The sequence below is a fragment of the Pantoea sp. Mb-10 genome, assembly GCF_021272205.1.
GTDB lineage: Bacteria > Pseudomonadota > Gammaproteobacteria > Enterobacterales > Enterobacteriaceae > Pantoea.
Map to the genome: position 1 here is coordinate 516387 of NZ_JAJSDX010000003.1, position 57671 is coordinate 574057.

The window sequence follows — 57671 nt, forward strand, 5'->3', positions numbered from 1 at the left end:
AATCAGCACCGGACGTCCTCCCTGCGGCGGCGCGGGACGAGAGACAAACACAATGGTGGGTTCGTAATACCCCAAGGCGCGCAGACCCTGTTTAATCGCTTCGTCTACGCGCGCCTGGAAGCGCCCGTCATTAGAGACTTCATCGCTGGCGATGGTAGACAAACTCGCGCGGGCGTTTTTTTCCAATTCCCCGGTTAGCCCTTCAAGCTGCAAGCGCACTTTCGCAGCCTCGACAGCGGGTACGGCGAGCAATAGGCCAGCCAAACAATAAAGGTGAAATCGCGGCACGCGCACTCCTGTTATTAATGCCGCCCCTATTCCGCAGGGACGTTCATTCTGGTGAAAAGGGGCGCACCACCCCTCGCTTACCCATCAGCATAGCCGCTGTCATTCATCGCGGCTGGGCAAAGACGGCATTTAAGCCAAATCGTGCGCTATTGTCGGTAAATGCGTCGATTGATACAACTGCGAAGCGGCGGTTACGCGCACGCAGATACGAGATCAGACAATTCTTAACCCGCCTGCTGCGCCTCTGGCGGCATGATAAGCGCTGCTGCTATAATCAGCGCCTGGCAGGCACAGGCCTGCCTTCATCTCTGCCCCGACGTTAGCGTGAACGTGTCGAATTGGCGCAGACATTTTTGGCACGGATAGCCTGCTTCACCGCTGAGCCCCGGCGCTACGCCGCGCTCCGCTGCCCAGGCCAAAAATGACAAGTGATTAACTCAACGGACCTTCTATGCTCGATAGCTTACTTGTCATCCTTTTACTGATCGTGATCAGTTCTTTCTTTTCGCTCTCCGAGATCTCGCTGGCCGCTGCCCGCAAGATCAAACTCAAACTGCTGGCCGACGAAGGCAACATCAATGCGCAGCGCGTATTGAAAATGCAGGAACAGCCCGGCATGTTTTTCACCGTGGTGCAAATTGGCCTGAATGCGGTGGCCATTCTTGGCGGTATCGTGGGCGATGCGGCATTTTCGCCCGCCTTCAGCAGCCTGTTTCGCCGCTTTATGGCGCCGGAACTGGCCGAGCAGCTGAGCTTTATCTGTTCTTTCACCGTGGTCACCAGCCTGTTCATCTTGTTTGCGGACCTGACGCCCAAGCGTGTAGGCATGATCGCCCCAGAAGCCGTGGCGCTGCGTATCATCAACCCGATGCGCTTCTGCCTGCTGGTGTTCCGTCCGCTGGTATGGCTGTTTAACGGCCTCGCCAATGTGTTCTTCCGCATCTTCAAACTGCCGATGGTGCGCAAAGATGACATCACCTCAGACGATATTTACGCGGTAGTAGAAGCCGGCGCGCTGGCGGGCGTGCTGCGCAAGCAGGAGCACGAGCTGATTGAAAACGTGTTCGAGCTGGAATCGCGCACGGTGCCCTCTTCTATGACATCCCGCGAGAACATCGTCTGGTTCGATTTGCATGAAGATGAAGTCAGCCTGAAAACCAAAATTGCCGAACATCCCCACTCAAAATTTCTGGTGTGCAGCGGCGATATCGATCACATCGTCGGCTATGTAGATTCCAAAGAGCTGCTGCTGCGCGTGCTGGGCAATCAAAGCATGGCGCTCAACAGCGGCGTGCAGATCCGCTCGGCGCTGATTGTGCCGGACACGCTCACGCTCTCTGAGGCACTGGAGAGTTTTAAAACCGCGGGCGAGGATTTCGCGGTGATCATGAACGAATATGCGCTGGTGGTCGGTATTATCACGCTGAATGACGTGATGACCACGCTGATGGGCGATCTGGTCGGCCAGGGTCTGGAAGAGCAGATCGTTGCCCGCGACGAAAACTCCTGGCTAGTGGAGGGCGGCACGCCGATTGACGACGTGATGCGCGTGCTGGATATCGACGAGTTTCCGCAGTCGGGCAACTATGAAACCATTGGCGGCTTTATGATGTATATGCTGCGCAAGATCCCGAAACGCACCGACTTCGTGAAGTTTTCAGGCTATAAATTTGAGGTGGTGGACATCGACAGCTATCGTATCGATCAGCTATTGGTGACGCGTATTGATGAGCGTCCGGCGATGTTAAACGTGGCGAAAAGCGAAACGGATGCGGAGTAGCGGACGAAGCGTCTGAAAAGGCTGCCTTAACCGGCGGGATCAACAAGGGCGCCTCTGGCGCCCTTTGTCTCAGTTGTGCGTCTGTAAACGAAGCACCTGTCGATTAATCTCGGACATGGCAGACAAATGCTGCTTATCTTTGACGCGCGGCAGCAATACCTTACCGTAGTCAAATTCAAACGCGCCTACATCTTTGATGTAGATTCTTCCTTTAAACAACGTTTTTACATATTTCGCGATTTGCAGCGGATTATATCGCTGGAAGATTTTCATGCTGTCTAACTCCTGAAAGATGGAATACGCTTCGCCGTTGCCAAATTCGGTACGAGCCCTTGAAGCGCAAATGAGGCATAAATATAGAACATCATTTGTTGCGCATGTTCCGAAAAGGTGAATTTTTTACTGAATTGACACATCATTACAGAACACTCTGTTATATGAGTCCTTAAAATCAGTATAAAGCCGATATCGTGCCGAAATTGTGGCATCAGTTACAAAGCGACTAATTCATCGCGACAGGCGCATCATCCGCGCCTAATATTGCAAAAACATGAATAACTGGTCGGATCACTAAGGAGAAGGATATGCGTTTAGCACATTCATGGTTGGCAGTGGCGCTGGTGCTGCCGGTTCTGGCGTCGGCACAGGCTTTCCAGCAGGGCGAACGCGTGCCGCCAGTTGGCATAAACGATAAAGGCGAACTGCTGTATCAGCAGGATAAGTTTACGTATCGTCCCTGGAACAGCGCACAGCTCAGCGGCAAGGTGCGCGTGATTTTGCATATCGCGGGACGCTCCTCCGCTAAAGAGCAGAATGCCGCGCTGATTGAAGCGATAAAAGCCGCGCAGCTGCCGCACGATCGCTATCAAACCACCACGGTGGTGAACACCGATGACGCTATCCCCGGCACCGGGATGTTTGTGCGCAGCAGTATTGAGAGCAACAAAAAGCAGTACCCGTGGTCGCAGTTTATCATTGATAGCAACGGCAGCGCGCGCAACGCCTGGCAGCTCAAGAAAGGCAGCTCGGCTATCGTGGTGTTAGATAAAACAGGTCACGTGCGCTACGCCAAAGATGGCCCGCTGACGCAGGAGGAAGTAAAACAGGCCATGGCCCTGATTCATCAGCTGCTGCAGCAATAAAAAAGGGAGGCGAGGCCTCCCTTTTTTATTAGAAGATGGACACCCGGAAGCCGGGGTTGATCAGCGATTCACGCGGCGTATAGTCCAGGACACGCCCCTGCCAGTCACGCACGTAACCGCCCGCCGCCACCGCAACAGCGTGGCCCGCAGCCGTGTCCCAGATACTGGTGGGTCCAAAACGCGGATAGAGCTGCGCTTTGCCCTCTGCTACCAGGCAAAACTTCAGTGATGAGCCAATTGCCGTGGTTTGATGCTCACCCAACTGCGATAAATACTCTTTTAACTCATCATTTTTCGCGGCGTGGGTACGGCTAACCACCACCAATGGCGGATGCGCTTCACGCACGTGGATCTGCGTTTTATGGCCACCCTCTTCTTTCCAGGCTTTCCCGTCGGCTGCGGAGTACATCACATCAATTACCGGCGCGTAGACCACGCCCAGCACCGGTTTGCCCGCTTCAATCAGGGCAATATTCACCGTAAACTCGCCGTTGCGTTTGATAAACTCTTTAGTGCCGTCCAGCGGATCCACCAGCCAATATTTCTGCCACTGCTGACGCACCGCCCAAGCGGGGGGATCCTCTTCCGACAGCACCGGGATCTCGGGCGTCAACGCCTGAAGTCCCTCGACAATCACCTTATGCGCGGCGAGATCGGCGGCGGTGACGGGGGAATCATCTGACTTACGCGTCACATCAACGGGCTGCGCGCTAGTGTAGACCTGCATAATGGCCTCGCCCGCTTCACGTGCGAGCTGGCAAATCTTCTCTAACATACTTCACCTCTTTTTGCTGATTCTGCCTGTCAGACATCCTGAGCAAGTTTAGCAGTTGGGCTTCGGCAGCCGACAAGCGCTACGTTCGCCATGAATAGTATTGGGTTATCAATATCATAGTTCAACGTCAACGGCTATGGCGCACGGCTGAATTGCCAACAGCGCGCTGCCACGCGCACGCCAGGTGCAGAATTTGAATACGCATCACAAATTGAAATAATAATTTGTCATCGTTTTACATTATTTTGAGAGGCTCATCGACATACAAGGAGTACTCCATGTTCAAAGCGGGCATGTCATTACTGGCGCTGTGTATCACCACCGCCACCGTACAGGCGGCAACGGTGGATTTACGCATTCTCGAAACCACCGATCTGCACAGCAATATGATGGATTTCGATTATTACAAAGACACGCCCACGGAGAAGTTTGGTCTGGTGCGCACCGCGACGCTTATCAAATTGGCTCGCGCAGAAGCCAAAAACAGCGTGCTGGTGGACAACGGCGACCTGATTCAGGGCAGCCCGCTGGGCGATTACATGGCGGCAAAAGGATTGAAAGCAGGCGAGATCCACCCTGTCTACAAGGCGCTAAACACGCTGGACTATGATGTAGGCAATCTCGGTAATCACGAATTTAATTACGGTTTGCCCTATCTGCAAAAAGCCCTGAGCGGCGCGCGCTTTCCCTACGTTAACGCCAATATTATCGATGAAAAGAGCGGTAAACCGCTGTTTACGCCCTATCTGATTAAAGAAACCCGCGTGGTTGACCGCGACGGACAGCCGCATCGGTTAAAAATTGGCTATATCGGCTTTGTTCCGCCGCAGATTATGGTGTGGGATCGCAACAATTTGCAGGGCAAAGTGCGCGTTGATGACATCACGGAAACAGCGAAGCGCTATGTGCCGGAAATGCGTGCGAAAGGTGCTGAAATAATCATCGCGATTCCGCACTCCGGGTTGAGCAGCGAGCCTTATCATGCCATGGCCGAAAACTCGGTGTATTACCTCAGCCAGGTGCCGGGCATCAATGCAATCATGTTCGGTCACGCGCACGCCGTGTTCCCCAGCAAAGAATTTGCTGCGATTCAGGGCGCGGATATTGCTAAGGGGACGCTTAATGGCATTCCTGCCGTGATGCCGGGCATGTGGGGCGATCATCTTGGCATTGTCGATCTGGAGCTGAGTAACGCGGGCGGGCAGTGGCAGGTGACGCAGGGTAGCGCGCAGGCCAGACCGATTTACGATGCGCAGGCCAAGAAGTCGCTGGCGGCGGAAGATGCGCAGCTGGTGCAGGTGCTACAGCAGGATCACCGCGCTACACGCGAATTTGTCGCCAAGCCTATCGGTAAATCTGCCGATGTCATGTACAGCTACCTTGCGCTGGTGCAGGATGATCCCACGGTACAGATCGTGAATAACGCGCAGCGTGCCTACGTTGAGCACTTTATCCAGGGCGATCCCGATTTAGCGCGCCTGCCGGTGCTCTCGGCCGCCGCTCCCTTTAAAGTGGGCGGGCGTAAAAACGATCCTGCCAGCTACACCGAGGTGGAAAAAGGCGAGCTGACCTTCCGTAACGCCGCCGACCTCTACCTTTATCCCAACACGCTGGTTGTCATGAAAGTCAGCGGTGCGCAGGTCAAAGAGTGGCTGGAGTGCTCGGCGGCGCAGTTTAATCAGATCGATCCGCGCCAACGCCAGCCGCAATCGCTGATTAACTGGGATTTTCGCACTTACAACTTTGATGTGATCGACGGCGTGGATTATCAGATTGATGTCACGCAACCGGCGCGCTACGACGGCGAGTGCAAACTGATCAACCCCAGCGCGTCGCGCATCACCGATCTACGCTGGCAGGGCAAGCCGATCGATCCCAATGCGACGTTCTTGGTGGCCACCAATAATTATCGGGCTTATGGCGGCAAATTCGCCGGCACCGGCGATCACTACGTGGCCTTTGCATCACCGGATGAAAACCGCGCCATCGTTGCCGCGTACATCAGCGAGCAGAGCAAGGCGCAGGGTGAAGTGAAGCCGCAGGTGGATCACAATTGGCGCCTGGCACCGATCAACAGCGATACGCCGCTGGATATACGCTTTGAAACCGCCCCCGGTGAGAAGGCTACGCAGTTTATTCGGCAGCACGCGGACTATCCCATGACCCCACGCGGCAGCGACGATATTGGCTTCGCAATCTGGCAGGTGGATTTACAGAAGAAAGGCGAGTAGCACGCAATAGAAAAGGGGCGCAATGCGCCCCTTGTACCGTCTGAGATGCTTAGAGGATTTCCAGCAGCTCGACTTCAAATACCAGCGTGCTGAACGGCGGAATGGATGCGCCTGCGCCGCGCTCGCCGTAGGCGAGATTATGCGGGATCGCCAGTTCCCACTTGGAGCCAACGGGCATCAGGGTGAGTGCTTCGATCCAGCCTGCGATAACACCGCTCACTGGGAATTCGGCAGGTTCGCCGCGTGCCACAGAGCTGTCGAACACGGTACCGTCAATCAGCTTGCCGGTGTAATGCACGCGCACGCGATCCTGACGCGAAGGAATCGGGCCGTCGCCTTGGGTGATAACGCTGAATTGCAGGCCTGACTCGGTGCTGCTCACACCTTCACGCTGCGCATTCTGCTCCAGGAATTTTTGCCCTTCTACTGCCATGGCTTCAACGCGCTCACGGCGAACACCTTCGGCACGTTCATGTACCTCACGCAGCGCACGGTGAACCACGTCAACAGGTACCGCCGGTGAATTCCCTTCCAGCGCGTCGCGCAGGCCCGCGAGCAGTGCTTCTGGCTGCAAGCCCTGCAGTCCAGATTCCTGCAGCTGCTGGCCTACCTGTAAACCGATACCGTAACTTGCTTGTGATTCGACGCTGTCAAATGAAGGGGTCGTCATGGTGATTCCTTAATCCCGGGAAAAAATGAAACGGCAGCATAACAGCGCAGGGCGCTGGCGTAAAATCTGCTGCGCCAGAGATGACATTTCCGCGGTAACAAGAAACAATACGCAGGTCTGATTTTTCAAGGCTGGCAAGCACGTTACGCCCGCATTGCCCATACTATAGCTGTAACATAAAAAGAGAGAATTCATGGGCCAAATCGCCCCACAACGCCGCAGGACGCGCGCAACGCGCTCGTTTACGTTATCAAGGCTGCAACGCTGGCTGCCGTCATTGCGCCGCAGCCGCGCCAGCGAGGAGGATTCACGTATGGCTTCTGACACCCCTTCCCGCACCCCCGCTGCGCTGCGCCGCGTCTGGCATCTGCTGGATGACGTACGCTGGATGGATCCACTGCCCGCGTTCCATCGCCGCGGTATTGTGATTGCGCTACTGATCGTGCTGCTGGCGTTTCTCTGGCCCACCAGTACGCCGCAATATCCGGTTGAACGGCCTGCCGAGCGTGAGAACAAATCGGTCCCGCTGCAGGCGGAGATTTATGACAATGCGCAGCCACAGCGGCAAGCAACGCCCGCACAGCGCGATACACAGGGCGAATGGCGCACCTACACTATCGCATCGGGACAAACGCTGGCGCAGCTGTTTCGTGACAATAATTTACCGGTGAATGATGTGTTCGCGATGGCGCGCGTGGAGGGCGACGGGCAGCCGCTGAGTGCGTTACAGAGCGGGCAGCAGGTGAAGATTAGGCAAAATGCCCAGGGTGTGGTGACGGGCTTAACCGTAGAGAGCAGCAACGGTCCGGTGCTGTTTACGCGTCAATCTGACGGGACGTTTATCCGCGCGCAGTAAGCGCAAAAAACAAAAACGCCGGCACAGGGCCGGCGTTTTCGCATCACCGAGTAAAATTACTCAGCAACCACATTCACAACCAGTTTAGCGAAGACTTCGCTGTGTACCTGGAAGTCAACTTCGTGCTCACCGGTGGTGCGCAGCACGCCGTTAGGCAGACGTACTTCACTTTTCGCCACGTCAACGCCAGCTGCAGTGACTGCGTCAGCGATGTCGCGGGTACCGATGGAACCGAACAGCTTACCTTCGTCGCCTGATTTAGACGCGATGGTTACGGTGCCCAGTGCGTTGATTTTCTCAGCACGTGCGTTAGCAGCGGCCAGAACGTCAGCCAGTTTGGCTTCCAGTTCTGCGCGGCGCGCTTCGAAAAACTCAACGTTTTTCTTGGTAGCAGGAACAGCTTTGCCCTGTGGAACCAGGAAGTTACGAGCGTAGCCCGCTTTAACGTTAACCTGATCACCCAGACCGCCCAGGTTTGCTACTTTATCAAGCAGAATAACTTGCATTACCTTATCCTCTTAAAGTCGTTAATGGACAGTTGCCAATTACTGATGACGATCAGTGTATGGCAGCAGAGACAGGTAACGCGCGCGCTTGATAGCACGAGCCAGCTGACGCTGGTATTTAGCACGAGTACCAGTGATACGGCTTGGAACAATCTTGCCGCTTTCAGTGATGTAGTTTTTCAGCGTTGCGATATCTTTATAATCGATCTCTTGAACGCCTTCCGCGGTGAAACGGCAGAACTTGCGACGACGGAAATAACGTGCCATTTGGCTAGTCTCCAGAATCTATCAATTCAATCTGCTCGGCATGTAACACTAATTTGGTCAATCCATTGCGCGCCTGATGGCTGCTAATGAAACCTTCCAGAGTAAGTTGCGTGCCGACCGTTATATGTTGAGTAATCACCTGATGGGCGCTGCCGCTGATAATCACCGGCATCTGACACCAGGCTTGCCGGTGAAAACCGGCTTCCTCCTGCACAGAACGGTGCTCAAGCACGAACTGGCAGTGTGGAATCCCTGACGGGCTGATTTTTCGAACTGGCGTCTTGCACACGGTGCCAGACAGGCGCAGTCGATTCGCCGTCATAGTGGATTACTCTTCAGAATCCCCAGCATCTGAGTCATCTGCCGATTCGTTTGCGAAGTCTTCGCGGCGCTCACGACGCTCGTCTTTCGCTTTAACCATCGGAGAAGCTTCAGTTACCGCGTGCTTAACGCGCATAACCATGCTGCGGATAACGGCGTCGTTGAAGCGGAAGTTAGTTTCCAGCTCGTCGATCACTTCCTGCGGTGCTTCTACGTTCAGCAGAACATAGTGTGCTTTGTGCAGTTTGTTGATCGGGTAAGCCAGCTGACGGCGGCCCCAGTCTTCCAGACGGTGGATCGTGCCCTGAGCACCAGTGATAGCACCAGTGTAACGCTCGATCATGCCCGGAACCTGTTCGCTCTGGTCAGGATGGACCATAAATACGATTTCGTAATGACGCATCGATAGCTCCTTACGGATTATTCAGCCTCCTGTCAGGGTCAGCTGCGGCCCACGGAAGCAAGGAACGTTATAGGTAATGATTCATTAAAATGAACCACACCTCTGAATGCAGCTGAAAAATTGACGCGTAATCATACTGGCGTCCGGCAGGAAACTCAAGCGCACAATCTATCAATTGGCGGGTTTTGTGCCATGAGCAGGCACCTTTTGTGCTAACGCTTGTGATTCAGTGAGATGAAGAAGCGTTGTTCAAAATGGCTGATGAGGGTGTTCAAGCGGACGATCTGGCGTCGTTATGGCGAAACGCTAAACTTGTTAACAGGGCAACGCACCTGCTGCCCGCCGAGTTTTTCCCTGAAGTGAGGAGTCGATTATGAAAGCTGTCATTGTCGCCACTTTACTGGGTCTCTTCCTGTCCCCCCTCGCGCTTGCCAGCACCGCTGACTATGCGCAGCAGATAAGAAGTCACAGCAGCCAAGCGGCTTCAGGCTATGTTTATGTCAATCGTTTGGATGCGCCGGGCAGTGATGCCACCCGCGCATGTGCCAGCGCGACCGAGCGGTTGTCTTCGCAACTGTAACGGCGGCATTGCACCGGGCTGGCGTCGCGTGCGCCAGCTCGCCGGCTATAAATGATGCTTAAAAAAGCTGACCATCGCCGTGAGCGCGGAAGGCGTGATTTTGTGCCCTACCTGCCTTTCCGACAGCGCGGTCAGGTGCGTATCCCACTTCGCGTCGCGTAGCGCCCTTTCCAGCCGGACAAACTCGGCAAACGGCACCACCTCATCCGCTTCACCGTGCCACAGCAGCAGCGGTCGTCCTGCCAGCGCGCTGAGCTGCTGGCTGGGATCGTAAGCAGAGAGCGGTGCTAATCGGTTTGCCAGCGCCGCCTGTTGCGCGGGCGTCTTGGCCACCAGCGGCGGAAATAGCTGCGGGCTCAGTTGTGCAAAATAGCCGGACCCCATCATGCACGCCACGCTGTGGATATGCGGATAACGTGCCATCGCGCCCAGCGCCGTCATGCCGCCCATCGAAGCACCCGCGACCGCAAAGCGCGCCCCGGCGATCAGATCCTTTTCGCGCAGCGCCGCTTCCAGCAGCGGCACTTCATCAATGTTTTGACGCAGAATCTCCCAAAAATGGGTCATGCGGGTGTCAGTATCCCCGTTGTAACGCGCGCCGTGCATGTCGGCATCCGGCAGCACCGCGCGGAATCCCGCCTGCGCCAGCGCCACGGCGAAATAGCTGTAAACCTCTTTGGACGAGGTGAAGCCGTGCCAAAACAGCACTGTGGGCAGCTGCGCATGGCGCTGTCCAGCGGGGGCAGCATGAATACACGCAATGCCCGCCAGATTCTCTGTGACGATTTCAATCATGACGCGACTCCTTTGCCTGCCTTACGGGTATTCCACCGCTCTCAGTGTATGCCCTTCAAGATGAATTGCGAACCACATCACATAAAATCCCCATAGTTTCGCCCCTAAACTTTTTCCAGACGCTGCCGTTATGGCTTGTAACTCTTTAATTAAATAAAAAAGGTCTTTTATGAAGCGTCGTTCTCTCAGCGCCATGAGCCTCGGTATTAAGCTGTCTGTATTGACGTCCTTAAGCGTGGCTATCGTGTTGTTTATCTTAACGTTAACCCTTAGCCACAACGCCGCCCGCCAACTCGAGCAGCTGGCCACTGACGACATGCAGAATCAGGTGCTGGGCATCAATGAAATGACGACGATGTTCAACGCCACGCTGTCGGAAGAGGTGTCAAATTACACCAAACTCTTCCAAAGCTTTTTGCCCAAGCGCTTCAGTCGCGATGAGAGCGCCCGCATTCAGGTGGGCGATATCAGTACGCCGACGCTGCGCGCGGGCTTAAAAACCTTAAACCTCGACCAGATCGCCGTGGATGACTTTCTCGATCGCACCGGTGCGGTCTCCACCATTTTTGTCCGGGATGGCGATGACTACATTCGCATTGCGACGTCGCTGAAAAAAGAGGATGGCAGCCGGGCCATCGGCACCCGCCTCGATCGCAGCAGCCCTGCGTGGCGCAGCGCCAACAGTGGCGAGATTTATCGCGGCCTTTCGACCCTGTTTGGACACCGCTATATCACCCAGTATCAGCCGGTAAAAGATGAGAGCGGCGCGGTCATTGCCATTCTATTTGTGGGCGTGCAGATCGACTCGCAGTATGCCCTGATGCGGGAAAAAGTGCTGGCACGCCACCTGAGCGACAGCGGCAGCTTCTTTGTGCTGAACGGCGCGCCGGGCAAAACCCAGGGGCAATACCTGTTCCATCGCAATAACGAAGGCAAATTGCCCCGCTGGGAAAGCGCCGTGCAGCAGCAAGTGTTATCAGATGCCAAAGGGTTACTGGTGATGGAGCTTGATGGCGAGAGCAAAATGCTGGCCTGGCAGCAGGTGCCAGGCTGGAACTGGATTGTGGCTGGCGAAGTCAGCCGCGCCAGCTTACTGGCACCTATCACCCATAGCCGCAACCTGTTTATGGCTATTGGGCTGGGACTGGTGGTGCTGTTTGCTCTTGGTTTTATCCTCTACAGCCGCCGAGCAATCACGCGCCCGCTGCAGCAAGTGATTCACCTCGCGGAGCAGTACGCCGCGGGCAATCTGCAGGCGCATCTCGACTCCTCACGTCGCGACGAAATTGGCCAACTGGTTGCCGCCATCAATGGCATCGGTGACGGTCTGGAAAAAGTGGTGAGTCAGGTGCGCCGCGCTGCCAGCGATATCAGTCACGGCACCGACACCCTGGCCGCCAGCAGCGCCAGCATCAGCGAGCAAATTGGCCGCCAGGCAAGCAGCGTCGAAGAGACCTCGGCTAGCATGGAGCAGTTCGGGGCCACCGTAGCGCAAACGGCTGCCAACGTGCGCCAGGCGATGGCGCTGGTGAGTGAAGCGGCGAACAAAGTCAGCCACGGCGGCAGCACCGTGACGCGTTCAGTGGAGACCATGGCGGACATACGCGAAGCGTCGCAGAGCATATCGGACATCACTCACGTGATTGAATCCATTGCTTTCCAAACCAATATTCTGGCGCTCAACGCCGCCGTGGAAGCGGCGCGTGCTGGTGAGCACGGCAAAGGATTCGCGGTGGTGGCGGCCGAGGTACGTGCGCTGGCACAGCGCAGCGCCAACGCGGCGAAGGAGATCGACGGACTGATCGCCCGTTCTATTGATAAAGTTGCGGCGGGCCATACGCTGTCAGAGCAAACGCGTGATGCTATGCAGCATATCGTGAGTGAAATTGAGCAGGTGAAAACCCTGATGGGCGAGATCAATATCGCCGCCCAAGAGCAGGCGGCGGGCATTGGTCAGGTGAATCTGGCGATGAACCATATCAGCCACGCCACACACCAGAGCAGCGATATGATCACGCAGTCGGAAGCCACGGCGCAAAACCTCAGCCAGCAGGGGCATCACTTAACGCACCTGGTCAGCATTTTTCAGCTAAAAAGCTAAACCTTGCGCAGAAGATGGCCTAAACTCAGGCCATCTTCTCTGTTAAGGAGTGGCTATGCGCGGCTTTTTTCTGGCGTTGAGTGTGTTATTAAGCGGGTGTGCCGCCCTGAATGGCGCGCCGCAGTCGCCGCCGCCTCCTGCACGTCACGCGCAGGAGATTTCACGGGCACAAAGCGACGGCTTGCCCAAACTGGGCACGGTGACGGTGACCACGCGCGGCTCGCCGGATGATGCGCAGCGCGCCCTCGCCGCACGTGCGAACCAGCAGGGCGCGGTGTATTACCAGATCCTGATGCTGGATGACACGACGCTGCCGGGTGTGTGGTACGGCACGGCGCTGCTGTATGGCGCGCCCTTAAATAACGCCGCCCGCCCGCAGCAGTAAGCGCGTACAGAGCGCATCGCCCAAGGCGCGCGGCGCGCGGGCGTCCAGCCGCTGCTGACACCAGGCATCCGCCAGCGGCGGTTCAGCCACGTTAAGGAGGATCGCCGCACAGGCCAGCTGAAGCAGTGCCTGCGCCACCGCTCTCGCCTCTTCCTCACGCACCTTTGCAAGCTGCAATCGCAGTTGCCGCCAGCGCCGATCAAAGTGACGATTACAGCCTTTCACGGTGTCAAATTCACGATCCAGCATCGCAATAACGCCCTCTTTATCGCGCAGTACGCGCAGCACATCCAGGCACATCACGTTGCCCGAGCCTTCCCAGATACTGTTCACCGGCATTTCACGGTACAGGCGCGGCAGCTCGCTCTCTTCGCAGTAGCCGATGCCACCCAAAACTTCCATGGATTCGGCCACAAACGCGATCCCCGCCTGGCAAATGCCAAACTTGGCTACCGGCGTAAATAAGCGCGCGTAGAGCGTCTCGTGCGGACTGTTTGCCGTTGACCAGGCGCGCGCCAGCCGCAGCAGCAGCGCCGTCTGCGCTTCGAGCAGCAGCGCTTGCTGCGCCAACACGCGGCGCATCACTGGCTGAGCGCTGAGGGGTTTTCCCATCACTTGCCGCTGCTGGGCATGGTGGTGTGCGAGGGTGAACGCGCGGCGCATCATGCCGTGGCTGCCGAGCGCGCAGTCAAAGCGCGTCATCCCGCCCATCTTGAGGATCAAGCGGATGCCCTGACCCTCTTCGCCCATCAGCCAGCCAACGGCATCCTGAAATTCAACCTCGGCGCTGGCGTTGGAGCGGTTGCCCAGCTTGTCTTTGAGTCGCTCAAGTCGAATGGCGTTACGTGTTCCATCCGGCAGCAGGCGCGGCAGAAAGAAACAGCTCAGGCCCTGCGCGGTCTGTGCCAGGATCAGGTGCGCGTCACTTTGCGGCACCGAGAAGAACCATTTGTGCCCGGTAATGCGGTACGGCTCACCCGCGCCGCGCTGGCCAAGCGGTTCAGCGCGCGTGGTATTGATCAGCACATCGGTGCCGCCCTGTTTTTCCGTCATGCCCATACCAATCAGCAGGCCGCGCTTTTGCTCGCCGGGCAGATGATGCGCGTCATAACGATCGCTTAACAGCGGGACACGCCATGCCGCCCACGGGTCAGGCAGGCTCTGCTGCAACAGCGGAATGGCCGCGTGCGTCATGGTGACTGGACAGAGCGATCCTGCTTCAACCTGCGCATGCAAAATAAAGCGCGCAGCGCGTGCGACCATGGCACCCGGCAGCACATCGGGCTGCCAGCTGAGGTTGTGCAGCCGACTGGCGCACAGGCCCTGCATCAGCAGATGCCACGCCGGGTGAAAGCGCACGTCATCCAGCCGCTCACCGCGCGCATCGTAGCGCACCAGCGTGGGCGGGTGCGCATTGGCCAGGCGACCCAGCTCAAGGGATTCAACGCTGCCAAGCTGCAGCCCTACGGAGGCAAGCCATTCGCGATCCCAGCTGGCGCCCTCGCGCGTGACCGCCTCGCACAGGGCAATATCGTGGGTAAAGAGGTTGCTGTTAGCGAGAGGAAGCGGCTGATTGAAAACGCTGTGGGTGGTCCAGGCCATAACGGCTCCTTTTCACATGATACCGGTTTTCCCTGCGCCCCTGCCTGAGCAGTCGCGCAGCGTGTCTCGGTGATGAGTATGAAAAGTGTTAGGCCGTTATGCCTGGCGCAAAAAAGTATTTTGCGGCGGCGATCACGCCTGACGCTGGCGCACCGCTTCGAACAGGCACACGCCGGTGGCGACCGAAACGTTGAGCGACGAGACGCTGCCAGCCATAGGGATGCTGATTAACTCATCGCAGTGTTCGCGGGTCAGGCGGCGCATGCCTTCGCCTTCCGCGCCCATCACCAGCGCCATCGGGCCGGTCATTTTGCTTTGGTACAGCGTATGGTCGGCCTCGCCCGCGGTGCCGACAATCCAGACGTTATACTCCTGCAACAGGCGCATGGTGCGCGCAAGGTTAGTCACGCGGATGAGCGGCACGTTCTCAGCGGCACCGCTGGCAACTTTCTTCGCGGTGGCGTTGAGTGGCGCAGCACGATCCTTCGGTACGATAACCGCATGCACGCCAGCGGCATCCGCGCTGCGCAGGCAGGCCCCGAGGTTGTGGGGATCGGTGACGCCATCCAGGATCAGCAAAAAGGGTTTTTCCAATGCCGCCAGCAGATCGGGCAGATCGCCCTCCTGATAGTTTTTGCCGGGTTTGACGCGCGCCACGATACCCTGATGCACGCCGCCCTCGACCTGCCCATCGAGCCACTGGCGGTTAGCCAGCTGCACGACAATACCCTGAGCTTCCAGCGCCGCGACCAGCGGCTGCAGACGGCGATCGTCGCGCCCTTTAAGGATAAACACTTCCTGAAAACGCTGGGGATCGCGCTCCAGCAGCGCCTGCACGGCATGAATGCCAAAAATTATTTCACTCATTCTTTAACTCAAGGTTGGATTTGAATCGGGGTGGCGATGGCCGCTGCGCCCTCGGTGGCGCACCGCAGTGCGCCACCGAAGTCAGCATCAAGACTGTTTATCTTTCTGCTTTGCCGCACGCTTTGCCTTGGTGGCGGCGGCGATTTTACGGGTTTTTTCGGAGACTTTTTTACTTTTTTTCTCGGTTTTTGCCGCAGCAGGCTTTTTCTGCTCGCCGCGGAAAGCGGCATCAGGCTCAAAATTACCCTTTTTGCCTGCATCGCGACGCCGTTTGGTAGCTGGCTTGCTGCCGCGTTTTTCTCGCTCGCGGGCGGTTTTGCCTTCACCACGCGGCACGCGCTTGCTGGAGATGAGCGCGAAGTCGATTTTACGTTCATCCATGTGAACCGCATCCACGCGCACTTCGACCGCGTCACCCAAGCGATAGGTGCGTCCACCGGACTCGCCAATCAAACGCTGCCCCACCGCATCGAAGCGGTAGTAATCGTTATCCAGCGTCGAGACGTGCACCAGGCCATCGATAAACAGATCGTTGAGGCGCACAAAGAAACCGAAACCGGTCACGCTGGAGATCACGCCGTTAAACACATTGCCCACCTGATCCTGCATGAAGTCGCACTTCAACCAGTCGGCGACGTCACGCGTGGCCTCGTCGGCACGGCGTTCGGTCATGGAACAGTGCTGTCCGAGCTGCAGCATCTGCTGCATATCATAGTGATAACCGCCGGTAGCCGTGGTAATGCCGTTTTCCGTGCCCTGCTCTTTCGCCAGCAGGTACTTAATGGCACGGTGCAGCAGCAGATCGGGGTAACGACGAATCGGTGAGGTAAAGTGCGCATAAGATTGCAGCGCCAGACCAAAGTGACCGCGATTTTCCGGATCGTAAACCGCCTGCTTCATCGAGCGCAGCAGCATGGTTTGCAGCATTTCTGCATCGGGACGATCGGCTATCTGATTCAGCAGATCGGCATAATCGATCGGCTGTGGTTTTGCGCCGCCGGGTAGACTCAGACCCAACTCGCCTAAAACGGTGCGGAAGCTGGTGATGCTGTCTTCGCTCGGGCGATCGTGATCGCGGAACAGCGCAGGCTCCTGATTTTTTTCCACGAAGCGCGCCGACGCGATGTTGGCGAGGATCATGCACTCTTCAATCAGCTTATGCGCGTCGTTGCGTACCGTGCGCTCCACGCGCTCGATGCGGCGATCGGCGTTGAAGATAAATTTGGCTTCTTCGGTCTCAAATGAGATGCCGCCGCGCTGCTCGCGCGCCGTTTCAAGAACTTGATACATGCGGTGCAGCTCTTCAAGGTGCTTCACCTGCGACGCATATTGCTCGCGCAGTTCCTGATGGCCCTGCAGGATATGCCACACTTTGTTGTAGGTCAGGCGCGCATGGGAATTCATCACCGCCTCATAGTGCTTGAAGCCGGTCAGTTTGCCGCTGGCGGAGATGGTCATCTCGCACACCATGCACAGGCGATCGACCTGCGGATTCAGCGAGCAGAGGCCATTCGATAAAATTTCCGGCAGCATCGGCACAACCTGCGACGGGAAGTAAACCGAGGTTCCACGCTGATGCGCTTCGGCATCCAGCGCCGTTCCCGGACGCACGTAATAGCTTACGTCGGCGATGGCCACCCACAAACGCCAGCCGCCACCGCGTTTTTTCTCGCAGTAAACGGCGTCGTCAAAGTCGCGGGCATCCTCGCCATCAATCGTCACCAGCGGCAGCGAGCGGAGATCCACACGTCCTTTTTTCGCGGCTTCTGGCACCTGCTCTTTCAGCTTAGCAATCTCTTTTTCGACTTCTTCCGGCCAGGCGTGCGGGATTTCATGGGTGCGTAGCGCCATATCTACAGCCAGCCCAGTACCCATGTTATCGCCGAGAATTTCGGTGATTTTGCCGATGGCTTTGGTACGGCGCGTGGCGCGCTGCACAATTTCGACCACCACCACCGACCCCATGCGCGCATCCAGCGTGGCGTCCTGCGGGATGAGAATATCAAAGCTCAGACGACTGTCGTCGGGCACGACGAAGCCGGTGCCGGCATCGGTAAAGTAGCGCCCGACAATTTGGCTGTTGCGCGGCTCAAGTACGCGCACCACGCGCGCTTCGCGGCGACCTTTGCGGTCAGCGCCGCCCGGCTGTGCCAGAATGACATCGCCATGCAGGCACAGTTTCATCTGCTCAGCTGACAGATAGAAGTCATCTTTCTGCCCTTCGGCGCGCAAGAAGCCGTAGCCGTCGCGGTGGCCGATGACTTTACCGCGCAGCAGATCGAGACGCTCTGGCAGGGCATAGCATTGACGGCGTGTGAACACTAACTGCCCGTCACGCTCCATGGCGCGCAGGCGGCGGCGCAGCGCTTCAAGCTGCTCTTCGCTGGTGATCTTTAATGCGTCCGCGATCTCTTCGCGGCTAGCCGGTTTCTCACGCTGTTCTAACAGCGCCAGGATAAATTCGCGGCTGGGAATGGGGTTGTCGTATTTTTCTGCTTCTCTGTCCTGGAAAGGATCTTTTGACATGTCGGTTCCTCCGATGTCATTGAGTGGGGATTACCACCGGCGGTTCGGATAATAAAATGTGGTAGAGCGAATCGTTGTTGCGCACCAAGTCGGCCAGCGTGTATTTATCGAGCTCCTGTAAAAAGAGCTGTACGGCGTCGTTGAGCGCGCTGCGCAGTCGGCAAGCCGGGGTAATGGCACACTCGCTGCAGTTCACCAACTGCAGCGGCTCCATTTTTCTCACAACGTCGCCAATCACAATGCTGGCCGGGTCCATGCCTAAACGAATACCGCCGTTTTTACCGCGTGTCGCGGCGACAAAGCCAGCCCGGCTCAATTGATTGATGATCTTCACCATGTGATTGCGCGATACGCCATAGGTATCGGTGACTTCAGTAATATTAGTCTGTTTGCCCGGTGGCAGCGTCGCCATGTAAATCAGGGCGCGAAGACCATAATCAGTAAAACTTGTTAATTGCACATAGACCTCGGTAAATCATCAGGCGTTAGGGTTATGCGCCGGTCGGAGTGGTGATTAACTACGATGATAAACCAGTGCATCAAAGCCGGTGCGTTTTTTTCAGGCAAGCGCCAATAAATGCGAGAAAAAGAGAGTGTGTGACGTTAAAGAGCAGACGAGACCTGCGTAATCCAGGGAAAGCAAGCGGCGCGGAACAACGGTAAACACCCATTACTGCCGCTAAAACGTTGGATATTGCGGATAAACAAAGGCCGGACAGCGTCCGGCCTGGTCAGATTATGCGTCGAACGGATCGCGCAAAATCATGGTCTCACTGCGGTCTGGGCCGGTTGAAATAATATCAATCGGCACGCCTGTCACTTCTTCAACACGCTTGATGTAGTTGCGTGCTGCCTGCGGCAGTCCCTCCAGCGTTTTCACGCCAAAGGTGTTTTCACTCCAGCCTGGCAGGGTTTCGTAGATAGGCTCAATGCCTTCCCAACCTTCTGCCGCCAGCGGCGTGGTTGTCATTTCGCGGCCATCAGGCATGCGGTAGCCTACGCAGATTTTAACTTCTTTCAGGCCATCCAGCACGTCCAGTTTGGTCATGCAGAAACCTGACAAAGAGTTAATCTGCACCGCACGACGTACGGCAACCGCATCCAGCCAACCGGTACGGCGACGACGGCCCGTGGTCGCACCAAACTCATTGCCTTGTTTACACAGGAATTCGCCGGTTTCGTCAAACAGTTCGGTCGGGAACGGGCCTGCACCTACGCGCGTGGAGTAAGCTTTAACAATACCCAACACGTAGTCAACATAGCGAGGACCAATGCCTGACCCGGTTGCCACACCGCCAGCCGTGGTGTTAGAGGAGGTCACATAAGGATAAGTCCCGTGGTCAATATCCAGCAGCGTACCTTGCGCACCTTCAAACATGATCAGATCGCCACGCTTGCGCGCGCCGTCCAGCAGTTCAGAAACGTCAACGACCATGCTGGTCAGGATGTCGGCCACTGCCATGACATCGCTCAGCACTTTGTCATAGTCAATCGCGTCAGTTTTGTAGTAATTCACCAGCTGGAAGTTATAGAAATCAACGATCTCTTTCAGCTTCACCGCAAACGTTTCTTTGTTAAAGAGGTCGCTAACGCGCAGACCGCGACGGGCAACTTTATCTTCGTAGGCTGGACCAATACCCCGCCCGGTGGTGCCGATCGCTTTGGCTCCACGCGCTTTTTCGCGCGCCAGATCCATGGCAACGTGGTATTGCAAGATCAGCGGGCACGCTTCAGAAATCAGCAGACGTTCACGTACCGGCACACCGCGATCTTCCAGTCCTTTCATCTCTTTCATCAGCGCTTCAGGCGACAGCACAACGCCGTTACCAATGATGCTGGTCACGTTATCACGCAGGATGCCAGAGGGAATTAAGTGGAGGACGGTTTTTTCACCGTTGATGACAAGTGTATGGCCTGCATTGTGGCCACCCTGGTAACGCACAACGTATTTCGCGCGTTCAGTCAGAAGGTCTACGATCTTACCTTTACCTTCGTCACCCCATTGGGTGCCCAGTACGACGACGTTCTTACCCATTTTTCAAAATCACCGATTGCTTAAAAAAGGATTCTACCACCGCATTTTCTCACTTTCAGCACTTTTAGCATACGATTGCGCGGTTTTTTGCCTGCATTTTGTTCAACTCACAACATATTGGGGAGCGAACCGCGAGGCAACACAAGATGCTCCTGAACAGCACCGTGTTTAGCTGGCATGCATGCTCAGCATGCAGTAAATCACCACGCCAGCAACCACAATTCCCCCGCCAAAACGGTGCAAAAGACGATCGGGAAGTTGCGACATCGTGAGGATCATGCGCCGCCACAGGCGCGGCATCAGCATGGGCCCTAGCCCTTCCAGCACCAGCACTAAGGCCAGCGCCATCCAAATCGTGGTGTTCATTCTCTTTTTCCCAAAAAAAAAGGCCGACACACTTGTCGGCCTCAAGGTTATAGCAGTTCTTAGCGTGCAGCGTCAGTCGGCGCTTTCATATAGCGGAAGAAATCGCTGTCCGGGCTCAGCACCATCACATCCTGGTTATCAGAGAAGCTGTTCTCATAGGCACGCAGGCTGCGGATAAACGCATAGAAGTCGGGATCCTGACTAAAGGCATCGGCAAACAGCTTCGCGGCTTCGCCGTCACCTTCACCGCGTGAAATCAGCGCGGTACGCTGTGCTTCCGCCAGCGTGCGCGTCACTTGATAATCCGCCTGAGCGCGCAGTTTTTCTGCTTCTTCCTGCCCCTGCGAGCGCTGGCTGCGCGCTACCGCTTCACGCTCTGCGCGCATACGGTTGTAAATCGCGTCGGAGACCTCAGTCGGCAGATTGATCTGCTTGATGCGCACATCGACGACCTGAATACCCAGCGCCGCCATACTGTTAGGGTTGGGAGCAGGCTCATTGCTGTTGGTTTCGCGCTCGACACGCGCCGCCGCATTGGCAATCGCGCTGTCCGCCGCCGGCGTCTGCACTTCATCATCACTGCCGGCGCTGCCGGTGTTCAGGGCATCGCGCACGTCAGTGGTTAAGCGGCCACGAGAGTCAGTCACGATGTCTTTCACGTCCAGACGCCCCATTTCAGAACGCAGACGGTCGCTAAACTTACGTTTCAGCAGCACTTCTGCCTGCGACACATCGCCACCGCCGGTTGCCAGGTAGTAACGGCTGAAGTCGCTGATGCGCCATTTAATATAAGAGTCGACGATCAGATCTTTTTTCTCTTTGGTGACAAAGCGATCGGCCTGATTGTCCATGGTCTGGATACGCGCATCGAGCGATTTAACGGTCTCAATAAACGGGATTTTGAAATGCAGACCCGGTGCATACACCTGCGGCTTATTCTCGCTATCGCGCAGCACTTTGCCGAAACGCAGCACGATACCGCGCTGGCCTTCCTGCACAACAAACAGTGACGCGTAAAGCACCACCAATACAACAATAATTACGGCGATGATTGGCTTACGCATCGGTTACTCCCTCCCTTCGCGCTGGGTATCATTACGCAGCGCGTTTGCGCGACGCTGATCCATGATGCTGTCCGGATTGTAAGATGAAGCGTCGTTGCGATCGGCACTGCTGCCTTGCGCAGACGGTGACTTCATCAGATTGACGGTATTGTGGCCGCGCGGGTTACCAGACGCTTGCCCGCCGCGCATGAGCTGATCCAGCGGCAGTACCATCAGGTTATTGCCCTTATCGTTAACCAGCACTTTGCGCGTGTGGCTCAGCACACGTTCCATGGTTTCGATATAAAGACGCTCTTTGGTGATCTGCGGTGCGGCTTTGTACTCAGGCAGCAGGCGAGCAAAACGCGCCACTTCACCCTGCGCTTCCAGCACGGTACGCTCTTTGTAAGCGCGGGCCTCTTCCAGAATACGCTGTGCCTGACCGTTAGCACGCGGCTGCACTTCGTTCGCGTAAGCTTCTGCTTCGCGAACGTACTGCTCGCGGTTTTCCCGCGCGGCAATCGCATCGTCAAAGGCGGCTTTCACTTCTTCCGGCGGACGAGCCGCCTGGAAGTTCACGTCGAGCAGCGTAATCCCCATGTTGTAAGGGCGAATCGTTTCATCGATCTCGCGCTGGGTATCGCTACGAACCACGGTACGGCCTTCCGTCAGGATGCGATCCATGGTTGAGCGGCCAATCACGCCACGCAGCGCGCTGTCGGTGGCCTGACGCAGGCTATCGTCCGCGCTGGTCACAGCAAACAGATAACGTTCCGGATCGGTGACGCGGTACTGTACGTTCATTTCAACGCGCACTACGTTCTCATCAGACGTCAGCATCACGCCTGATGCGGCCAGCTCACGCACCGCTTCAACGTTAACGGCGCGCACCTGATCGATAAATGTCGGTTTCCAGTTCAGGCCCGGCTCAACCAGATGACTGAACTTACCGAAACGGGTAACCACACCGCGCTCGGCTTCTTTGATGGTGTAGAACCCGCTGGCAGCCCAGATAATGACCGCTGCAGCGGCAACAATGCCAACCAGTTTGCCGCCGCTACCGCCGCTGCGCTGGCCGTTATCGCTCTGTTTGCCACCGCCCAGTCCGCCGAGTTTTTTACTCAACTTACGGAAGATATCATCCAGATCGGGAGGCCCCTGATCGCGCCCTCCCTTATTACCCCCAGAGTTGCCGCCTTGATTATTGCTGCTTCCCCACGGGTCGCGGTCCTGTCCGTTATTTCCGGGCTGATTCCACGCCATGTTTCTACTCCATTTATTGTATTTACGTTTTTTACCCTGCATTTCTCAGATCGCCGCGTCGCTGACAGCCTTCGCACATCTCGCCGCCGTGATGGAAAGCGTGGAGAGGTGCTCCGTTGCCGCCAGAGCGAATGGCGCAATTCTGGGCGCATCCTGCACGTGAGGGCCTGCAACGTTCATTGCGGTTATCGTCAAAAATTGAGTAAAGGCGTTTGGGCAATATCAAATAATATAACTGGTTAGCGCTGGTTCCTGTTTACACAAGCGACGCCAATCAACGATCGGCATACGGATGTGTAGCCCCAGAGAGCCATCTTCTTCGTTCCACTCTTTTTCAATCGCCTGCAGCTGATAGAAGCGGCTGCGCAAGCGCCCCGCTTCCGGTGGCAGACGTAAATCATATTGTGCCACCTCGCCTGCCAAACGCTCCGAGAGAGCCTGCCAGAGCAGTGGCAGCCCCTCGCCGGTCTGCGCAGAGAGCCAAACGCGGGTCGGCAGATTCTCTTCATTGCGATCGATACGCGGGACAAAACCGTCCAGCATATCAATCTTATTCATCACCAACAGTGCAGGAATTTCATCAGCCTCAATCTCCGCCAGCACTTCATTCACGGCGTCGATATTTTCATTAACGCGCAGGTCAGCAGCGTCAATCACGTGGATTAGCAAAGTTGCCTGACGCGTTTCTTGCAAGGTGGCTTTAAACGCGGCCACAAGATCGTGCGGCAGATGGCGAATAAAGCCCACGGTATCCGCTAAAACCACTTCACCCACATCAACAACGTTGAGGCGGCGCAGCGTAGGATCCAGCGTGGCGAACAGCTGATCCGCTGCGTAAACGTCAGCAGAAGTCATGCTGTTAAATAAGGTGGATTTTCCGGCATTGGTGTAGCCCACCAGCGAGACCGTCGGCACATCAGCCTTGGCACGCGCCTGGCGTCCCTGCTCGCGCTGTTTTTCAACGCGCTCAAGACGAGAAAGAATCTGGCTAATGCGACCACGCAGTAAACGACGGTCCGTCTCAAGCTGGGTTTCACCTGGACCGCGCAGGCCGATGCCGCCTTTTTGACGTTCAAGGTGGGTCCAGCCGCGTACCAGCCGCGTGGCGAGATGCCGCAACTGTGCCAACTCAACCTGCAATTTACCCTCGTGGGTACGGGCACGCTGAGCGAAAATATCGAGAATTAAGCCGGTGCGGTCAATAACGCGACACTCGCACAGCCGCTCAAGATTACGCTCCTGAGCAGGGGATAAGGCATGATCGAATAACACGACCGATGCTCCACTTGCTTTCACCGCATCGGCAATTTCAACTGCCTTTCCTTCACCGACAAAATATTTGGGATGAGGCGCTTTACGACTGCCGGTAATGACCTGCAGTGCATCGACACCCGCAGAAGAGACAAGAGTTTCAAACTCTTGCAAATCTTCCAGCTCTTTGTCTTGGGAGAACCAGATGTGTACCAGTACGGCCTGCTCACCGGCATCATAACGGTCAAACAAGCTATAACCTCGCTAAAATAAAATAACCAGGACGGGTAAACGCCGTCGCTCCCAGTCCTGGCTTTACGGCTCTGCAAAATTACTCTGCGTTGTCGCCGTCTTGTTGTGGCTGCGACTGAGCGCCCTGATTGCTTCCGCCGTGATGGTAGTTACTGCCACCGCTGCCGCCCGCGTTGTTGCTGTGATGCGAAACCGGACGTGAAGGAACCACTGTAGAGATGGCGTGCTTATACACCATCTGACTAACCGTGTTTTTCAGCAGAATGACGAACTGATCAAATGATTCAATTTGTCCCTGCAGCTTAATGCCGTTTACTAAATAGATCGAAACCGGTACACGTTCACGACGCAGCGCGTTCAAAAACGGGTCTTGTAATGATTGCCCCTTAGCCATTCTATCTTTTCCTTATATGCTTGTTGTTTACTACTTAAGAACCGTGGTTCAGAAAAACTGCGTAAAAAATTTGCGCACGATAACGGATCGATTGTACACAATCATTCCGGCTTAGCACTAACTACCTGCAGGACCTTAGCACGCGCTAAGGCTGGCTCATCACTGTCTAACCAGTGAACGTTGGGCCAACCGCGTAACCAAGTGATCTGGCGTTTAGCAAGCTGCCGGGTGGCGCAAATTCCCCGATAAACCATATCGTCGTAGTCGATCTCGCCCGATAAATAAGACCACATCTGGCGATAACCCACACAACGAATGGAAGGCATATCCGTATGCAAATCACCTCGTGCAAACAATTCACGAACTTCCGCTTCAAATCCTGACGCAAGCATCTGGTTATAACGCAACGCAATGCGTTGATGTAACAGTTCACGGCTCGCCGGAGCGATAGCAAACTGGTACACGTCGTAGGGTAACGCCTCACCGGAGATTTTTGTCAGTTCCGTTAAAGTTTTACCCGAAATAAAAAAAACTTCCAGTGCTCGCGAAAGTCTCTGCGGATCATTCGGATGAATACGACTGCCGGCGACCGGATCGATTTCACACAGCTGGCGGTGCAAGGCTTCCCACCCTTTTTCAGCCGCCATTTGCTCTATTTGCTGGCGCACCGCAGGATCGGCCGAGGGCAACGGCGATAATCCTTCCAGTAACGCTTTAAAGTAGAGCATGGTTCCACCAACAAGCAGCGGAATCTTTCCTTTACGGGAAATATCCTCCATCTCTGCCAGCGCATCGCGACGAAACTCTGCGGCGGAGTACGTTTCCGCCGGATCGCGAATGTCCAACAAGCGATGTGGAGCCTGCGCCAACTCTTCGTTCGACGGTTTCGCCGTGCCTATATCCATCCCGCGATAGATTAAGGCAGAGTCAACGCTGATAAGTTCAACCGGAAGATGCTGGCGCAGCGAAATCGCTAATGCCGTCTTCCCCGAGGCCGTTGGCCCCATCAAAAAAATAGCCTTTGGCCGGCCAGCCTGGTTTTGTTCACTCATGCTTCAACGCGTTTATCGCGCTCTCAATCTCGATGGTCTGCAACAGACCTGAAGGCGGCGACGTTAACAGCTGTGGACAGAGCCGTTCCAGCTCAGCCAATAGCGCAATCGCCTGCGAGTGATTCCAGTGCGACGTTTCTGCGGTATCCTGGCGCGCCAGCCATTGCGCGAGCGAAGATGCAGAAACCTCTTGCTGCCGGGCGAGATAGCCTAACAGTTCAGGAATCAAGATTTGTAAATTTTGTGTTCGCAACGGTAAAGGCACCGCGCGCAGCGTGACGTGATGACCTTCCCTTTTTAAATCAATGCCCATCTGCGTTAACAGCGAGGCTTGCGCGTCGATAACCGCCAGCTCATCAGCTGCGATTTTCAGCCTGACGGGAATCAACAGCGGCTGAGGTTTAAGCCCCTCTTCGCCCGGCATAAGCTGTGCCTGTTTGAGCCAGCGCGAGGCCACCGCAAGCGACAACAGCTGAATGTGATTTCCGCGCTCAAGCAGCGCATAGCGCTCTTGCAACACGCTCAATACGCGCCCAAAGCTCTGCGCGTGGGCGGCCAGTGGCACCTCAGGCTGTCGCGCAGGTGTCACCGCGCGCGATGCAGCGGGTGCCACTGCGGGCGCGGGCGCAGGGGTTTTCATCAGCTGCTGATAGACTGCACCTTCACGCGCGCGATAGCCCGGCTCTTTGTTTTGCCATCCTGTCCCGGATCCCGCTGCTTCCGCGCGCTCACCGCGCGGCGCCGGAGCAGAAGCAGGACGAGAAGGTTGGGCAAAATGATTCGCCCCCGCCGCCTGGCGATTTTCCGGCTGCCATGGCGCTGCCGGCTCTTCAGCCTGTTCGAGTGGCAGCGGCGCGGCGCGCGTGGATTGCAGCGCGCTCATTACGCCCTGCCAAATAAAATCATGTACCAGCCGCGACTGATGGAAACGCACTTCATGCTTGGCTGGATGGACATTCACATCCACCTGATGGGGATCGATCTCGAGATACAGCACATAAGCAGGCTGCTGGTCGTCACCTAACTGGGTTTGATACGCCTGACGAATGGCATGGTTGATCAGCTTATCCCGCATCATACGGCCATTGACGTAGCAGTATTGCAAATCGCTTACCTGACGCGAGCCAGCAGGATCTGCCACCCAGCCGCGCAGCGCAAGATCGTCATGCTGCCAGTCAATACGCAGCGCATGCTGCATAAATGGGGTGCCGCAAATGGCACCGAGACGCCGTTCACGCTGCGCCTCCTGGCTGACCCCGCGATATTGCCGCACCAGCTTACCGTTGTGGGTAAGCGAAATCGCCACGTCAAAGCGCGCCAGCGCAATGCGGCGAATCACTTCATCGATGTGGGTAAACTCGGTTTTTTCAGTGCGCATAAATTTGCGGCGTGCCGGCGTGTTGTAAAACAGGTCCAGCACTTCCAGCGATGTGCCGACCGGGTGCGCCGCAGGCTTGACTGTCACATGCATTTCACGCCCTTCCGCGTAGGCTTGCCACGCTTCGCTTTGGTCAGCGGTACGTGAGGTCAGCGTCAAGCGCGACACCGAGCTAATACTGGCCAGCGCTTCACCGCGAAATCCCAGGCTCACGATCGCTTCCAGGTCGTCGAGGGAGGAAATTTTACTGGTCGCATGCCGCGCCAGCGCCATCGCCAGCTCTGCTTTGGCAATGCCACACCCGTTGTCGCGGATGCGAATCAGTTTGGCACCGCCTTTTTCGATATCGACGTCAATGCGCGTCGCGCCAGCATCCAGGCTGTTTTCCACCAGCTCTTTGACCACCGAAGCCGGACGCTCCACCACTTCACCTGCGGCAATCTGGTTCGCTAACTGAGGCGGTAAAATCTGAATTGGCATGCGGGATATCCTTGTTGCGGGCTGGCCCTAACGGGCCAGCGATCAGGATTGCGGAATCTTTAAGTTTTGCCCCAGCATCACATTGCTCGACTTCATATTGTTCGCCTGCATGATGGCTTTGGGGCTGACGCCATAATGGGCGGCAATGCCGGTCAGCGAATCGCCGCGCACCACTTTATGACGCACCGGCCGACTCGCGGCGCGACTGTTGCTCACCGCCGAATTGGCCGGCACTTTCAGGCGCTGTCCAACCCAGACAACATCGCGCTTAAGACTATTTAGCTCGCGTAACGTCGCCATGCTAACGCCATAGCGTGCCGCAATGCCCGACAGGGTTTCACCGCGCGTTACCGTATGGCGCTGCGTAGCACCCGTATATTGCACGGTGCCGCTCGCCGGGTTGCTGGCGACGCTAACCGCTGGTGCGCTGTCCAGCGGCCGGTTTTCCTCCTTTGGGACGGATTGCAGCGGATGCGCGAGGAAATAACTGCGTAAGCCTTTATAAATCGACTCCGCAATCTTTTCCTGATACGCGCTGCTGCCCAGCAGCCGCTCCTCCGCCGCGTTACTGATAAAGCCGGTCTCAACCAGTAATGACGGGATATCGGGTGAACGCAACACGCCTAAACTGGCGTGCTCAGGTAAACGCTTGTGCAAGCGCGTGACGCCTCGCAGCTGCTGCAACACTTTTACCGCCACGTCATAGCCTACGCGCTGCGAGTGACCAAACTGCAAGTCCAGCACCGCCTGACTTAAATAGGGATCAGCCTGACTGTTCGCCAGCAAATCGCCCGCGCCGCCCAGCAGTTCAGACTGCTTCTCTTTTTGCTCCAGCCAGTTCGCCATTTCGTTATTGGCGCGGCGATTGGAGAGCACCCACACCGACGCACCGGTGGCAGAGTGGTTAGGTGCCGCATCGGCGTGAATGGAGACCAGCAGGTTGGCGTTCTCTTTGCGCGCCACATCCGAGCGCCCCATCACCGAGATAAAGTAGTCGCCGTTGCGGGTGAGCACCGGTTTAAACATCGGATCGCGATCCATCAGCGCCTTGAGTTTGCGCGCAATCGCAATAGTGACGTTTTTTTCGTGCAGACCATGCTGGCCTGACGCACCCGGATCCTGCCCGCCATGTCCGGCGTCTATCGCCACAATCACCGTGTCGTTGCGCATCACGGCGCTGCCCGGCCGCACCCTACCGGTACCGCTGGTCACGGCCGTTACCGGATTGGCGTTAAACGGATTGCCCTGCGAGGATGCCTCGGGGGATTGCCGTGCGGCCGTCACTGGCGCGGGCGTACTGCGCGGCGCAGGCTGCGTGCCGCGCAGCGTGAACACCACGCGGTACTGATTACCGTCACGCTGCGTGGTGGCGCGCGTTTTGGTGGGCTGCGTCAGCTCAAACACCAGGCGAATACTCTGGTTATCTTTAGGCTGGCTGCTGCGAATGCGTTGCACAATATTCTGCCCGCTAAAATTGAGCGGTAACCCTTGTATCGCACCGCTTTGGCGAATATCCAACACCACGCGATTAGGGTTGTGCAGCGAGAAAAAACCATATACCGGCTGACCGTTGAAGCGCAGGGTCACTGTCGCCTGGCTATCGCCGTTATCCACTTTGATGTCAGAAAGCGTGGCGGAGAACGCCGACGCTGAGAACAGGCAAAGCGCTGCCAGTAGGATCTTTTTTACACCTGACATCATGCGGGATGCCCGCCTTGCACGAACTGCAGCAGCAGCGCTTCGCCCTGCGGCGAAACGGCATCAATTTCCGCTTCGCGCGCCGCGTCAACGTAGCGTAATGTCAGCGCCAAATCCGGTTCCGGCAGCACGCCTGCGCCCTGCTGCGGCCATTCCACCAGGCAGATCGCCTCTCCGCTGAAGTAGTCACGGATTCCCATAAACTCCAGCTCTTCCGGATCGGCCAGACGATACAGATCAAAGTGATAAAGATGGCGCGTAGCCAGCTCATACGGCTCGACTAACGTGTAGGTTGGGCTTTTGACATTGCCCTGATGCCCCAACGCCTGCAAGAAGCCTCGGCTAAAGGTCGTTTTACCGGCACCGAGATCGCCGTACAGATAGATCACCACCGCGCTGCTGCACACGCGGGCCAATCGCGCCCCCAAATCGAGGGTTGCTGCCTCATTGGGCAAAGAAATAACACAGGTCTTCATGCTTTATCGTTGGATCATCTCTGGATTAACAAATTGCCATAGCCGGTCAAACAGGTCGGTGGCTAACATCCCTCGCGTGCCACGCTCACGCGCCACGGCGTCTGCTGCGGCGCCGTGCGCCACGCAGCCCGCGCAGGCTGCCTCAAACAGGCTGATTTTTTGCCCGGCCAGGGCCGCAATAATACCGCTTAGCACATCACCCATGCCGCCAGACGCCATACCAGCGTTACCCACATCAGCAATCGCAATGGCGCCGGTTTCGTCCGCAATAACGGTGCCGGCGCCTTTCAGGACAACCACGCCGCCGTAGCGTTTTACCAGGCTTTGTGCAGCCTGTAAGCGGTCACGCTCAATCTCACTGGTTTTCACGCCAAGCAGGCGCGCCGCTTCGCCAGGATGCGGCGTAATAATGCGATTCTGACGGTTATCTGCAGTGATTGCCAGCAGGTTAAGCGCATCCGCATCCCAAAGCATCGGCTTTTCACTGGTCACCACTAACCTTAATGCTTGCTGTGCCCACTCGCGTTGGCCGAGCCCAGGACCGATAGCAATCATGTCTGCCCACGCCAGCGCCTGCGTCAGGCTTTTCTCATTCAGCGCGTCTACCATCAGCTCGGGCCGCGCGGTCAGAATCGGTCCAATATTATCTTCATGCGTCAGCACGCGAACAAGCCCAGCGCCGGCGCGCAGCGCGGCTTCACCCGTCATGCGAATGGCACCTGCGGTGCCGCTGTCTCCGCCAATGACCAATAGCCTACCCTGATCGCCTTTATGTGAGGTCGCTTTACGTGGCTTCAACCACGCGGCGAGATCGGCGGCGTCATAGCGAGCCACCGGCGCGGTGACGCCCGCGAGAAACGGCGCGAGGCCCAGCGCCGCACAGTGCAGTTCCCCCACATAATCGCGCGCCTTCCCGGTGAGCTGCCCCGGCTTGAGCGCAATCATACTCAGCGTGCTGTCGGCGAGGACGGCTTCACCGGGTGCCGCGCCCGTCGTAGCCAGCAGTCCAGAGGGGATATCAATCGCCAACACCGGTGCGACATGGGTATTCATCTGCATGATAAGGCGATCGTACGGCGGCGCGGGCGCGCGGTTGAGGCCAATCCCCAGTAGCGCGTCGACGATAAGATCAACCGCCTCCGGCCAAGCCGCGTCGGCGGCGTGCACAATCCCACCCGCAGCCAACCAGCTATCGCGCGCCTGCTGCGCCTCGTTCGGCAATGGCTTAGTGCTTTCACACGCCAGCAGCGTCACGGTCATCCCGGCCGCCTGCGCCAGCCGTGCCACAACATAGCCATCACCGCCGTTGTTGCCGTGCCCACACAGCACCAGCCAGTGACGCGCCTGCGGCCAGCGCGACCGCGCCAGTTCATAGCTTGCCTGCCCGGCACGCTGCATCAGTTCGAACAGCGTGCAGCCCACCGTGTCAGCGGCGTCGCGCTCAAGCTGCGCCATCGCCTGCGCAGGCCAGACAGAGTGTGGTAAACTGCGCGTGTTTGCTTCATTCATTTGGTTTCCCATGTCATACCCTTTCGATCTCCAACAGCTTGCTCAGCACATTAAACAGTGGGGCCGCGACCTCGGCTTTCAGCAGGTCGGTATTTGCGATACGGACCTGAGCCTTGAGGAGCCTAAGCTTCAGGCCTGGCTGGAGAAGCAATATCACGGTGAAATGGACTGGATGGCGCGTCACGGCATGATGCGCGCGCGTCCCCACGAACTCCTGCCCGGCACCTTGCGCGTTATCAGCGTGCGCATGAATTACCTTCCGGCTAAAGCCGCCTTTGCCAGTACGCTGAAAAACCCCCAGCTGGGCTATGTGAGCCGCTATGCGCTGGGCCGCGATTACCACAAAGTATTGCGCAATCGACTGAAAAAGCTCGGCGAAATGATTCAAGAGCACTGTGGTGAGCGCCAATTTCGTCCGTTTGTGGATTCCGCCCCCCTCCTTGAGCGCCCGCTCGCAGTCAAAGCCGGATTGGGCTGGACAGGCAAACATTCACTGGTGCTAAACCGTGAGGCTGGCTCGTGGTTTTTACTGGGTGAGCTTCTGATTGATTTACCGCTGCCCGTGGATGCGCCGCAGCCCGAGCAGTGCGGCCGCTGCGTGGCGTGCATGACCATCTGCCCGACCTCGGCCATTGTCGAACCCTATGTGGTTGACGCGCGCCGCTGCATTTCTTATCTGACCATCGAGCTTGAAGGTGCTATTCCAGAACCGCTGCGTCCGCTGATTGGCAACCGCATTTATGGCTGTGACGACTGTCAGCTGATCTGCCCGTGGAATCGGTACGGGCAATTAACCGACGAAACGGACTTTTCGCCACGCGCAGTGCTGCATGCGCCGCCGCTGACGGTGCTGTTTGGCTGGGATGAAAAAACCTTTCTGCGCGTCACGGAAGGCTCTGCTATCCGCCGCATCGGCCATTTACGCTGGCTTCGCAATATTGCGGTAGCGCTAGGCAACGCGCCGTGGTCTGTGGAAAATGTGGCGGCGCTGGAATCGCGCCGCGGCGAGCACCCGTTACTGGATGAGCACATCGACTGGGCCATTGCGCAGCAGCGGGAGAAGCGTCAGGCAGAAGCCGTGACAATTCAACCTGCTAAACATCAGCGGCTGGTGCGCGCGGTGGAAAAAGGCTTGCCGCGTGATGCATGATTGTACAGCCGACAGGATAAAATGCTTTTCCACACGCTGTGAATAAAATTATTACGTCAAAAAGGCTTCGGAAAAGTTATTTCAAGCACTTGCCTCGCACACAAACAGAAACAAATTTTTAGCAATGAAAATCAATAAGTTATTAGTTTATTGTAAGCTTTTATAGGCTTTATTGCGCGCAGGGAAGATTTCAGAGCTTGTGGATAACTCTGTTGAGAAGGGTTTAGCAGATAGCATAAATCGCGGTCAGTACGCTGGCTGCGCACTGTGGATAACCTGCTTTACGAAGGCTAATTTATCGGCCAACCTGAGCAAGACGCGACGGGCAAGCTTTCCAGAAAACCGTGGCTAACTGGCAACGCGAACAACGACAGCTATATGATGTTTGATTGCGCCCGGAGGCAAATAACAGTAGTGAATGAAAAACTGGAGCGGGAAACGAGACTCGAACTCGCGACCCCGACCTTGGCAAGGTCGTGCTCTACCAACTGAGCTATTCCCGCATAATCTTCGTATTTCAGTGCCACGGCGTAAACGACAATCGGTACGCTGCGAACTAAATCCGTGATTTGAATGGTGTACTGCACAATACTGGAGCGGGAAACGAGACTCGAACTCGCGACCCCGACCTTGGCAAGGTCGTGCTCTACCAACTGAGCTATTCCCGCATATCAGTATGTTTACGAAGTTTGGAGCGGGAAACGAGACTCGAACTCGCGACCCCGACCTTGGCAAGGTCGTGCTCTACCAACTGAGCTATTCCCGCATCTTCAACCTATCTTGCTGTTTGCACCGCTTTAGCAGGCAACAAGCGCAACATGCTGAATTTACACTTCGTTCGCGCCGAATGAAATTCTTCATCGGTACGGGGTGCGCATTATACGAGAAATCTTTTCTGCCGCAAGAGGCTGCACGCAAAATTTTACGCTTTGCGCGCGTTTGCTGATTTAATCAGCAAAGCGGTGTTTTCCTGCGCACCCCGTCGCATTAAACCTGCAAGAAATGCTCGCGATAATACGCCAGTTCGGCAATGGACTCGCGAATATCATCCAGCGCCTGATGCGTGCCACGCTTTTTGAAGCCCGGCAGAATCTCAGGTTTCCAGCGGCGCGCCAGCTCCTTCAGCGTACTGACATCGAGGTAGCGGTAGTGAAAATAGGCTTCCAGCTCCGGCATGTACTTGAATAAAAAACGGCGATCCTGGCCGATGCTGTTGCCGCAAATCGGTGAGGCATTGGCCGGCACCCACTGACGTAGAAACTCCAGCGTTGCTTGCTCTGCAGCACGGTCGTCGTGCTGGCTTTGTTTAACCCGCTCCACCAGCCCGCTTTGGGTGTGAGTACGCACATTCCAGTCGTCCATGAGCGCCAGCTGTGCATCCGACTGATGTACCGCCATGACCGGCCCTTCCGCCAGGATCGTGAGGTTGGCGTCGGTGACGATCGTCGCGATCTCAATAATACGATCGCGTTCAGGATCCAGACCGGTCATTTCCAGATCGATCCAAATCAGATTATTTTCATTTCCCGCTGTCATGCGTTTTCCGCCTATTGCCAAAGTCGTCATTCCACTCGTTTCAGGTGTATCATAGACGTTTTGCCCAGCGGGGCGAAGCCTGGCAAAAAACCTGAGAGGATGCGTGAGCAAAAATAAACTGTCGAAAGGTCAACAGCGTCGTGTAAGCGCCAACCATCAGCGTCGTCTGCAGCAACGGAGCGAGAAGCCGGAACCGGACGATAACCTGTTTGGGGAAGCCTCCGAAGGCGTAGTGATCAGCCGTTTCGGCATGCACGCAGACGTGGAAGATCGCGCGGGAGAGGTGCATCGCTGTAACATCCGCCGCACCATTCGTTCACTGGTCACCGGCGACCGCGTGGTGTGGCGCGCCGCCGTGGGCGGTGGAAAAGGCATTGTTGAGGCGGTCCACGATCGCGTGAGCGTACTGACGCGTCCGGACTTCTATGACGGCGTGAAACCGATCGCCGCTAATATCGATCAGATCATCATTGTTTCGGCGATTCTGCCGGAACTGTCGCTGAACATTATCGATCGCTATCTGGTGGCGAGCGAAACCCTCGGCGTAGAGCCGCTGCTGGTGCTCAATAAGATCGACCTGCTGGACAGCCGCGCGCGCGCCTTTGTTGATGAGCAAATGGCGATTTACCGTCGTATCGGCTATCGGGTGCTGATGGTTTCAAGCCACGCCAAAGACGGGTTGAAATCCCTCGAAGAGGCACTCACCGGCCGTATCAGTATTTTTGCGGGTCAGTCGGGCGTTGGAAAATCCAGCCTGCTGAATACCCTGCTCGATCTGGACGCCGTCGGCACCGAGATCCTCACCAATGATGTTTCCGATGTCTCCGGCCTGGGCCAGCACACCACCACTGCTTCACGCCTGTATCATTTTCCACACGGCGGCGACGTCATTGACTCACCCGGCGTGCGCGAGTTTGGCTTGTGGCACCTGGAGCCAGAACAGATCACGCGTGGGTTTATCGAATTCCGCGCTTATTTAGGCAGTTGTAAATTCCGCGACTGCAAGCACGATACTGATCCAGGGTGTGCGATCCGCGCCGCCGTGGAGGCAGGCGAGATCGCGCGTTCCCGTTTTGAAAACTATCACCGCATCCTGGAAAGTATGGCGCAGGTAAAAACGCGTAAAAACTTTTCCGATAGCGAAAGTTAATGGGTAAAAACGGCATATTCGCCAACTGACCGGGGCGCTGTTACAATCCGCCCCCTTTTGTAAACCATGCATAATTACGCCAGGAGGCAACGGTGTTTGATCGTTTTAAACTCGGCCTGAATCACATTCTGCCCAAAAAGGCACTGACCGAACTTGCTGGCTGGGGCGCAAGTCGCCGTGCTGGCTGGCTGACCAAAGCGGTTATCGACGTATTTGTCTGGTACTACAAAGTGGATATGGCGGAAGCCAGCAAGCCGCATACCGGCAGCTACCGCACGTTCAATGACTTTTTCGTGCGTCCGTTGAAAGAAGGCGCGCGCCCGATCGATCCCGATCCTTCACTGCTGGCATTACCGGCTGACGGTGCTATCAGCCAGCTTGGCCATATTGACGGTGACCAAATTTTCCAGGCCAAAGGCCACTATTACACGCTGCAAGCGCTGCTGGCCGGCAACGATGACCTGGCCGAGCAGTTTATCGATGGCGAGTTTGCCACCACCTATCTGGCACCGCGTGATTATCATCGCGTCCACATGCCCTGCAACGGCATTCTGCGTGAAATGATTTACGTGCCGGGCGATCTCTATTCGGTCAACCCGTTAACGGCACGCAATATCCCTAATCTGTTTGCGCGTAATGAACGCGTTATCTGCGTGTTCGATACCGATCACGGTCCGATGGTGCAAATCTTGGTGGGTGCCACCATCGTTGGCAGCATTGAAACCGTGTGGGCCGGCACCATCACCCCACCGCGTGAAGGGGTGATCAAACGCTGGCGCTACCCGTCGGCGGAACACGACGGCGCGGTTGTGCTGCTTAAAGGCCAAGAGATGGGCCGCTTTAAGCTGGGCTCGACGGTGATTAATCTCTTCGCGCCGCAGCGCGTTAAGCTGGCGGAAAGCCTTGAAGCCGAAAGCAAAACCCGTCTCGGTCAACCGATGGCTATCGCCCTGCCTCAGCCCGGCGATAACGCCCCGCTCGCCCGCTAACCGGAAACGTCTCCCGTGCGTGTTCTTCTCTCTCTGCTGCTGAGCCTGGTGCTCAGCAGCGCTGTTTTTGCCGCCACCGTTCCCGCCGCCAGCCAAATTCAACAAGAGCTGGATGCCGCTAAGTCCGCGAAAAACTCGCCCTCGCAGACGGAGCAGGTCCAGGCGCTGGAAGCCGCCCTCAACTTTCTTAACGAGCGCGACGAAGCGCTGGAAAGAGCGAAACAGTATCAGCAGGTTATTGATGATTTTCCGCGCCTGGCGCGTGAACTGCGTCAGCAGATTGCCGCGCTGACCGACACCAGCAAGCCGGTGCGCAGCAATATGAGCAGCGCCGAGCTGGATCAAGAGATCTTGCAGGTGAGCAGTCAGCTGCTGGAGGAAGGCCGTCAGGCGCAGCAGGAGCAGGATCGCGCCCGCGAGATCAGCGATTCCCTGTCGCAGCTGCCTCAGCAGCAAACTGAGGCGCGTCGCGCCATGACCGAAAGCGATCGCCGCGCCCAAGGCTCATCCGCCGCGGCAACACCGCTGGCACAGGCGCAAATTTACGCGCGCCAGGCCGAAAGCGCCGCCAACAAAGCGCGGGTAGATGAGTTAGAACTGGCGCAGCTCTCAGCGAATAACCGTCAGGAGCTGGCGCGCATGCGCGCCGAAGTCCACCAGCGAAAGCTCACCCAGCTGGATAACTATTTGCAGGCGCTGCGTAATCAGTTGAATAACCAACGCCAGCGGGAGGCGGAAATTGCGTTAGAGCGGACGGAGCAGCTCGCTGAGAACAGCGTTGATCTGCCGAGCGCCATCAGCGATCAGTTTCGCGTTAACCGCGATCTCTCCGCCGCGTTAAATCAGCAGGCGCAGCGTATGGATCTGGTGGCGTCGCAGCAGCGCCTCGCCACCAACCAAATTCTGCAGGTGCGCCAGGCGCTGAGCACCCTGCGCGAACAGTCGCAGTGGCTAGGCGCGTCGAATCTGTTAGGGGAAGCCCTGCGTGCACAGGTGGCGCGCCTGCCTGAGATGCCAAAATCGCAGCAGATTGATAGCGAAATGGGTGAGCTGCGCGTGCAGCGTCTGCACTATGAAGATTTGCTGGAGCGCCAGCGCGATCTGCGCAAGCAAAAACAGGCCGATGGCGCGCCGTTAAGCAGTGAGCAGAGCCGTATTCTTGATGCGCAACTTAAAACCCAGCGTGAACTGCTCAACTCGCTGATCTCCGGCTGCGACACGCTGATTCTGGAGATCACCAAGCTTAAAGTTTCCAACACGCAGTTGCAGGATGCGCTAGGCGAAGTCAAAGAGGCGACCCACCGCTACCTCTTCTGGACAGCGGATGTCAGCCCGCTGGATCTCAAGTATCCGCTTGACGTTGCTGCCGATCTCTCGCGGTTGCTGTCGCTGGATACGCTGGGTCAGTTGGGCAAAGCCCTTGCCATGATGTTTACCAACCGCGAAACCGTGCTGCCCGTGATCGCCGCGATTATCCTCGTGGGCTTCAGTATTAGTACGCGACGGCACTACAACGCCTTTATGGCGCGCGCCGCCAGCCGCGTAGGCAAAGTCACCCAGGATCGCTTTAGCCTGACGGTGCGCACCGTATTCTGGTCGATTTTGGTGGCGGTGCCGCTGCCCGTGCTGTGGGCCACGCTGGGCTTCGGCCTGCAGCATGCCTGGCCTTATCCTTTTGCGGTAGCGATTGGTGATGGCATCACCGCGACGTTGCCGCTGCTGTGGGCGTTTATGATCAGCGCCGCCTTTGCCCGCCCTGATGGCCTGTTTGTGGTGCATTTCCGCTGGCCGCAATCGCGCGTGGCGCGCGCCATGCGTTATTACTCGCTGACCGTTGGCCTGATCGTGCCGCTGATTATGCTGCTGATTGCCTTTGCCAACCTTGACGATCCGCAATTTTCCGGCACGCTCGGCCGTCTCTGTTTTATTCTGATTTGCGGCGCGCTGAGCATTGTCACCGTGAGCCTGAAACGTGCGGGTATCCCGCTCTATCTGGACAAAGAGGGTAACGGGGAAAATCTGGTCAACCGTATTCTCTGGAACCTGATGGTGGCGATTCCGCTGCTGGCGGCGCTGGCGTCGTGCATCGGCTATCTCGCGACGGCGCAGGCTTTATTAGCGCGCCTGGAAACCTCCGTGGGGATTTGGTTCTTTTTATTGGTTATTTACCACGTGGTGCGTCGCTGGATGCTGATCCAGCGACGCCGCATCGCCTTCGATCGTGCCCGCCAGCGTCGTGCCGATATGCTGGCGAATCGCGCGCGCAGCGAAGAAGAGAAAGAGCAGCAGACGCCGGGCAATGCCGACACCATTGAAGTGGAAGAGCCGATTATCGATTTAGATGAGATCAGCGCGCAGTCGCTGCGCCTGGTGCGCTCGATTCTCACGCTGATCGCGCTGGTCTCGGTGATCGTGCTGTGGTCGGAAATTCATTCGGCCTTTAGTTTCCTCGATAACATTCCGCTGTGGGATGCCAGCACCACCGTGCAGGGCGTGGAGAGCGTGCAGTCGATTACGCTGGGCGCGGTGCTGATTGCGATTCTGGTGTTCATTATCACCACCCAGCTGGTGCGCAATATGCCCGCGCTGCTTGAGCTGGCGATATTACAGCATCTCAGCCTGACTCCCGGCACTGGCTATGCCATTACCACGCTGACCAAATACGCGCTGATGTTTATCGGCGGGCTGATTGGGTTTTCGATTATTGGCGTCGAGTGGTCGAAACTGCAGTGGCTGGTGGCCGCGCTGGGCCTGGGGCTGGGCTTCGGGATGCAGGAGATTTTCGCGAACTTTATCTCCGGCCTGATTATTTTGTTTGAAAAACCCATTCGCATTGGCGATACCGTGACCATCCGCGATCTCACCGGCAGCATTACGCGCATCAATACCCGCGCAACCACCATTACCGATTGGGATCGCAAAGAGATCATTGTGCCGAATAAGGCATTTATTACCGAGCAGTTTGTTAACTGGTCGCTGTCGGATTCGGTCACGCGCGTGGTGCTGACGATCCCTGCCCCCGCGCGCGTCGACAGTGAAGCGGTCACGACGTTGCTGAAACAGGCAGCCGATCGCTGTACCTACGTACTGGACGTCCCGGCCCCCGATGTCTTTCTGGTGGATTTGCAGCAGGGTATTCAGCTGTTTGAGCTGCGCGTTCACGCCGCTGAAATGGGCCATCGCATGCCGCTGCGCCATGAGCTGCATCAGCTGATCCTACGCGGCTTTGAAGAGCGCGGCATTGAAATGCCCTTCCCGCCGTTCCAGGTGCGCATGGAAACGCTGGGGCGTAAAACGCCCGCCTCAAACGGATCACCGGCCAGCCAAACCTTCAAATCCGGCGGTTTATAAACAACAATGCCCGGCACGCGCCGGGCATTTTTTTACCGCGGGTTGGGTTACTTCACAAACGCCTCACCTTGCGCGATATCTTTTTTCAGCGTCTCCAGCATGCCGTCTAAGGCCTGCTGCTCAAACGTGCTAAGTGGGCCGAGAGGACGACGCTCTGCGATACCGTTTTTCCCCAGCAGCAAAGGCTGTGAGAAAAAGCGCGCGTATTCGCCGTCACCTTCCACGTAAGCACACTCCACGACGTTCGCTTCACCCTGCAGCGCGCGAATCAGTGACAGACCAAAACGCGCAGCGGCCTGGCCCATCGACAGCGTTGCCGATCCGCCACCGGCTTTGGCCTCCACCACTTCGGTGCCGGCATTTTGGATGCGCTTGGTAAGATCAGCAACCTCCTGCTCGCTGAAGCTGACGCCTTTTACCTGCGACAGTAGCGGCAGGATCGTGACGCCGGAGTGCCCGCCAACCACCGGCACTTCAATGTCGGTGGGAGATTTTCCTTTCAGTTCGGCAACAAAGGTATTCGCGCGGATCACGTCCAGCGTTGAAACGCCGAACAGGCGGTCTTTGTCATAGACGCCAGCCTTTTTCAGCACTTCAGCCGCGATAGCAACCGTGGTATTAACGGGGTTGGTGATCACGCCAATTAACGCTTTAGGTGCCGTGCTGGCAACTTGCTCGATCAAATTGCGCACGATGCCGGCATTAACGTTAAACAGATCGGCACGATCCATGCCGGGCTTACGCGCCACGCCCGCAGAGATAAGCACCACGTCGGCGCCGTGCAGCGCGGGGGTCGCATCTTCACCGCTAAACCCTTCCACTTTTACCGCCGTGGGAATATGGCTGAGATCCACCGCAACGCCTGGCGTAACCGGGGCGATGTCATAGAGCGAAAGTGAGGAACCTGCGGGTAATTGCGTTTTGAGCAGTAGTGCGAGTGCCTGGCCGATACCACCGGCTGCACCAAGAACGGCAACTTTCATCCTGAACTCCTTATTAAGGTGGGGCAGAGAAATGCCGAAATCCATAAGGTTACGAGTTTAATCAACTTCTCAGGCGATCGCGACGGGTCTGTCGCGCAATAACATGACGCCGCAATCGGCTCCCGAGACCTCTCCACTTCAGAAGTCGCCTGAATGATTCCATCGCAGCCAACAGACTATGGACGGCTTTGATCGTCGATTTTCTTGTTACCACATCAATACTATAACAACTTCGCAACCTTCGCTTTGCGCGCTACCCCGCGATTTTGGCCTGCTTTAAAACTCTGTTATGATGCGCGTCCCGCAGAATGACGGCGCACCACTGCCCGCCACTCATTGCATAAAAATTCATATAAATGCATAATAATTTATCGGCTGTGGGATTGTTGCCCGCAGCGTCCATTCTATATTGGTAACTTATGCGTAACCCATCGAAACAAGACGATCTGATTAAGGCGTTCAAGGCCTTACTAAAAGAAGAAAAATTCAGCTCTCAGGGCGAAATTGTGCAGGCCTTGCAAGAGGATGGCTTCGAAAATATCAATCAGTCCAAAGTGTCGCGCATGCTGACCAAATTTGGCGCGGTGCGCACGCGCAACGCCAAGATGGAGATGGTCTACTGCTTGCCTGCGGAGTTGGGCGTACCCACGACCACCAGCCCGCTGAAGAATCTGGTACTGGATATTGATTATAACGATGCGCTGGTGGTGATTCACACCAGTCCGGGCGCAGCGCAGCTGATTGCGCGGTTGCTGGATTCGCTGGGCAAGGCAGAAGGTATCCTCGGCACTATCGCGGGCGATGACACCATTTTCATCACGCCAGCACGCACTTTCTCCGTAAAACAGCTTTATGACGCGATCCTGGTGTTGTTTGAACAAGAGCTGTAAATCCCCTTTCGCTAACCGGCCCGCCGCTGCCGGTTAGCGCTACGCTCGCCCGCACCACGGCCATTTCCGCTCCTCTTCCCTTTTATCTGCCCGCGTCATCACCTGATCTAATGGTATGACCTTTTGCCTTATGCTATATCGCACGATATTTTCCACTACTTTTAAGATGCCATTCGGCTGCTTTAACGTTTTGTGGCATTTCAGCCAGTCAGATTAACCACGATCTTTCGCACAAAAAGATAATTTGACCCAGATCATTGTTTTTAAGCACAAAAATCACCCAATGGTTAAGAAATACCCGGTTTTTATAACCGTTAGTTCTTAAAAAGTGTCATAAGGATAAAGGATAACAACTAATCATTATTAGGCAGATATTAATTTCATGCGTAATTAGATCTATACTTCTTTTCGTGATTCAAATCACACTTCATTCGAAGATAAAAATAGATGACGAGGATTAATACCATGAACATTAAAACTACTATCGCTGCCGTAAGCCTTCTCTCTGCCCTGTCATTTGGTGCAGTCGCAGCAGAATCTATCAACGCCGAACAGGCAATGAATCTGCAATCCGTGGGCACCGTTAGCGTCAGCGGCGTGGGTGGCTCCCCAATGGATATCCGCCAGCAACTGAACGCAAAAGCGGAACAGCAAGGTGCAAGCGCCTACCGTGTGATTGAAGCCAACACCGGTGACAGCTATCACGCTACCGCGCAGCTGTACAAGTAAGCACCACCAGTAAGAAGCGACGTAACGGCGACCGATTTGAGAGGCGTTTGCCTCCCAGGTTGCCAGATATCATCCCTGGAGAGTAAATCATGAAAAAGACATTCGCGATTGCCGCAGTGGGGCTGGCTTCATTGCTTTCTTTTGGTGCCAGCGCTGCTACGCAGGTTTCTAACCAGCAGGCTGCGCAGATGAACCTGCAGCCGTTGAATCAAACCATCAGCCTGAGCGGTATCGATGGCGACCAGCAAAACGTACGCGCTGAGCTGTCACAGAAAGCGGACGCGCAGGGTGCGGGCCACTATCGCATTATCGAAAGTAACCGCGACGATGCCTGGCACGTCACGGCTGAACTGTACAAATAATCAACCTTTTTAACGTCTCAGGCGCCTGCCGCGTCTGATCAAAATCGACGACCCGCCCCAATGATGTTTGCCGCAGGTTGTTGATTGAAACGTGGAGATTCAAGATGAAAATCAAAACAACTCTCGCAGCCGCAAGCCTTCTTTCACTGTTTGCCTTCGGTGCCTCTGCGGCACAGCTGGTCACTAACGAACAGGCGCAAACTCTGCAACCTACTGGCAGCATCATTACCATCAGCGGTTCCGGCGGCGCACCGATTGATTACCGCGCCCAGCTGTCACAAAAAGCTGACGCGCAGGGTGCCAGCGCCTATCGCGTGGTGGAAGCGAACACCGGTGACAGCTACCACGTCACTGCAGAACTGTATAAGTAATTCCTCGTCACCCCTGACGAACCCTTTGGCCCCGCCTGGCGGGGCCCTTTTTAGGGCTGATACAAATGAAAAAAGGAGCGGCTTATCCCGCTCCTTTTTTACTGCGCGACTTTTACTGCACGGAAGAAGCGCAAGCGTATTCCACCGTGCACGGCGCTTGGTTTCCGCGTTCGCTTAGCCCAGCCCACCGATGTGTAACGCTTTTACCTCCATATACTCTTCCATGCCCAGTACCGATCCCTCGCGGCCTAAGCCCGATGCCTTGATCCCCCCAAACGGCGCGACCTCTGTGGACACCGCACACTCGTTGATGCCGATCATACCCGCCTCCAGCGCCGCCGAGACGCGGAACACGCGCGCCAGGTCTTGGGTATAAAAGTAAGCGGCAAGGCCATATTCCGTGGCATTGGCGCGCTCAATCACCTCCGCTTCGCTATCAAAGCGGAAACAGGCTGCAACGGGACCAAAAGTTTCATCCTGCGCCAGCTTCATATTTTCATTGGCATCGCGGATGACCGTCGGCTGCCAGAAGTTACCGCCCAGCGCGTGACGCTCACCGCCGGTTAAGATCTTGCCGCCTTTGCTGACGGCATCCTGCACATGCTCTTCCACTTTTTCTAGCGCGGAAGGTTCGATCAGCGGCCCCACGACAACGCCCTCTTCCATCCCGTTGCCAACTTTGAGCTTGCTGACCGCCTCCGCCAGCTGATCAACAAAACGATCGTAGAGTGAACTGTGGATAAAGAAGCGGTTGACGCTCACGCACACCTGCCCGGCATTGCGGAACTTATTGGCAACGGCGCCCTGCACCGCCGCATCAAGATCGGCATCCTCGAACACGATATAGGGCGCGTTGCCGCCTAGCTCCATGGACACTTTTTTCATGGTCTCCGCCGCATTGCGCATCAAGGTTTTTCCCACCGCCGTCGAGCCCGTAAAAGAGATTTTACGCACCGCGGGGCTGGCCATAATGGCGTCGCTGATGGCGTGTGTGTCACCCGCCACGGCGTTTAGCACACCGTCCGGCACGCCTGCTTCTTGCGCCAGTGCAACCAGCGCAAAGGCGCTAAGCGGCGTATTATTGGCGGGCTTGATGATGCCGGTACAGCCCGCAGCCAGCGCCGGGCCGAGCTTGCGAGTGAGCATCGCCATCGGGAAGTTCCACGGGGTAATCGCGGCCACGACGCCCACCGGCTCCCGGGTGGCCAGAATGCGCGATCCCGGCTTGGCAGGGGGAATAATTTCACCGTTGGCGCGACGCGCCTGCTCGGCAAACCACTGGATGAAGCTGGCCGCGTATTCGACTTCTCCCTCAGCTTCCTTCAGCGGTTTGCCCTGCTCTGCGGTCATTAGGGCACCCAGCCAGCTTTTGTTGTCGATGATCAGCTGATACCAGCGGTGAAGGATATCGGCGCGCTGTTTGGCGGTTTTTTCACGCCAGGCCGGAAAGGCCCGCTGCGCGGCCGCGATCGCCTGCTCGGTTTCCGCTTTCCCGGCTTTCGCCACCTGAGCCAGCACAGCCTGCGTGGCTGGGTTAATGACATCAAAGGTCGCGCTGGCGCGCTGCCACTGGCCCGCGACGAAGTAACCGGTTTTGAAAAGGGGGTGCTGCTGCAACGAGGTGGACATCAGTTTTCTCCTGTCAGTGTAAAACCTGCCAGAAAAGTATAGATGCCAATATCCGCCGGCTTGCTTAAGCGGGGCAAACAAAAAAGCCGCTGCGTACCACAGCGGCCTTTTTCAGATTTGGATGAGCGTGTTCTGGTACTTATCCAGCATCATCGTGAGCCGCTTAACCGGCTCGATCACGCTCTCCGGTGCCGCGTAGTGATGCAGTTTTTCCTGATAGATTTCCAGCTCTCTCAGCAGCTGCTCAAAGTACGCGCGGCGCTTCTCATCGCTGCTGGCCGAAATCACCTGGTCGGCCGTGGCGCGTAGCTGGCGGTGGTAGGCAGAGAGGTCGGCGTTTACCGGTACTTCAGCGCGGCGCAGGCGCTGATGCCCGATAATCAGCGTCAATGCGATGCGGTACTTATCAATGTCGCCGGGGAACAGGTTTAACAGCAGAAACAACTGCTGGTACAGCGCCGGCAGATGGTTTTCCCGACGGCGCGCCTGGTTGGTGGTTAACCCGGCGACGGCGGCATACATAAAGCGGTTTAACAGCTTACGCCCGGTGCGCGCGCGCGATTTATCGCGAATCAGCAGAATCACCATCATGGCGACAAAGCTGCCAATCCACTGACCAAGGGCATTATCCAGGAACACGTGAAATTCAAACTGCATCGGGTTATCCAGCACCAGCACGTTGATGGTACCGATAAGCGCGCCCAGGGTGCCAATCTGACGGCGCTGGACGAAAATACCGCCGACAAAACCCAGCGCCCCCACAGCAATGCAGAGCAGCAGCGCACTTTGCTGGGTGGCAGGTAAGATGACCATGAAATAGAGCATGCCCAGCGGCACGGCAAACGCCATGCCGTAGAAGAAATCTTTGGCCATCATGATCGGATTCGGCATACGCATCGCCAGCGCGGTGATCACCGCCAGCATTACCATACAGCCGCTGCCCGACGCCCAGCCGGTGTAAAGCCAAAACAGCGATCCCAGCGCGGTAGCGACAAAGGTGCGAATGCCGTTGATCATCGCATGGTGCGTTTCCGCCGAACGGGCCTGGATCACCACTTCGCGTTGCAGGATCCGCTCCTCCAGCGCGGTAATGCGGCTATTGCTGCGCACGCCCTTGATCAGCAGCAGGTACTCGGTCGCCGCGCCCACCCAGCTTGCCACCGTCATCGGCGCCGTTTTGCTGGTGGCGGCAATCAGACGTCGCATCACCTTCATGCGCTTGTGGACATCGTGGGCGCTGTTGGCCTCTTTCTCGATCAGCAACCGGTACTGAGAAGGAATGTAGTCGGGACGGGAATTTTGAATCAAAAAGGTCTCCGCCGCCTGCGTGATCAGCGTCAGCGACAGCGTATTCAGCATCTGCAAACGGCGGCTGGTGTTTTGCCAGCGCGACGACTCCATCATCAGCTGGCTACGCATGCCGTTTAGCGCCGTGGTGCGCCGCACCAGCGCGCTCCAGGCTTTATCCACCTCGTCTTTATTGTCGTGCGCGACGCACAGCTGCAGTAGCTTGTAGTGAGCCACCAGCAGGGCCTCCACTTCAGCGTCAATGACTTTTTTGATGGAGCGCGGGGAGAACAGCATATCGGCCAGGATGGCGCAGAGGATGCCCAGCACAATTTCGCTGCAGCGCTCCACCGCAAACTGCGGCGCCAGCGTTAAACCGCCGGTGGCATCGGCCGTCACCACAATGATCAGCGCGGTATAGCCCGCCAGGCCTAGCGCATAGGAATTTTCAACGCGGATAAGCGAAGAGAGCCAGACGCAGGCACCCGCCCACAAGCAGCAGAGCAGCAGCATCACCACCGGCGCGCGCACGGTGGCAATCATGATGGTCAGCGCGGCAATACAGCCGATAAACGTACCGATGATGCGCAGAATGCCGCGATAGCGCAGCGCGCCAGAGTAGGGATCGCCACCCGCCGCAAAGGCGGTGCCGCCGGCGACGATACCGGCGGTCATCACGGCCCAGCGCGGCGTTTCCAGATTCAGGTGAAAGCCAATCATCAGCGCCGCGACCAGCGCAAAGGTGAGCTTTACCGGAAAGCGTAAAAACTCAATCATAGCGCCTCCGCTTAACCGAACTCTCGCAGGCGGTTAAAGAACTGTGCCATCGGCGACGCCTGCGTTTTACGATCGTTTTGCCCGGTGATCACCACGGTAGCCGTGGTGCCCGCCGGGAAGCGATTACCCGGCTGCACGTCAAGCCGAATGCGCACCGGCACGCGCTGCGCCAAACGCACCCACTCCAGATTGGAGTCAACGGTGGCCATGCCTTTGCTGTCAACACTGCTGCTGCTGTTGGTCACGCCCGCCGCGACGCTATCCACGGTGCCGCGCAGCACGGTATTGCTGCCCAGCGGCGTGATTTCCGCGCGGAAGCCAGGACGTACGCCGTTCAGCTTGGTCTCTTCCATGTAGGCCAGCACGTAGAACGAGTGCTGCTGTACCAGCGCCACCGCCACCGAACCGCGGGTGATAAATTCCCCCTCATACACATTGAGGTTAGTGACCCAGCCGTCGGACGGCGCTTTGATGGTCGTACGGTCCAGATCGATTACCGCGAGATCGCGCGTGGCGATCGATTTCGCCAGCTGGTGCTCGCTGGTTTGCAGATCGTTGTTCGCCTGTTCAATGGCTTCGCGCGACATCGCGCTGGTGCCCAGCTGGTTGCGGCGCGCGGCTTCCCGGCGCTTCTCGCTTACCAGCGCTTGGTAGTAGGCGACGTCAGCCTCAGCCTGATCCAGCGCTTTCTGGTAGCGTGGACGATCAACCACAAACAGCGTGTCGCCTTTTTTCACCAGCTGATTGTCATGCACCGGCACATCGGTGATCAGGCCGGTGACATCTGGCGAGATCGCTACCACATCGGCCGAGAATCTCGCATCGCGCGTCCAGGGCGATTCGGTGTAAAACACCCAAGCGCGGAAAATGATCACCACGGCGATGACAACCAGCAGGAGCGTAATCGCGTAACGCGCGATTTTTTTTATAAGCGCTTTCACTTAAAAACCTCAGACGAATAAACAGGAGACAAGGTAGAACACGCAGCAATAGAGTGCGGTGTTAAACAGGGCGGGATGCCATACCACATCATAGATGCCGCTGGGCGTCAGCACGCGTTTCACCAGCCAGAACAAGGCCAGTGACACCAGCAATTCAATGAAAATGGGCGGAAAAGATAGCCCGAATACGACAAATACCGGCAGCACACTCATTTCGGTTCCTTAGTTCGACCTTGCCGGATTGCACAGAAACCTGCCCCGCGTCGTGGTCGCGTAGGATAAAAATCAGGGGATATAAAGAAACAGCGGGCAACATTCAGGCCGTATTGCGCTAATCATAGCGTATCATCGGGCAAACGCTGCCGCGTTGGGGTGCAACCCGCAAACACAGCGGGCGTATAATAACGCGCTTGACTATACGTTTTCTACATAATGTGACCTAAATCACTTTTTAGCCAGAGTAAACAATGGAACGACTAAAAGGCATGTCCGTCTTCGCCAAAGTGGTTGAATTGGGCTCATTTACCGCCGCTGCCCGCCAGCTTCATCTTAGCGTGTCGTCGATTAGCCAGATTGTGGCCAAACTGGAAGATGAGCTACAGGTCAAACTGTTGAACCGCAGCACGCGCAGCCTCGGCCTGACGGAGGCAGGTAAAATTTATTACCAGGGCTGCCGTCGCATGCTGGCGGAGGCCTCACAGGTGCACGAGCAGCTCTATGCCTTTAACAATACGCCGATTGGCGTGCTGCGCATTGGCTGTTCCTCCACCATGGCGCAGAACGTGCTGGCGGCGATGACCAGCGACATGCTGCGCGAGTATCCGGGCCTCAGCGTGAACCTGGTGACCGGCAGCCCGGCCCCGGATCTCATCGCCAACGGATTAGATTTGGTGGTGCGCGTAGGCGCGCTGCAAGACTCCAGTCTGTTTTCACGCCGTCTTGGTGCCATGCCGATGGTGGTATGCGCCGCCAGGCACTATCTGGCGCAGCACGGCACGCCGGAGAAGCCGGGCGAAATCGACAATCTTTCCTGGCTGGAATACAGCGTGCGGCCGGATAATACCTTTGAGCTGGTGGCGCCAGAAGGCGCGGTGACGCGGTTAACGCCGCAGGGCCGCTTCGTCACCAACGATTCACAAACGCTGATTCGCTGGCTCAAAGCCGGCTGCGGCATCGCCTACGTGCCGTTGATGTGGGTCATTGATGAGATCAACGCGGGTGAGATCGATATTCTGTTTTCCCGCTACCACTCTGAACCGCGCCCGGTGTATGCGCTGTATACGGAAAAAGATAAGCTGCCGCTGAAAGTGCAGGTGTGCATTAATGCGCTAACGGACTATTTCAATCAGGTCACGCAGCAGTATCAACAGCACCGATCGTAAAGGCGGCCCAGAGGCCGCCTTGGTGAGAAACCCGTTAGGCGGTGCCGCCTACCGTGATTTTGTCCAGTTTCAGCGTGGGCTGTCCTACGCCGACCGGCACGCTCTGTCCTTCTTTGCCGCAGACGCCTACGCCTTTATCCAGCGCAAGGTCATTCCCTACCATGGAGATCTGCTGCATCGCTTCAATGCCAGAGCCGATGAGCGTCGCACCTTTCACCGGCTTCGTGACCTTGCCGTTCTCGATGAGATAGGCTTCTGACGTTGAGAACACGAACTTACCGGAGGTGATGTCCACCTGGCCGCCGCCAAAGTTCGGTGCGTAAATGCCGTACTCCACGCTTTCAATGATCTCCTGCGGCGTAGAGTGACCGGCCAGCATGTAGGTGTTGGTCATGCGCGGCATCGGCAGGTGGGCGTAGGATTCACGTCGCCCGTTGCCGGTTGGCGGTACGCCCATCAGGCGCGCATTCAGCTTGTCTTGCATATAGCCTTTAAGGACACCGTTTTCAATCAGTACGTTGTACTGGCCCGGCACGCCTTCGTCGTCTACCGCCAGAGAACCGCGCAATCCTTCAATGGTGCCGTCATCGACCACGGTGCAGAGCGACGACGCCACTTGCTGCCCCATTTTACCGCTGAAGACCGACGTTTCACGGCGGTTGAAATCGCCTTCGAGGCCGTGACCCACCGCTTCATGCAGCAGCACGCCCGGCCATCCTGCGCCCAGGACCACGGGCAGCGTCCCGGCAGGTGCCTCAACCGCTGCGAGGTTAACCAGCGCCAGACGGACCGCTTCGCGCGCCCACGCGTCAGCGCGCACGTCGCCGTTCTCATCCTCGAGGAAGAAGGCGTAGCCGGTACGGGCACCGCCGCCGCTGGCACCACGCTCGCGCTTGCCCTGATCTTCGACCTGAACGCTGATTGAGAGACGCACCAACGGGCGAATATCCGCCGCCAGCGTGCCATCGGTGGCAGCGACCAGCACTTGCTCATACACGCCGGTGAGGCTGGCATTCACTTCCTGTACGCGCGGATCGGCAGCACGCGCCACGCTATCGACACGGTGGAGCAGCGCGATTTTATCTTCGCGCGTCAGGCTGTCGAGCGGGTTAATTGGCGCGTAGAGCGCCCGGTTCACCACCGCAGAGAGCGTGTGCGCTTTGCCGTCACCTTGTTCACGCACAATGCTGCGCGCCGCTTCAGACGACTGGCGAAGGGCGTTAAGCGTGATTTGATCGGCATAGGCAAAGCCGGTTTTTTCACCGCTAATGGCCCGCACGCCCACGCCCTGATCGATATGCCAGGAACCGTCTTTAATGATTTTATCTTCCAACACCCAGGATTCATGGAAGCTGGACTGGAAATAGAGATCGGCATAATCCAGACGACGTTCTGAGAGCTGCCCTAACAGGGAAAAAAGGTCCTGCTGATTAATACTGTTCGCAGCTAGTAACTGCTCACTTACCAGATTCAGAGTCATCGTTTCTCACTTAATTTATGCGCGGATAGTCATAGCCTGCGGCAATTCCCCGGCGGCGTCAAATTCACTTCTTATCCTGCTCGCGCGGTTTGCGCAGCACTTCATCAATTTCCGGTTTATCCAGCGGCCCGCTGATGTGGTAGCGCAGCAGGGAAATTTTATTCCACAGCGGGCCGAGCACTTTACTGGCGGCAAACACGGCCGCGCCAATCACCGGATTCACCACAAACGCGGTAGCAACGCCAACCGACGCGGAGATTTCCGGCGCCACCACCGCTTCCATATCAATTTGGCGCTTCACCAGGTCAACGTTGCCTTTCATCGCAATATCCGCCTCCAGTCCGTCCACCAGCAGGTTATCCGTGCGCATCACGCCGTTTTCAATCCAGGCAGTGCCGTTAATCGAGTCGAACCAGAAGCCTTCGTTGAAGGTGTCGCTAAAATCAAAGCGTAGCTTACGCAGCAGTGCGTCAAAGCTCACTAACCGCAGCAGCTGACCGGCGCGACCGGTGCTGACATCGGCGATTTTCCCTTTACCAAAGTGCGTAGTGAGGGTGCCGCTCAGGGTCTCTTCTGACGGCTGCCACGGAGCGGAACGCCAGTGCAGGTCATAGTTGATCTTAAAGGGCGCGTCGCGCAGCGGCGTGTTCATGCCAAACCAGTTAGTGGCATCATTAATGTTTTTACCGCTCAGGCTGCCTTTTAACGACGTGCGCTGGCTTCCGGGCGCGTTCACCCATTCACCCTGAATTTTTAGCGTAGCGCTGCCGGTATTCACCGATCCGTTAGTAAGCGCTAACTTTTCTCCCTGCGGCGTAAGGTTAGCCTGCATGTGACCAAACTTCTGTCCGCGCAGCCAGCACTCGTCACAGTTAAACTGCAGCGCTGGCCAGCGTCGGAAGTCAATCGAGTCTGATGCCGCCCCTGACGAGGCCGCGGCGGCGTCACCTTTTTTCGTCGGCCATTCGGGATTGTAATAGAGATACTGAAGGTTGATACGCCACGGGCCGCGCTGAGCGGTTTGCAGGCTGCCGCGCGCTTCCCGACTCTCCAGCTGCAGTTGCGTATCGCCGCTCACGCCCTGCGTGACCGTCGCGTTGACGTCGTGCCACTGCTGCCCCCCCAGGTTCAGTGCCGGGGTGTGCAGCGTAACGTCGCCCGGCAGCAGCGCGCCTCCGACCTCGGTTTCCCCTTGCGCGTTGCGTTTGCCGCCCGCCGCACCGCCGGCCAGTCCCAGCCAGGCTTCACCGTCCAGCGGCGGCAGATTGAGCACCATGCCGCGCTGCGCAGGCAGCGGCGGCGTGGTCTTGGCGTCGTTAAGCCAGATGCCGCGATCGACGCGCAGCTGCGGTTCAAGCAGCCAGCGGGTGTTGAAGCGATGCCGCTCGCCGACGCTGCCGCTGAGCGTAAAGCTGTTAAGATCGCCAGCCGCATTGATGGCAAACGGCATGGCTTCTCCGGCCGCTTTGTCCAGCGGAGAGGGTAAGTGACTGCTTACTTTTGTTCCATCTCCGGTCAGATCCACCTTATAGCGCGCACCGCCCTGATGGGGCAGCGTGATATCCACATTGCCCTGCCACGGCACGTTACCGTGCAGTTCATGCCCTACCGCGGCGGGCAGCATTTTTAGCTGTGCTGGCTGCCAGTTGCCCTGTAGCTTCACGTTGACGCCAAAGTCGTTAGGCTGTTCGCGCGTGCTAAAGCGGATGTCCGTTGGCTGGCCAAACCACGTGGCCTGCATGGCGTCGCTGTCGAGATTACCGTTGTCATAGCGGAAGCGGCCGGAAAGGTGCTCCAGCGTAGAGTTGAGCGGTTTGATATGCAGACGGTTATCATTGAGCACGACTTCGCCGCTGGCGTGCACTTGCTCGCCATCCAGCGGAATATCGAGGTTCAGTTTGCCTTTGACGTTGCCACCGATTTGCAGCTGCTCCAGTGCCGCACCCAGCGTTGATTTCAGCGGCGTTTGCGCAAAGTAGTCTGCAATTTGCTGGCCCTGTCCGCTGAGGTCGCCCTCGATCAGCAGTTTTTCTTTCAGGTAATCCGGAATGATCGCGCTCACATTGCGCGCCTCGACGTCCCCCAGTTGGGTTTTATCCGCCTTCATCCACAGACCGTCGTTGAGGAAATCAAGATTAATGTCGAGGTTTTTCAACGCGGGCCAGCCCGGTTGGAACTGATAGGTCGCGTTGCGCAGCGGCACCCAGACTTCAAACAGGCCGTCGCTGTGTTTGAACGGAAACTGACTGGGATCGCCCGCGAACAACAACGTGGCGTTATCGACCTGCCCGCCTTTAATCGATTCACTCAGGAAATGAGTCAGTGAACGGCCCAGCAGCGGTACCGGGAAGTAGCGCCAGGCATCGCCGGCATCCGTGACGCGAATCCCCGCCAGAATATCCAGACGCGGCGCGGTGTTGCGCGGCTGCTGATAGCGGAAATCCCCGCGCGCCCACAGCGATCGCGCCTGGACATCGAGGTTGTGCCCTTCCAGCGTGATGCCCTGCGCATCATGCTGCCAACGCAGCTGGCCGTTGAGCTGCTTGATCTGCAGCGGCGCCTGAAACATCTCTCCATAAGGCACTTCCGCCTGTCCCATTGCGACATTGAGCAAACCATCGCTAACGCTGCCGCTGACGCTTCCGCTCAAATTGCTGATGCCCGGCAGCAGCTTCCACTGTTGCCAGGCCAGATCGCGCCACGTCGCCTGCATGCGCGTTTGCTCGGGTTGGTCGAGCGGAATATCCAGTGCCAGCGCATCGAGATGACCGCGCGGTTGCAGCGCCTGCCAGTTCTCCAGCAGCATCGGCGTAAGCGGTTTAAACAGCGGAACAATGGGCGCCAGCCGTTCTAAGTCGAGCTGTGTGGCGCGCACGCGAAGTTCTGCCGCGCTGCTGCTCCCCAGCATCTGCTTGTCTTCGGGTTTCCATAATAGCGCGACGTGCCCTGGCGCCCAGGCAATACCGTCAGTGCGCAGTCGGGTTTGCGGCACGGACAGGCTCCAGCCATTCTGGAAGCGCGCCAGGTGCGCCGTAAGGCCATCGACCTGCAGCTGGTGATCGCCCTCCTCCCCGTGCCAGCGCGCGCCGCCTTTGCGCAGGAGCAGATCGCCCGAGTATAGCTCGCCATCGCGCAGATTCACCCAAGCGGCAAGGCTAAAGCGGGCGCTCTCAAGACTGGTATTATCGCGTAGCCAAGGGCCGATCCACGGGCGCACATCCACGTCATCCGCCTGCATCCACATGCGGCCATCGTTAAGCAAGCCATTCACGTCGTTCAAATCAAGACGAACCTGCACCACGCCGTGCTGGCCGGTGAAGCTGGAGAGGCTCACTTCGCCTTCGGCCCGGTGGCGATTTTTTTCATTGAGCCAGGTGAGGCGCGGAATCGCGAGGTCGGCATGTTGACCCGACGGCGTCAGGAAGCGGATGCGGCTGTCGCGCAGATCAAAGTGATCGAACTGCCGCAGGAACAGCTCATTGATTTGCCCTGGGCGGAAACTGTTTTTATTGGCATCGTTGGCGAGCAGCGGATGATTGGTTTCCAGCTGCAGCTGCCAAAAGGTGAGATCGCGGAATTGCCAGCGCCAGTGCAGTAACGACTGCCAGACGTCCAGCGCCAGCGTCACCCGACCAATGTGCAGCGTGCCGTCTTGTTGCATATCAAGCTGAAGATCGCGCACCTGCAGCGTGGGACCAAAGTTTTCCCACTTTCCTTGCAGTTCATCCGCCTGCACCGCAACGCCGCTGGCGTGAGAGAGCGCCTGCAAAAGCTCGCTGCGGTACGTATTGAGGTGCGGCATCACGAGGCGCAGCCCGCTGACCAGCAGCGCCACAATAACGATGATTGTGGCGAGCAGCAGTAACAAAATCCTCGGCAACCGCCTCACACACCTCTCCTTGTTGTTCGTTGGGTTACGGTGTTCACCGCCGCAGGCTTTACATCATGACAACGTCAAATTGCTCTTGGGTATAGAGCGGCTCCACCTGCACTTTGACCTGTTTGCCGACAAAAATTTCCACCTCGGCTAGCGCGTGGGATTCGTCGCTTTTCAGCGCTTCACCCACAGCCGGTGACACATAAACCAGGAAGCGATCGGAGTCATAGGCATGATGCACCCGCACCACTTCCCGCATAATCTCATAGCAGACGGTTTCAACGGTTTTCAGCGTGCCACGCCCTTTGCATACCGGACAATCGGCGCACAGCACGTGCTCAATACTTTCCCGCGTGCGCTTACGCGTCATCTCTACCAGTCCCAGCGCGGAGAAACCGTTAATGCCCGTTTTGACCCGATCTTTACTGAGCGCGCTCTCCAGAGAGTGCAGCACGCGGCGGCGGTGATCCTCATTGTTCATATCGATAAAGTCGATGATGATGATGCCGCCGAGGTTGCGCAACCGCAGCTGGCGCGCAATGGCCTGCGTGGCTTCGATATTCGTATTGAAGATGGTTTCTTCAAGATTGCGATGCCCAACAAACGCGCCGGTATTGATATCCACCGTGGTCATGGCTTCTGTCTGATCGATGATCAGGTACCCGCCAGATTTTAGCTCGACCTTGCGCTCCAGCGAGCGCTGAATCTCATTTTCGACATCATACAGGTCAAAAATCGGCTGCTTGCCGGTGTAAAGCTCAAGCTTACTGGCCATTTCGGGGATATATTCCCGCGTGAACTCCACCAGCAGGTCGCAGGTCAGACGCGAATCGACCCGGATGCGATCCAGCGCGGCACCGGCAAAATCGCGCAGAATGCGCTGCGCCAGCGCCAGCTCACCGTAGAGCAGGCAGCGCGTCTGATTGCGTTTTTTACGCTCGCTGACTTTGCTCCAGAGACGCTTGAGAAACGCTGCATCCTGCGCCAGCTCTTCTGCGCCGATCCCTTCGGCCGCGGTGCGGATGATAAATCCGCCGAGATCGTCGCAGTACGCCGCCACCACGGCCTTAAGACGCTCACGCTCGGCTTCGGTTTCAATGCGCTGTGACACACCGACGTGCGATGCACCCGGCATAAAGACCAGATAGCGAGAAGGCAAAGTGATGTCGGTGGTGAGGCGCGCGCCTTTGGTGCCCAGCGGATCTTTTACCACCTGCACCATCAAGTCCTGGCCCGGTCGCACCAGCTCGCTGATATCGCGCACCACAAAGTTTTTCTTTTCGTCACCGGCGACGCACTCGGTATGCGGCATAATATCGGAGGCGTGCAGAAAGGCGGCTTTATCCATGCCGATATCCACAAATGCCGCCTGCATACCCGGCAGCACCCGGCTGACGCGGCCTTTATAAATATTGCCAACGATGCCGCGTCGCGCTTCGCGCTCAATGTGGATTTCTTGCAGGATGCCGCCATCAATATAGGCGACGCGTGTTTCAGAAGGTGTAACGTTTACCAATAGTTCAGCCGTCATCTTGTCCCCTTAGCGCGCAGTGACTGAAAATGACTCAGCAACTCGCTGGTTTCCACCAGCGGCAATCCCACTACGGCGTGATAACTTCCATTGATTCTGCGCACAAAATTGCCGCCCACGCCCTGTATGCCATACGCACCGGCTTTATCCATGGGTTCGCCGCTTGCGATGTAGCGCGTGATGTCATCCGGCGTCAGGGTGCGAAAGGTCACGTCCGTGGTCACGAGGCACGCACACGCTTGCTGGGTGTCTGCCAGCGACACGGCCGTCATCACCTGATGCGTTTGTCCTGAGAGTCGGCCCAGCATCTCGGCAGCGTGAGCCGCATCGCGCGGTTTTTCCAGCACGTCGCCGTTGAGCACTACTATGGTATCGGCACCCAGCACCGGCAGATCCTGCGGCGCGACCGCCACGCCCGCGCGCGCTTTATCATGCGCAAGGCGACGCACATAAGCCTCTGCTGACTCACCCGCCTGGCGCTCCTCAACCACTTCGGTCGCAAGGCGTTCAAAAGCGAATCCAAGCTGTGTTAACAGCTCACGTCGACGCGGTGAACCGGAGGCAAGATACAGGGTTATCATTCTTTTCCTTACTGAACGGCGAACTGACGGCGAATTTTTCTCATCAATAAGAATAGCCAAGGCCAGAGAATGCCGTCGACCACGCTACTCATGAAGATCTCTGGCCGGAATGAGACATCAATCACTAAAAATTCAGCCCAAAAAACAATGACATCCACCGCCAGCGACAGCACCATAACCATTAATGCCTGCTGCCACAACGCCAGATTACGGAAAAGCTGGAATTTGAACGCGACCAGATAGGCAATGATGCTGAAAGCCAGCGCGCGCACGCCCAGCGTGGAGCCCGCCACCAGATCCATGATCGCCCCCAGCAGAAAACCGCTGCCAACGTTGACGCGGTGCGGCAGGGCCAGCACCCAGTAAATCAGGATCAGCAAAAGCCATGAAGGCCGGAACATGTATATCTGTTCCGGCCACGGCATGATTTGCAGGATAAGGGCAACCAGGAAGGACAGCCAGATAACCCAACGGCCCTGGCTGCGATATCGACTCAAGGCTGGCCTCCGCGCGTGTTCGCGGAGTTCCCTTGCGAACGGCTGCTGGTTGACGGTGCCGGCGGCCCCATTTGCTGCGTGGACTGGCTCATCTCAGGCGCGGGCGGCCCCATTTCCCCTGCGGGCGGCAGCACCTGCGGCATCATCTGCATCAAGCGCTCGTTGGCCACGCGATGCACCTCATCAGGCGCCATTGGCATGTCGCCGTTTTTATCCGCGCCCCACAGCAGCAGCAGATAGCGCAAGCGCTGGAGACCCGCAGCCGGATGGGCCTGAATCACCGTATAGGCACGCTGCGTGTCCACTTTTACCGAGGAGACCACGCCAACCGGATAACCTTCCGGGAAGCGGCCGCCGAGGCCTGAGGTTACCAGCACATCGCCCACGCGAATATCCGTATTGCCCGGCAGATGCTCAAGCTGAAGATCTTCACTGCAGCCGTTACCGGCCGCGATGACGCGAATGTCATTACGCAGCACCTGAATCGGCAGTGCGTGTGACGCATCACAAATCAACAGCACGCGACTGGTGAGCTGCCCTACCGCCACGACCTGCCCCACGACGCCTTTGTCACTGATGACCGGCTGGCCTTCGTAAACGCCGTTTACGCTGCCTTTGTCGATGACCACCTGATCGGTGTAAGGATCGGTACCGGTGGAGATCACCTGCGTCACCATTTTGTGCTCATCCTGACGCAGCGGCGATCCCAGCAGCTCGCGCAGGCGGGCGTTTTCCTGCTTATACTGGCCCAGCATCAGCAGATCGCTGTTTTTCAAAAACAGCTCGCGGCGCAGCGCTTTGTTTTCCATTTCCAGCTGTTGGCGGGACGCCAGCGTTTCTGACACACCGTCCAGAAGCTGTCGCGGCCCGTTAGCCAGAAAATAAA

The 57671-nt window shown here is 57.0% G+C and carries 52 protein-coding genes and 3 tRNA genes (2 of these 55 cut by a window edge); 16 read left to right on the plus strand and 39 right to left on the minus strand.

Features of this window, described 5'->3' with window-relative positions; genetic code table 11:
* Positions 1–288, minus strand: partial view of an autotransporter assembly complex family protein gene (locus tag LU196_RS08455; RefSeq protein WP_232758322.1) — the 5' portion only. Its footprint begins 1452 nt before the window's first position; 288 of the gene's 1740 nt are visible here — the first part of the coding sequence; the start codon lies at positions 286–288; its stop codon lies beyond the left edge, outside the window.
* Between the two features lie 451 nt (positions 289–739).
* On the opposite strand from LU196_RS08455, the gene LU196_RS08460 reads away from it, so the two are divergent.
* A complete protein-coding gene (locus tag LU196_RS08460) occupies positions 740–2068 on the plus strand; it encodes a hemolysin family protein (protein WP_232758321.1) in 1329 nt (442 codons plus the stop codon).
* 69 nt (positions 2069–2137) lie between these two features.
* Here the strand turns inward: LU196_RS08460 and LU196_RS08465 are convergent, their stop codons facing one another.
* Positions 2138–2341 carry a DUF1107 domain-containing protein gene (locus LU196_RS08465; RefSeq protein WP_232758320.1) on the minus strand — a complete coding sequence of 68 codons (204 nt, stop codon included), beginning with the start codon at positions 2339–2341 and terminating at the stop codon, positions 2138–2140.
* Positions 2342–2652: 311 nt separating this feature from the next.
* Here LU196_RS08465 and LU196_RS08470 point away from each other — a divergent pair, with 311 nt between their 5' ends.
* A complete protein-coding gene (locus LU196_RS08470; protein WP_232758319.1) occupies positions 2653–3210 on the plus strand; it encodes a YtfJ family protein in 558 nt (185 codons plus the stop codon).
* A gap of 28 nt (positions 3211–3238) precedes the next feature.
* Here the strand turns inward: LU196_RS08470 and cysQ are convergent, their stop codons facing one another.
* A complete protein-coding gene (gene cysQ, locus LU196_RS08475; RefSeq protein WP_232758318.1) occupies positions 3239–3985 on the minus strand; it encodes a 3'(2'),5'-bisphosphate nucleotidase CysQ in 747 nt (248 codons plus the stop codon).
* A gap of 278 nt (positions 3986–4263) precedes the next feature.
* On the opposite strand from cysQ, the gene LU196_RS08480 reads away from it, so the two are divergent.
* On the plus strand, positions 4264–6216 hold the full coding sequence (locus tag LU196_RS08480; protein ID WP_232758317.1) for a bifunctional 2',3'-cyclic-nucleotide 2'-phosphodiesterase/3'-nucleotidase: 1953 nt from the start codon (positions 4264–4266) through the stop codon (positions 6214–6216).
* A gap of 49 nt (positions 6217–6265) precedes the next feature.
* Here LU196_RS08480 and fklB read toward each other — a convergent pair whose 3' ends face one another.
* Positions 6266–6886 (minus strand): FKBP-type peptidyl-prolyl cis-trans isomerase, encoded by a 621-nt coding sequence (fklB, locus tag LU196_RS08485; RefSeq protein ID WP_232758316.1) that lies wholly within the window; start codon positions 6884–6886, stop codon positions 6266–6268.
* Between the two features lie 193 nt (positions 6887–7079).
* Here fklB and LU196_RS08490 point away from each other — a divergent pair, with 193 nt between their 5' ends.
* Positions 7080–7742, plus strand: coding sequence for a LysM-like peptidoglycan-binding domain-containing protein (locus tag LU196_RS08490; RefSeq protein ID WP_304622728.1), 663 nt, complete (start codon positions 7080–7082; stop codon positions 7740–7742).
* Between the two features lie 56 nt (positions 7743–7798).
* Here LU196_RS08490 and rplI read toward each other — a convergent pair whose 3' ends face one another.
* The 4 genes from rplI to rpsF are packed head-to-tail and all read right to left on the minus strand — an operon-like array spanning position 7799 to position 9239.
* On the minus strand, positions 7799–8248 hold the full coding sequence (rplI, locus tag LU196_RS08495) for a 50S ribosomal protein L9 (protein WP_232758314.1): 450 nt from the start codon (positions 8246–8248) through the stop codon (positions 7799–7801).
* A 39-nt stretch (positions 8249–8287) separates the two neighbouring features.
* The gene (gene rpsR, locus LU196_RS08500) at positions 8288–8515 is read right to left on the minus strand and encodes a 30S ribosomal protein S18 (protein WP_000135199.1); all 228 of its coding nucleotides are present in this window, start codon (positions 8513–8515) and stop codon (positions 8288–8290) included.
* Positions 8516–8519: 4 nt separating this feature from the next.
* The gene (priB, locus tag LU196_RS08505; protein ID WP_232758313.1) at positions 8520–8837 is read right to left on the minus strand and encodes a primosomal replication protein N; all 318 of its coding nucleotides are present in this window, start codon (positions 8835–8837) and stop codon (positions 8520–8522) included.
* Between the two features lie 6 nt (positions 8838–8843).
* Positions 8844–9239 carry a 30S ribosomal protein S6 gene (rpsF, locus tag LU196_RS08510; RefSeq protein WP_128600449.1) on the minus strand — a complete coding sequence of 132 codons (396 nt, stop codon included), beginning with the start codon at positions 9237–9239 and terminating at the stop codon, positions 8844–8846.
* Between the two features lie 373 nt (positions 9240–9612).
* On the opposite strand from rpsF, the gene LU196_RS08515 reads away from it, so the two are divergent.
* Positions 9613–9819, plus strand: a complete 207-nt coding sequence (locus LU196_RS08515; RefSeq protein ID WP_232758312.1) for a hypothetical protein — start codon at positions 9613–9615, stop codon at positions 9817–9819.
* Positions 9820–9864: 45 nt separating this feature from the next.
* Here LU196_RS08515 and yjfP read toward each other — a convergent pair whose 3' ends face one another.
* Positions 9865–10614 (minus strand): esterase, encoded by a 750-nt coding sequence (yjfP, locus tag LU196_RS08520; RefSeq protein ID WP_232758311.1) that lies wholly within the window; start codon positions 10612–10614, stop codon positions 9865–9867.
* 169 nt (positions 10615–10783) lie between these two features.
* Between yjfP and LU196_RS08525 the strand changes: the two genes are divergently transcribed.
* Positions 10784–12715, plus strand: a complete 1932-nt coding sequence (locus tag LU196_RS08525; RefSeq protein WP_232758310.1) for a methyl-accepting chemotaxis protein — start codon at positions 10784–10786, stop codon at positions 12713–12715.
* Between the two features lie 55 nt (positions 12716–12770).
* Positions 12771–13100: a biofilm peroxide resistance protein BsmA gene (bsmA, locus tag LU196_RS08530; protein ID WP_232758309.1), complete on the plus strand. Its 330-nt coding sequence runs from the start codon at positions 12771–12773 to the stop codon at positions 13098–13100.
* Here the strand turns inward: bsmA and LU196_RS08535 are convergent.
* The 15 genes from LU196_RS08535 to nnr all read right to left on the minus strand — a co-directional run bounded on the left by LU196_RS08535 (position 13071) and on the right by nnr (position 31304).
* Entirely contained in the window at positions 13071–14702 is a 1632-nt protein-coding gene (locus LU196_RS08535; protein WP_232758308.1) for an isovaleryl-CoA dehydrogenase, read from the minus strand. The genes bsmA and LU196_RS08535 overlap by 30 nt on opposite strands.
* 132 nt (positions 14703–14834) lie before the next feature.
* Positions 14835–15569, minus strand: coding sequence for a 23S rRNA (guanosine(2251)-2'-O)-methyltransferase RlmB (gene rlmB, locus LU196_RS08540; protein WP_232758307.1), 735 nt, complete (start codon positions 15567–15569; stop codon positions 14835–14837).
* Positions 15570–15656: 87 nt separating this feature from the next.
* A complete protein-coding gene (rnr, locus tag LU196_RS08545; RefSeq protein WP_232758306.1) occupies positions 15657–18095 on the minus strand; it encodes a ribonuclease R in 2439 nt (812 codons plus the stop codon).
* Between the two features lie 16 nt (positions 18096–18111).
* Positions 18112–18555: a nitric oxide-sensing transcriptional repressor NsrR gene (nsrR, locus tag LU196_RS08550; protein ID WP_232758305.1), complete on the minus strand. Its 444-nt coding sequence runs from the start codon at positions 18553–18555 to the stop codon at positions 18112–18114.
* 276 nt (positions 18556–18831) lie between these two features.
* Positions 18832–20130 (minus strand): adenylosuccinate synthase, encoded by a 1299-nt coding sequence (locus LU196_RS08555; RefSeq protein WP_232758304.1) that lies wholly within the window; start codon positions 20128–20130, stop codon positions 18832–18834.
* Positions 20131–20298: 168 nt separating this feature from the next.
* A complete protein-coding gene (locus LU196_RS08560) occupies positions 20299–20496 on the minus strand; it encodes a DUF2065 family protein (protein ID WP_232758303.1) in 198 nt (65 codons plus the stop codon).
* Between the two features lie 59 nt (positions 20497–20555).
* Complete coding sequence (gene hflC, locus LU196_RS08565) at positions 20556–21560, minus strand: protease modulator HflC (protein WP_232758302.1); 1005 nt, start codon at positions 21558–21560, stop codon at positions 20556–20558.
* A gap of 3 nt (positions 21561–21563) precedes the next feature.
* Complete coding sequence (gene hflK / locus LU196_RS08570) at positions 21564–22802, minus strand: FtsH protease activity modulator HflK (RefSeq protein ID WP_232758301.1); 1239 nt, start codon at positions 22800–22802, stop codon at positions 21564–21566.
* 222 nt (positions 22803–23024) lie between these two features.
* Positions 23025–24305, minus strand: coding sequence for a ribosome rescue GTPase HflX (gene hflX, locus LU196_RS08575; protein WP_232758300.1), 1281 nt, complete (start codon positions 24303–24305; stop codon positions 23025–23027).
* Positions 24306–24384: 79 nt separating this feature from the next.
* Positions 24385–24699, minus strand: a complete 315-nt coding sequence (hfq, locus tag LU196_RS08580; RefSeq protein WP_010618006.1) for an RNA chaperone Hfq — start codon at positions 24697–24699, stop codon at positions 24385–24387.
* 101 nt (positions 24700–24800) lie between these two features.
* Positions 24801–25751: a tRNA (adenosine(37)-N6)-dimethylallyltransferase MiaA gene (gene miaA / locus LU196_RS08585; protein WP_232758299.1), complete on the minus strand. Its 951-nt coding sequence runs from the start codon at positions 25749–25751 to the stop codon at positions 24801–24803.
* On the minus strand, positions 25744–27609 hold the full coding sequence (mutL, locus tag LU196_RS08590) for a DNA mismatch repair endonuclease MutL (RefSeq protein WP_232758298.1): 1866 nt from the start codon (positions 27607–27609) through the stop codon (positions 25744–25746). Before mutL ends, miaA begins: the two co-directional genes overlap by 8 nt.
* Positions 27610–27651: 42 nt before the next feature.
* Positions 27652–29310 carry an N-acetylmuramoyl-L-alanine amidase AmiB gene (gene amiB, locus LU196_RS08595; protein WP_232758297.1) on the minus strand — a complete coding sequence of 553 codons (1659 nt, stop codon included), beginning with the start codon at positions 29308–29310 and terminating at the stop codon, positions 27652–27654.
* A complete protein-coding gene (gene tsaE / locus LU196_RS08600) occupies positions 29307–29783 on the minus strand; it encodes a tRNA (adenosine(37)-N6)-threonylcarbamoyltransferase complex ATPase subunit type 1 TsaE (protein ID WP_232758296.1) in 477 nt (158 codons plus the stop codon). Before tsaE ends, amiB begins: the two co-directional genes overlap by 4 nt.
* Positions 29784–29786: 3 nt before the next feature.
* A complete protein-coding gene (gene nnr / locus LU196_RS08605; protein ID WP_232758295.1) occupies positions 29787–31304 on the minus strand; it encodes a bifunctional ADP-dependent NAD(P)H-hydrate dehydratase/NAD(P)H-hydrate epimerase in 1518 nt (505 codons plus the stop codon).
* On the opposite strand from nnr, the gene queG reads away from it, so the two are divergent.
* Positions 31303–32442 carry a tRNA epoxyqueuosine(34) reductase QueG gene (gene queG, locus LU196_RS08610; protein WP_232758294.1) on the plus strand — a complete coding sequence of 380 codons (1140 nt, stop codon included), beginning with the start codon at positions 31303–31305 and terminating at the stop codon, positions 32440–32442. The two genes, nnr and queG, sit on opposite strands and share 2 nt — an antisense overlap.
* Before the next feature lie 427 nt (positions 32443–32869).
* On the opposite strand, the gene LU196_RS08615 is transcribed toward queG, so the two are convergent.
* From LU196_RS08615 to orn, 4 genes are all read right to left on the minus strand, one after another.
* Positions 32870–32945 (minus strand) — tRNA-Gly (locus LU196_RS08615).
* Between the two features lie 89 nt (positions 32946–33034).
* Positions 33035–33110, minus strand: a tRNA-Gly gene (locus LU196_RS08620).
* Between the two features lie 22 nt (positions 33111–33132).
* A tRNA-Gly gene (locus LU196_RS08625) sits at positions 33133–33208 on the minus strand.
* Positions 33209–33429: 221 nt separating this feature from the next.
* Complete coding sequence (gene orn, locus LU196_RS08630) at positions 33430–33978, minus strand: oligoribonuclease (protein WP_232758293.1); 549 nt, start codon at positions 33976–33978, stop codon at positions 33430–33432.
* A gap of 103 nt (positions 33979–34081) precedes the next feature.
* Here orn and rsgA point away from each other — a divergent pair, with 103 nt between their 5' ends.
* The 3 genes from rsgA (at position 34082) to mscM (ending at position 39468) form a co-directional block, all read left to right on the plus strand.
* Positions 34082–35128 carry a small ribosomal subunit biogenesis GTPase RsgA gene (rsgA, locus tag LU196_RS08635; RefSeq protein WP_232758292.1) on the plus strand — a complete coding sequence of 349 codons (1047 nt, stop codon included), beginning with the start codon at positions 34082–34084 and terminating at the stop codon, positions 35126–35128.
* Positions 35129–35220: 92 nt separating this feature from the next.
* On the plus strand, positions 35221–36117 hold the full coding sequence (asd, locus tag LU196_RS08640; RefSeq protein WP_232758291.1) for an archaetidylserine decarboxylase: 897 nt from the start codon (positions 35221–35223) through the stop codon (positions 36115–36117).
* A 15-nt stretch (positions 36118–36132) separates the two neighbouring features.
* The gene (mscM, locus tag LU196_RS08645; protein WP_232758290.1) at positions 36133–39468 is read left to right on the plus strand and encodes a miniconductance mechanosensitive channel MscM; all 3336 of its coding nucleotides are present in this window, start codon (positions 36133–36135) and stop codon (positions 39466–39468) included.
* A 47-nt stretch (positions 39469–39515) separates the two neighbouring features.
* On the opposite strand, the gene mdh is transcribed toward mscM, so the two are convergent.
* On the minus strand, positions 39516–40451 hold the full coding sequence (mdh, locus tag LU196_RS08650; protein WP_232758289.1) for a malate dehydrogenase: 936 nt from the start codon (positions 40449–40451) through the stop codon (positions 39516–39518).
* Positions 40452–40870: 419 nt separating this feature from the next.
* On the opposite strand from mdh, the gene argR reads away from it, so the two are divergent.
* From argR to yhcN (LU196_RS08670), 4 genes are all read left to right on the plus strand, one after another.
* Entirely contained in the window at positions 40871–41341 is a 471-nt protein-coding gene (gene argR / locus LU196_RS08655) for a transcriptional regulator ArgR (protein WP_008101964.1), read from the plus strand.
* Between the two features lie 465 nt (positions 41342–41806).
* Complete coding sequence (gene yhcN / locus LU196_RS08660) at positions 41807–42070, plus strand: peroxide/acid stress response protein YhcN (protein WP_232758288.1); 264 nt, start codon at positions 41807–41809, stop codon at positions 42068–42070.
* Positions 42071–42159: 89 nt separating this feature from the next.
* Positions 42160–42432, plus strand: coding sequence for a YdgH/BhsA/McbA-like domain containing protein (locus LU196_RS08665; protein ID WP_232758287.1), 273 nt, complete (start codon positions 42160–42162; stop codon positions 42430–42432).
* Between the two features lie 104 nt (positions 42433–42536).
* Positions 42537–42803, plus strand: coding sequence for a peroxide/acid stress response protein YhcN (yhcN, locus tag LU196_RS08670; RefSeq protein WP_232758286.1), 267 nt, complete (start codon positions 42537–42539; stop codon positions 42801–42803).
* Between the two features lie 174 nt (positions 42804–42977).
* On the opposite strand, the gene LU196_RS08675 is transcribed toward yhcN (LU196_RS08670), so the two are convergent.
* The 4 genes from LU196_RS08675 to aaeX form a co-directional block, all read right to left on the minus strand.
* On the minus strand, positions 42978–44432 hold the full coding sequence (locus tag LU196_RS08675; RefSeq protein WP_232758285.1) for an NAD-dependent succinate-semialdehyde dehydrogenase: 1455 nt from the start codon (positions 44430–44432) through the stop codon (positions 42978–42980).
* Between the two features lie 111 nt (positions 44433–44543).
* A complete protein-coding gene (gene aaeB / locus LU196_RS08680) occupies positions 44544–46496 on the minus strand; it encodes a p-hydroxybenzoic acid efflux pump subunit AaeB (protein ID WP_232758284.1) in 1953 nt (650 codons plus the stop codon).
* A gap of 11 nt (positions 46497–46507) precedes the next feature.
* Positions 46508–47437 carry a p-hydroxybenzoic acid efflux pump subunit AaeA gene (gene aaeA / locus LU196_RS08685; RefSeq protein ID WP_232758283.1) on the minus strand — a complete coding sequence of 310 codons (930 nt, stop codon included), beginning with the start codon at positions 47435–47437 and terminating at the stop codon, positions 46508–46510.
* Between the two features lie 9 nt (positions 47438–47446).
* A complete protein-coding gene (aaeX, locus tag LU196_RS08690) occupies positions 47447–47650 on the minus strand; it encodes a p-hydroxybenzoic acid efflux pump operon protein AaeX (RefSeq protein WP_232758282.1) in 204 nt (67 codons plus the stop codon).
* 254 nt (positions 47651–47904) lie between these two features.
* On the opposite strand from aaeX, the gene aaeR reads away from it, so the two are divergent.
* Positions 47905–48819, plus strand: a complete 915-nt coding sequence (gene aaeR / locus LU196_RS08695; RefSeq protein WP_232758281.1) for an HTH-type transcriptional activator AaeR — start codon at positions 47905–47907, stop codon at positions 48817–48819.
* Positions 48820–48853: 34 nt separating this feature from the next.
* Here aaeR and tldD read toward each other — a convergent pair whose 3' ends face one another.
* The 6 genes from tldD to mreC all read right to left on the minus strand — a co-directional run.
* Positions 48854–50299: a metalloprotease TldD gene (gene tldD / locus LU196_RS08700; RefSeq protein ID WP_232758280.1), complete on the minus strand. Its 1446-nt coding sequence runs from the start codon at positions 50297–50299 to the stop codon at positions 48854–48856.
* Between the two features lie 64 nt (positions 50300–50363).
* Entirely contained in the window at positions 50364–54188 is a 3825-nt protein-coding gene (gene yhdP / locus LU196_RS08705) for an AsmA2 domain-containing protein YhdP (protein WP_232758279.1), read from the minus strand.
* A gap of 49 nt (positions 54189–54237) precedes the next feature.
* Positions 54238–55707 (minus strand): ribonuclease G, encoded by a 1470-nt coding sequence (rng, locus tag LU196_RS08710; RefSeq protein ID WP_232758278.1) that lies wholly within the window; start codon positions 55705–55707, stop codon positions 54238–54240.
* The gene (locus tag LU196_RS08715) at positions 55704–56288 is read right to left on the minus strand and encodes a nucleoside triphosphate pyrophosphatase (RefSeq protein ID WP_232758277.1); all 585 of its coding nucleotides are present in this window, start codon (positions 56286–56288) and stop codon (positions 55704–55706) included. The genes rng and LU196_RS08715 overlap by 4 nt, the downstream gene beginning before the upstream one ends.
* A gap of 8 nt (positions 56289–56296) precedes the next feature.
* Entirely contained in the window at positions 56297–56785 is a 489-nt protein-coding gene (mreD, locus tag LU196_RS08720; RefSeq protein ID WP_232758276.1) for a rod shape-determining protein MreD, read from the minus strand.
* Positions 56782–57671: the 3' portion of a rod shape-determining protein MreC gene (gene mreC, locus LU196_RS08725; RefSeq protein ID WP_232758275.1), read on the minus strand. It continues 145 nt past the right edge of the window; 890 of the gene's 1035 nt are visible here — the last part of the coding sequence; its start codon lies off the right edge, out of view; it ends in the stop codon at positions 56782–56784. Before mreC ends, mreD begins: the two co-directional genes overlap by 4 nt.

Bases quoted from the DNA above. Each gene is read 5' to 3' on its own strand.
- nnr (WP_232758295.1), bottom strand. From the start codon at position 31,304: ATGGGAAACCAAATGAATGAAGCAAACACGCGCAGTTTACCACACTCT.
- rng (WP_232758278.1), bottom strand. From the start codon at position 55,707: ATGACGGCTGAACTATTGGTAAACGTTACACCTTCTGAAACACGCGTC.
- LU196_RS08470 (WP_232758319.1), top strand. From the start codon at position 2,653: ATGCGTTTAGCACATTCATGGTTGGCAGTGGCGCTGGTGCTGCCGGTT.
- hflC (WP_232758302.1), bottom strand. From the start codon at position 21,560: ATGCGTAAGCCAATCATCGCCGTAATTATTGTTGTATTGGTGGTGCTT.
- LU196_RS08490 (WP_304622728.1), top strand. From the start codon at position 7,080: ATGGGCCAAATCGCCCCACAACGCCGCAGGACGCGCGCAACGCGCTCG.
- LU196_RS08515 (WP_232758312.1), top strand. From the start codon at position 9,613: ATGAAAGCTGTCATTGTCGCCACTTTACTGGGTCTCTTCCTGTCCCCC.
- hfq (WP_010618006.1), bottom strand. From the start codon at position 24,699: ATGGCTAAGGGGCAATCATTACAAGACCCGTTTTTGAACGCGCTGCGT.
- rplI (WP_232758314.1), bottom strand. From the start codon at position 8,248: ATGCAAGTTATTCTGCTTGATAAAGTAGCAAACCTGGGCGGTCTGGGT.
- LU196_RS08560 (WP_232758303.1), bottom strand. From the start codon at position 20,496: ATGAACACCACGATTTGGATGGCGCTGGCCTTAGTGCTGGTGCTGGAA.
- miaA (WP_232758299.1), bottom strand. From the start codon at position 25,751: ATGAGTGAACAAAACCAGGCTGGCCGGCCAAAGGCTATTTTTTTGATG.
- LU196_RS08715 (WP_232758277.1), bottom strand. From the start codon at position 56,288: ATGATAACCCTGTATCTTGCCTCCGGTTCACCGCGTCGACGTGAGCTG.
- fklB (WP_232758316.1), bottom strand. From the start codon at position 6,886: ATGACGACCCCTTCATTTGACAGCGTCGAATCACAAGCAAGTTACGGT.
- mdh (WP_232758289.1), bottom strand. From the start codon at position 40,451: ATGAAAGTTGCCGTTCTTGGTGCAGCCGGTGGTATCGGCCAGGCACTC.
- argR (WP_008101964.1), top strand. From the start codon at position 40,871: ATGCGTAACCCATCGAAACAAGACGATCTGATTAAGGCGTTCAAGGCC.
- LU196_RS08675 (WP_232758285.1), bottom strand. From the start codon at position 44,432: ATGTCCACCTCGTTGCAGCAGCACCCCCTTTTCAAAACCGGTTACTTC.
- LU196_RS08465 (WP_232758320.1), bottom strand. From the start codon at position 2,341: ATGAAAATCTTCCAGCGATATAATCCGCTGCAAATCGCGAAATATGTA.
- rpsR (WP_000135199.1), bottom strand. From the start codon at position 8,515: ATGGCACGTTATTTCCGTCGTCGCAAGTTCTGCCGTTTCACCGCGGAA.
- yjfP (WP_232758311.1), bottom strand. From the start codon at position 10,614: ATGATTGAAATCGTCACAGAGAATCTGGCGGGCATTGCGTGTATTCAT.
- rnr (WP_232758306.1), bottom strand. From the start codon at position 18,095: ATGTCAAAAGATCCTTTCCAGGACAGAGAAGCAGAAAAATACGACAAC.
- orn (WP_232758293.1), bottom strand. From the start codon at position 33,978: ATGACAGCGGGAAATGAAAATAATCTGATTTGGATCGATCTGGAAATG.
- tldD (WP_232758280.1), bottom strand. From the start codon at position 50,299: ATGACTCTGAATCTGGTAAGTGAGCAGTTACTAGCTGCGAACAGTATT.
- amiB (WP_232758297.1), bottom strand. From the start codon at position 29,310: ATGATGTCAGGTGTAAAAAAGATCCTACTGGCAGCGCTTTGCCTGTTC.
- LU196_RS08525 (WP_232758310.1), top strand. From the start codon at position 10,784: ATGAAGCGTCGTTCTCTCAGCGCCATGAGCCTCGGTATTAAGCTGTCT.
- aaeB (WP_232758284.1), bottom strand. From the start codon at position 46,496: ATGATTGAGTTTTTACGCTTTCCGGTAAAGCTCACCTTTGCGCTGGTC.
- LU196_RS08460 (WP_232758321.1), top strand. From the start codon at position 740: ATGCTCGATAGCTTACTTGTCATCCTTTTACTGATCGTGATCAGTTCT.
- rlmB (WP_232758307.1), bottom strand. From the start codon at position 15,569: ATGAGTGAAATAATTTTTGGCATTCATGCCGTGCAGGCGCTGCTGGAG.
- aaeR (WP_232758281.1), top strand. From the start codon at position 47,905: ATGGAACGACTAAAAGGCATGTCCGTCTTCGCCAAAGTGGTTGAATTG.
- cysQ (WP_232758318.1), bottom strand. From the start codon at position 3,985: ATGTTAGAGAAGATTTGCCAGCTCGCACGTGAAGCGGGCGAGGCCATT.
- priB (WP_232758313.1), bottom strand. From the start codon at position 8,837: ATGACGGCGAATCGACTGCGCCTGTCTGGCACCGTGTGCAAGACGCCA.
- LU196_RS08555 (WP_232758304.1), bottom strand. From the start codon at position 20,130: ATGGGTAAGAACGTCGTCGTACTGGGCACCCAATGGGGTGACGAAGGT.
- yhcN (WP_232758286.1), top strand. From the start codon at position 42,537: ATGAAAATCAAAACAACTCTCGCAGCCGCAAGCCTTCTTTCACTGTTT.
- queG (WP_232758294.1), top strand. From the start codon at position 31,303: ATGTCATACCCTTTCGATCTCCAACAGCTTGCTCAGCACATTAAACAG.
- hflK (WP_232758301.1), bottom strand. From the start codon at position 22,802: ATGGCGTGGAATCAGCCCGGAAATAACGGACAGGACCGCGACCCGTGG.
- mutL (WP_232758298.1), bottom strand. From the start codon at position 27,609: ATGCCAATTCAGATTTTACCGCCTCAGTTAGCGAACCAGATTGCCGCA.
- LU196_RS08665 (WP_232758287.1), top strand. From the start codon at position 42,160: ATGAAAAAGACATTCGCGATTGCCGCAGTGGGGCTGGCTTCATTGCTT.
- LU196_RS08480 (WP_232758317.1), top strand. From the start codon at position 4,264: ATGTTCAAAGCGGGCATGTCATTACTGGCGCTGTGTATCACCACCGCC.
- tsaE (WP_232758296.1), bottom strand. From the start codon at position 29,783: ATGAAGACCTGTGTTATTTCTTTGCCCAATGAGGCAGCAACCCTCGAT.
- yhcN (WP_232758288.1), top strand. From the start codon at position 41,807: ATGAACATTAAAACTACTATCGCTGCCGTAAGCCTTCTCTCTGCCCTG.
- rpsF (WP_128600449.1), bottom strand. From the start codon at position 9,239: ATGCGTCATTACGAAATCGTATTTATGGTCCATCCTGACCAGAGCGAA.
- aaeX (WP_232758282.1), bottom strand. From the start codon at position 47,650: ATGAGTGTGCTGCCGGTATTTGTCGTATTCGGGCTATCTTTTCCGCCC.
- LU196_RS08535 (WP_232758308.1), bottom strand. From the start codon at position 14,702: ATGGCCTGGACCACCCACAGCGTTTTCAATCAGCCGCTTCCTCTCGCT.
- bsmA (WP_232758309.1), top strand. From the start codon at position 12,771: ATGCGCGGCTTTTTTCTGGCGTTGAGTGTGTTATTAAGCGGGTGTGCC.